At 58.6% G+C, this 57,671-nt stretch carries 33 protein-coding genes and 2 pseudogenes (1 of these 35 running past the window's edge); 18 read left to right on the top strand and 17 right to left on the bottom strand.

Going from position 1 to position 57,671, the window contains the following annotated elements; all coding sequences use genetic code 11:
• Positions 1-471: 471 nt before the first annotated feature.
• The 9 genes from HSW_RS01190 to HSW_RS01145 form a co-directional block, all read right to left on the bottom strand.
• On the bottom strand, positions 472-4,107 hold the full coding sequence (locus HSW_RS01190; protein ID WP_155832760.1) for a helicase C-terminal domain-containing protein: 3,636 nt from the start codon (positions 4,105-4,107) through the stop codon (positions 472-474).
• On the bottom strand, positions 4,091-5,389 hold the full coding sequence (locus HSW_RS01185) for a bifunctional DNA primase/polymerase (RefSeq protein WP_044000439.1): 1,299 nt from the start codon (positions 5,387-5,389) through the stop codon (positions 4,091-4,093). The genes HSW_RS01190 and HSW_RS01185 overlap by 17 nt, the downstream gene beginning before the upstream one ends.
• 29 nt (positions 5,390-5,418) lie before the next feature.
• Positions 5,419-10,440, bottom strand: a complete 5,022-nt coding sequence (locus tag HSW_RS01180) for a DEAD/DEAH box helicase (protein ID WP_044000438.1) — start codon at positions 10,438-10,440, stop codon at positions 5,419-5,421.
• Between the two features lie 145 nt (positions 10,441-10,585).
• Positions 10,586-13,900 carry a DEAD/DEAH box helicase family protein gene (locus HSW_RS01175; protein WP_044000437.1) on the bottom strand — a complete coding sequence of 1,105 codons (3,315 nt, stop codon included), beginning with the start codon at positions 13,898-13,900 and terminating at the stop codon, positions 10,586-10,588.
• Between the two features lie 268 nt (positions 13,901-14,168).
• On the bottom strand, positions 14,169-17,510 hold the full coding sequence (locus HSW_RS01165; protein WP_044000435.1) for a site-specific DNA-methyltransferase: 3,342 nt from the start codon (positions 17,508-17,510) through the stop codon (positions 14,169-14,171).
• Between the two features lie 216 nt (positions 17,511-17,726).
• Positions 17,727-19,028, bottom strand: coding sequence for a hypothetical protein (locus tag HSW_RS01160; protein ID WP_155832759.1), 1,302 nt, complete (start codon positions 19,026-19,028; stop codon positions 17,727-17,729).
• A gap of 14 nt (positions 19,029-19,042) precedes the next feature.
• Entirely contained in the window at positions 19,043-22,675 is a 3,633-nt protein-coding gene (locus HSW_RS01155) for an ATP-dependent DNA helicase (protein WP_044000433.1), read from the bottom strand.
• An 89-nt stretch (positions 22,676-22,764) separates the two neighbouring features.
• Positions 22,765-23,040 carry a hypothetical protein gene (locus HSW_RS01150; RefSeq protein WP_044000432.1) on the bottom strand — a complete coding sequence of 92 codons (276 nt, stop codon included), beginning with the start codon at positions 23,038-23,040 and terminating at the stop codon, positions 22,765-22,767.
• A gap of 49 nt (positions 23,041-23,089) precedes the next feature.
• On the bottom strand, positions 23,090-25,915 hold the full coding sequence (locus HSW_RS01145) for an SNF2-related protein (protein WP_316931345.1): 2,826 nt from the start codon (positions 25,913-25,915) through the stop codon (positions 23,090-23,092).
• 364 nt (positions 25,916-26,279) lie between these two features.
• On the opposite strand from HSW_RS01145, the gene HSW_RS01140 reads away from it, so the two are divergent.
• The 4 genes from HSW_RS01140 (at position 26,280) to HSW_RS23980 (ending at position 37,409) form a co-directional block, all read left to right on the top strand.
• Positions 26,280-30,545 carry a DEAD/DEAH box helicase gene (locus HSW_RS01140; protein WP_044000431.1) on the top strand — a complete coding sequence of 1,422 codons (4,266 nt, stop codon included), beginning with the start codon at positions 26,280-26,282 and terminating at the stop codon, positions 30,543-30,545.
• Positions 30,529-34,437, top strand: a complete 3,909-nt coding sequence (locus HSW_RS01135) for an ATP-dependent helicase (protein ID WP_044000430.1) — start codon at positions 30,529-30,531, stop codon at positions 34,435-34,437. The genes HSW_RS01140 and HSW_RS01135 overlap by 17 nt, the downstream gene beginning before the upstream one ends.
• A gap of 150 nt (positions 34,438-34,587) precedes the next feature.
• Positions 34,588-35,358 (top strand): hypothetical protein, encoded by a 771-nt coding sequence (locus HSW_RS23985; RefSeq protein ID WP_155832758.1) that lies wholly within the window; start codon positions 34,588-34,590, stop codon positions 35,356-35,358.
• Between the two features lie 359 nt (positions 35,359-35,717).
• Entirely contained in the window at positions 35,718-37,409 is a 1,692-nt protein-coding gene (locus HSW_RS23980; protein WP_155832757.1) for a hypothetical protein, read from the top strand.
• A gap of 169 nt (positions 37,410-37,578) precedes the next feature.
• On the opposite strand, the gene HSW_RS01125 is transcribed toward HSW_RS23980, so the two are convergent.
• Positions 37,579-38,394, bottom strand: coding sequence for a DnaB-like helicase C-terminal domain-containing protein (locus tag HSW_RS01125; RefSeq protein WP_081768205.1), 816 nt, complete (start codon positions 38,392-38,394; stop codon positions 37,579-37,581).
• Between the two features lie 273 nt (positions 38,395-38,667).
• Here HSW_RS01125 and HSW_RS01120 point away from each other — a divergent pair, with 273 nt between their 5' ends.
• Together HSW_RS01120 and HSW_RS01115 are read left to right on the top strand one after the other, a co-directional pair.
• Complete coding sequence (locus HSW_RS01120; protein ID WP_044000428.1) at positions 38,668-39,249, top strand: hypothetical protein; 582 nt, start codon at positions 38,668-38,670, stop codon at positions 39,247-39,249.
• Positions 39,250-39,314: 65 nt separating this feature from the next.
• Positions 39,315-40,283: an HNH endonuclease gene (locus HSW_RS01115; RefSeq protein WP_044000427.1), complete on the top strand. Its 969-nt coding sequence runs from the start codon at positions 39,315-39,317 to the stop codon at positions 40,281-40,283.
• 12 nt (positions 40,284-40,295) lie between these two features.
• Here HSW_RS01115 and HSW_RS01110 read toward each other — a convergent pair whose 3' ends face one another.
• Together HSW_RS01110 and HSW_RS24915 are read right to left on the bottom strand one after the other, a co-directional pair.
• Positions 40,296-41,021, bottom strand: a complete 726-nt coding sequence (locus tag HSW_RS01110) for a metallophosphoesterase (protein WP_052345971.1) — start codon at positions 41,019-41,021, stop codon at positions 40,296-40,298.
• Between the two features lie 112 nt (positions 41,022-41,133).
• Entirely contained in the window at positions 41,134-41,268 is a 135-nt protein-coding gene (locus HSW_RS24915; protein ID WP_262489375.1) for a hypothetical protein, read from the bottom strand.
• 414 nt (positions 41,269-41,682) lie between these two features.
• Between HSW_RS24915 and HSW_RS01100 the strand changes: the two genes are divergently transcribed.
• Genes HSW_RS01100 through HSW_RS01090 form a run of 3 tightly spaced genes read left to right on the top strand, consistent with a single transcriptional unit; the run spans position 41,683 to position 44,545 of the window.
• Positions 41,683-42,786 (top strand): DUF4932 domain-containing protein, encoded by a 1,104-nt coding sequence (locus HSW_RS01100; protein ID WP_044000425.1) that lies wholly within the window; start codon positions 41,683-41,685, stop codon positions 42,784-42,786.
• A complete protein-coding gene (locus HSW_RS22320; RefSeq protein ID WP_052345970.1) occupies positions 42,783-43,847 on the top strand; it encodes a sensor histidine kinase in 1,065 nt (354 codons plus the stop codon). The genes HSW_RS01100 and HSW_RS22320 overlap by 4 nt, the downstream gene beginning before the upstream one ends.
• Positions 43,844-44,545 (top strand): LytR/AlgR family response regulator transcription factor, encoded by a 702-nt coding sequence (locus HSW_RS01090; RefSeq protein WP_044000424.1) that lies wholly within the window; start codon positions 43,844-43,846, stop codon positions 44,543-44,545. Before HSW_RS22320 ends, HSW_RS01090 begins: the two co-directional genes overlap by 4 nt.
• Positions 44,546-44,784: 239 nt before the next feature.
• Here the strand turns inward: HSW_RS01090 and HSW_RS01085 are convergent, their stop codons facing one another.
• Entirely contained in the window at positions 44,785-45,456 is a 672-nt protein-coding gene (locus tag HSW_RS01085; RefSeq protein ID WP_044000423.1) for a nitroreductase family protein, read from the bottom strand.
• Between the two features lie 133 nt (positions 45,457-45,589).
• On the opposite strand from HSW_RS01085, the gene HSW_RS01080 reads away from it, so the two are divergent.
• On the top strand, positions 45,590-45,955 hold the full coding sequence (locus HSW_RS01080; protein WP_044000422.1) for a winged helix-turn-helix transcriptional regulator: 366 nt from the start codon (positions 45,590-45,592) through the stop codon (positions 45,953-45,955).
• 742 nt (positions 45,956-46,697) lie between these two features.
• Positions 46,698-47,372, top strand: a complete 675-nt coding sequence (locus HSW_RS01075) for an SOS response-associated peptidase (protein WP_044000421.1) — start codon at positions 46,698-46,700, stop codon at positions 47,370-47,372.
• Between the two features lie 231 nt (positions 47,373-47,603).
• On the opposite strand, the gene HSW_RS24685 is transcribed toward HSW_RS01075, so the two are convergent.
• Entirely contained in the window at positions 47,604-48,089 is a 486-nt protein-coding gene (locus tag HSW_RS24685) for a T9SS type B sorting domain-containing protein (protein WP_231501280.1), read from the bottom strand.
• Between the two features lie 158 nt (positions 48,090-48,247).
• A pseudogene (locus HSW_RS24680) lies at positions 48,248-48,325 on the bottom strand (DNA/RNA non-specific endonuclease); the annotation flags it as partial.
• Here HSW_RS24680 and HSW_RS24490 point away from each other — a divergent pair.
• Both HSW_RS24490 and HSW_RS01060 read left to right on the top strand, forming a co-directional pair.
• The gene (locus tag HSW_RS24490) at positions 48,324-48,464 is read left to right on the top strand and encodes a hypothetical protein (protein ID WP_197031865.1); all 141 of its coding nucleotides are present in this window, start codon (positions 48,324-48,326) and stop codon (positions 48,462-48,464) included. The pseudogene HSW_RS24680 and the gene HSW_RS24490 sit on opposite strands and share 2 nt — an antisense overlap.
• Before the next feature lie 336 nt (positions 48,465-48,800).
• Positions 48,801-51,086, top strand: coding sequence for a S41 family peptidase (locus HSW_RS01060; RefSeq protein WP_197031860.1), 2,286 nt, complete (start codon positions 48,801-48,803; stop codon positions 51,084-51,086).
• 349 nt (positions 51,087-51,435) lie between these two features.
• On the opposite strand, the gene HSW_RS24675 is transcribed toward HSW_RS01060, so the two are convergent.
• Positions 51,436-51,729 (bottom strand): recombinase family protein, encoded by a 294-nt coding sequence (locus HSW_RS24675; RefSeq protein ID WP_155832756.1) that lies wholly within the window; start codon positions 51,727-51,729, stop codon positions 51,436-51,438.
• A 10-nt stretch (positions 51,730-51,739) separates the two neighbouring features.
• On the opposite strand from HSW_RS24675, the gene HSW_RS22315 reads away from it, so the two are divergent.
• Genes HSW_RS22315 through HSW_RS01040 form a run of 4 tightly spaced genes read left to right on the top strand, consistent with a single transcriptional unit; the run spans position 51,740 to position 56,880 of the window.
• Positions 51,740-52,762, top strand: a complete 1,023-nt coding sequence (locus HSW_RS22315) for a Na+/H+ antiporter NhaA (protein ID WP_231501279.1) — start codon at positions 51,740-51,742, stop codon at positions 52,760-52,762.
• 49 nt (positions 52,763-52,811) lie between these two features.
• A complete protein-coding gene (locus HSW_RS01050) occupies positions 52,812-54,227 on the top strand; it encodes a DUF389 domain-containing protein (protein ID WP_052345968.1) in 1,416 nt (471 codons plus the stop codon).
• Positions 54,228-54,267: 40 nt separating this feature from the next.
• Positions 54,268-55,539: a cation:proton antiporter gene (locus tag HSW_RS01045; protein ID WP_044000417.1), complete on the top strand. Its 1,272-nt coding sequence runs from the start codon at positions 54,268-54,270 to the stop codon at positions 55,537-55,539.
• Between the two features lie 12 nt (positions 55,540-55,551).
• Positions 55,552-56,880: a DUF2254 domain-containing protein gene (locus HSW_RS01040; RefSeq protein WP_044000521.1), complete on the top strand. Its 1,329-nt coding sequence runs from the start codon at positions 55,552-55,554 to the stop codon at positions 56,878-56,880.
• Here HSW_RS01040 and HSW_RS23330 read toward each other — a convergent pair.
• Positions 56,872-57,334, bottom strand: a pseudogene (locus tag HSW_RS23330) (mechanosensitive ion channel domain-containing protein); the annotation flags it as partial. The gene HSW_RS01040 and the pseudogene HSW_RS23330 overlap by 9 nt on opposite strands.
• A gap of 283 nt (positions 57,335-57,617) precedes the next feature.
• Here HSW_RS23330 and HSW_RS01030 point away from each other — a divergent pair.
• A protein-coding gene (locus tag HSW_RS01030; RefSeq protein WP_155832755.1) for a hypothetical protein crosses the window boundary here: on the top strand, positions 57,618-57,671 show its 5' end (the start). Its footprint extends 1,050 nt past the window's final position; the window shows 54 of its 1,104 coding nt (coding positions 1-54); its start codon is at positions 57,618-57,620; the stop codon falls past the right edge of the window.

The raw sequence follows: 57,671 nt of genomic DNA, 5'->3' as shown, positions 1-57,671 counted from the left end.
AGGGCTGGCGGACCAGCTCGGGCTCGGTGAGCCGGTGAAGAGCATGTGCACTGCGTCCGTATACCGGGTTGGCATTAGGCTTCGGGCTTGGGCTTTTGGGGTTTGGGCTGACCTGGATCAGCCCAAACCACTCAGTGACGGGGTGGTGGAACTAGGCATTACCGGCGCGTAGAAGAGGCCCTGGCGGCGCAGCTCCTCCCCCATTTCCAGAGTAGTATAAGGGAGCAGCCCCCAAGATCGGCCGGGCGGGTGCTGCCTGTGAGCCAGTAGCGGAGTAGCCTTCCAGAGATAAATGTCCTTGGCTTCAACAGTGAAGGCAGCTTCTTGCCCAGCATACCTTCACGGCTCTTTGATCTGAGCCAATAAGGCCCGTTATTCTCTATTTTTTCCACTTGTCTATTTGGTATGGACAAGTGGAAAAAGTGGACAAACTATATTGATACAGGGAACTACTACCTTATCAAAAGGCTGCTATTGGCTCAGCTCTAGAAGCCGCGATACACTCAGTTCGCGGCGGTGGAAGTCGGCGCCGAGCTCCAGGAGCTTGAGCAACGGGCCGGCCGTTTGCTCAAATAGCGCTGTGGGAGTGCCAAACCGATGGAAGGCCTCTACTTCCAGCTCATCGAGGACGTTGGCGTAGAAGCCGGTGGCGGCGCGGGCGTCGAGCACGACGAAGGCGCCCCGGTCGCGCTGACGGCGCACGAGACGGCCAAAACCCTGTCGCAGCTTCAGACGGGCGGCGGGACGGTAGAACTGCCCCCAGAATACCTCATCGGGCTCATAGCGTTTCCGGTGGCTGATCAGTGGCTCGCCCAGGGAGGGAAACGGCAGTCGCCATACGATAACCTGGGAAAGGGTGGGTCCGGCGAAATCGACACCGGTCCACATGCGGTCGACGCCGAGCAGTACGCTTTGCTCAAGCTGGCGGAAGCGGCGGATTTCCCACTGGCTGGCCCCGTTCTGCACCAGCAGCTCAATATCGTGGGCGGCCAGCCGCTCACGAAGCCAGTCGGCGGCCAGGTGCATTTCCTCGTTGGAGGTGAACAGTACCAGGGTACGGCCTTCAAGGGCCACCAACAGCGGTAGCAAGGTTCGTAGCTGGATTTCGCACCAGGCGCGCTTCTCATCGGGGCGGGCACCGGCACGGAACTGCGGCAAGTACGTGGGAATCCCCGCTAACACCTGCTCGCCCCGCTCATTGTTGTAATCAAACAGCGGCCGGATGCGCTGCTCACCGGCGAAGGGCACGCGCAAATCCAGCTGCTGGCGGAAATACTGCAGCGTGCCCTGCACGTAGAGCGTGGCCGAGGTGAAGATGACGGACCGGAACTGCTCCAGCAAGGGTTTATCGGGCTCCCGGCTCAGGCGCTGCAGGGCGGCCCGCGCCGCCAGCCAGCGGGCCTGGAAGGCCTCGTCGGCTTCGTCCGGCTCGCGGACCAGGGGATGGCCGGTGGCCGGGTCGGGCGTGGCGCCCAGGTACGACCAGAGCTCGTAGGGCTGGCGGCCCAGCTGCCAGCTCAGCGGGCCGGCGACAGGGTCACGCTCGACAACGGGCACGTAGCCCCGGCAAGGAAACTCCGACAGGAGCCGTACCAGGATTTCAGCTTGGCTTTGGGCCAGCTCGGCGAAGCGCTCGGCACGGCGATACAGCCGCTCGTCGTAGCTACCGCTGCTTTCCACGTCGGGGGCATCTTCGTCCGCTGCCTCGCCGCTGGAGAGGCTGATATTGAGGGCCTGAACCAGGTGGCGCCGCAGGCATCCCAGCTGGTGGGAGGCGTCGGCAAGTGGGGGCTGCAATGGTTGCAGGGCGGCCACCAGCTCCTGATGGAAGGGGCGGAAGATGGGAGGCCGGCCATGTTCCGCCACGCGCAGATTGTCTTGCCAGTGCGTACCGCCGGCCGGGAAGGGCAACGGGGCCAGACGGCCGCCGCGGCTCTGGAACTGACTGCTCAGGTGGGTCAGCAGCAACTGGCTTTCGCGCAGCGGCTCGTAGGAGGCCGCGACGGCCCGGGCAGCGGTGCGGAGCGCCTGACGGCGCCGGAACGGGGCGCTTTCAATGGCTAACAGCTGCCAGGCAGCGTCGGCGCTTTGGCGGGTGTCGGCGGCGACAGGCGTTTCGAGCATCAGCAGGGCTACCTCCTCCAGCAGGGCGGCCTGACTACCCAGCTCGGCCAGGCGGGCCTCTTCCACCAGCTCGTAGGCGGCGCGGCTAGCCTCGTCGGGACCGGGCTGTTCGGCAGCGGGCACTTCGCGCCACAACTGCTCCTGCACTTCGTAGAGGCGCTCGTCCAGCTCGGGGAGGAAGGGCACCGCACGGCGCTCCGTCCTGGCCTCGTCCTGGGGCTTGCTGTTGGCGGTGGGGCGTCGACTAGGCAAGCGGCTACCGTCGAGCAACGGCTCGAACAGCTCTTCCTGTAGCTCGCGGGCGTCGAGGCTGCTGGCCAGGGCCGAGCGGAAGTTGTCAGGGAAGCGGTCGGCCTCATCGATGACGCACACGGTAGCGCGCTCTACCACCTTAAGGGGCAGCAGGGCCAGCTTATGGTGGTTGACGATGAGCAGGTGGGCCTGCTCAGCACGGGCGCGGTGAGCCGGATACACGCAGGGCTTGCGCCCCGGCAACGGGGCATGCCGGCAGGCCCGGTCGGCCGCAACACGGCGAACGAGGCCGCGCAGGAACGGCCCGAGCTGCGGGTGGGCGTTTAGGGGACGGGCCACCCCTTCTATCTCGCCTTCGGTGTCGCGCAGGCGCAGCAGCAGATACAGCCACGCTAGTCCCTCGGCCCAGTCGGCGCTGAGCTGAAAGCAGTCGTCGTAGGCCTGAGCCAGGGCCATGGCGCACAGGTAACAGTTTTTTCCCTTGAGCGTGGCCGTGCGGATGGCCTGGTAGCGCGGGTTGCGGCGGCCGTCGGGCTCGCGCAGCAGGCGGGGCAGCTCGCCACGGCGCATCTGCTCCTGCAGGTTTTTGGTGGAGGTGGCTACGACCACCAACGCTGATGGCGCGTGGCGCAGGTACTCCAGCGCCGGCACCAGGTAGCCGTAGGTTTTGCCGGTGCCGGTACCGGCCTCAATGGCATACGCGCCCCGGCCGCCGATGGACTGGGCCACGAACTGGGCGTACTCAACCTGTTGCGGGCGGGTTTGCAGCTTGTCTTTGCTGTCGCGGCCGGCACCGGCCAGGCGCTTGCCCAGCTCCTCAAAAGCATCGGCTACCTGCTTTTCCGATACATCGCCCAACCCCAGCTCAGGAGCGGTGGCATCGTCGGGCCGGTCGCGCCAACGGGCCAGATAGTTGAAGACCAGGGTTTCTACGTGCTCAGAGGAAGGCCAAGCGGGCAATGCCGGCGGGATGGACAGCGGCTGGTCGGTTGGCGCAGGGGTGGCCTCGTCGCAGCAACGAGGCTGGCGGGCTAGGGTATGCAGCAGGCGGTAGGCGCGGGAGGTACGCTGACGAGGCGCGCGACGCACGACGCTGTCGAGCAGGCTAAAAATGGGCAACCACTGCTGGGGGCCGGTACCCTCGGGGCGCAGCAGGCTGGCGAGGACGCGGCGCAGGGCCCGGCGCATGGCGTAGAGCACAAACGGCAACTGCGGCACCCGGCCATCGGCGTTGCGCTTGGCATAGCCTAGCTGCTCACTGGCAGCTTTGTCGCGCACGACGAAGGTGCGCAGCAGCTCGTCGGCGTCGTCCAGCTCCTCACCGGGCAGGAAAAAGGCCAGCAACTCATCGAGTCCGATGCATACGGGCGGGCGCTCCAGGCCAGCCAGCACGCACTGCTCCAGCCAGTGGCGCTCGGCGGATGGCTCACCGGCCCGGTCCATGATAAGCAGCACGTCGAACCCGGCCAGTACGGGCTGAATGGTGGCGGCCGCCTCGCCCCAAGTAGGATGCTGCCGGGACCGGTCGCGGCCGATACCGCTGGCTTCGGTCACGGCTTTGGGGTAGTCGCGCTCGGGGTTGAGCAGCCAGTGTTCTACCTCGGCGCCGGGCTGCAGGGGCAGCACGCCCAGGTGAAGCAGGCCGTGTTTGGTATCGGGGCGGTACGCACCGGTGGCGAACAAGTGCGCTACCGCGACACGCACAGCAGCTTTATTAGTACCAACCGCCATACCCTTCCCTGTCGAGGTAGATGGAATAATAGTCCTCCTTATTATCCTGACGTTTCCTCAAGATTGCGCGCAAGCATTTAGCCATTATGAGTGCATCTGACTCAGCATCAGGTATTTGATGCACATCGTAGCGAAACAAACTTAGGTAGAGGTCAGCTAACGTATTTGCTTTATTTCCGCCACGTGGTTTTTTAAGACAAACTAAATTCAGTTGTGTTAGCGTGTGATAAAGTGAATACTGAGTTGATTTTTCCTGCAGTAAGGCCAGCACAGGCTTCACATCGAAAGAAACCAAAGCAGTACATAACCGCAAGTCGCGGTTGAGTTCTTTGAAGACGGTGAGTGGATCTTGGCTCAGCAGAGTGTTTACTTCTGTGGAGTAGCTTGTGGCGCCAGAAGCTGAAACAGCTACTTGGGGTTTTAGCAAGTAGGATCGACGGTTATGCACCTTCCCTAATTTATCCATCACAACCCAAGCAATTTGCCGTAGGTCAGCAGTAGCGCTGAGTGGCATGTTTGCTTCTGGCCTGATACATACAACGCAAAAAATTTCTCCTCCCTCTACATCTGCAGCATTCCACTCTTCTAAATCGGTAGGAACATTGGGTTTAGCTACTTCAAAGTCATTCTCTTTGTACCCATCCCTGCCTTCAATGAATTGTGCGTCACAGTGCTTTCGCACAATATCGTACAAGCCTGACTGCTTTACTCGTTGCGGTAATGCGCGGGGCAGCCTGCAGTTCAAGAACTCATACCTGTTACCGGTGTGATGGAGAGAAGGAGGTAAGACTACATGCGTGCTCCACAAAAATTCAATCTTATCGAACCGTTGCAGGTATCCGTCACCGGGCATGAAGGTAGTTACCACATGATTACTTGCTGATGGAGCTAAGCTATTGGACTGAATGCGAAATTTATCGGCGTACACAAATATGTGGAAGCCGCTACCGCTGCCTGACGTTACCACCCATTCATAAGAAGGAGGCAACCCAAGCTCAGCTAATGTTTTCTCCACTAGCTTGTAATCGGTACAACCATCTATATCTATAACCAACAAAGATTTAGGACCCGAGACAGTACCTAGCCCAGTGGCGTTATTCCAAGTTAGTTGTTTAAACTCATCATCTGACTGCGGCTGGGTGAAAAGGTGCTGCCACTGATGGTCAGGCGTTTTAAATATGTTTTTATGAAAAAAATTATGCTCGTTAAGGATATTACTAATCCGCGTTACCGGCAGGCCTAGCTTGCGGTAATGACTGGCAAACAGCGAAAGGTTTGTCATGAGGGTGAAGCAGTATGGATTGCTGCGCGCTACGGTAATATGTCCGCTTCCGCTAGTTTGGCTTTCAGGTTTACTTGCACGTCCACTGCCGTAGGACCGAAGCGGAGCTCATAGCGCGCTACTCCTTGCCCATAAACATTTACCAGCTGGTGGCTGGTGGTAAAGCTATTGGAGAGGATGAACTCTTCGTGGTCGGGCCCAAACAACACCTGCTCTACCGCTTTGGCAGTCAAATGCGTGACCTGCCCCTCCTGCTCATGGTTAAGTAACCCGAGTAGCTGGCGCAAGCGTTGTAAACCTAGCCCGGAGGATCGGTCGTCTTCGTACTCGGGCACCAGGAGCACTAACCGGTCGCGGGCGCGGCTGATGGCAACATTCAAAATGTGTTGGTAACTAAGCAAAATCCGGTCGCCCGTGGTAGGTGGGGGAGCAAACAGGGCGATGACCAAATTGCATTCGTCGCCCTGGAAGCCGTGAATCGTGCCCACATCTTCATTCGGATTTAGGATGGCGTTCGACAGTGGTAATTGCTTGAGCAGCTCGCGCAGCAAGGCAGCCTGCGCGGTATAAGGCGTGATGATGCCCACCCGGTAGCGGTCGGCGGTGTCCGGGGCCGGCGCGGGCTGGATGTGTTGGGCCAGGTAGCGCGTGAGTTCGGCCGCCAGCAGAGCCGAGTAGGCCTGGTAGTTACTGCCTTGCTCCAGCTTGCGGGCTTCTAAAATGCCTTCGCCGCGGCGCACGGGAAAAGGAATCACCGTGATGTCGCTCAAGGGCAGTGCGCCGAATGTTTCGGGCCGCCGTCCCTGGTATGTGTGACCGTCCAGTACGGCCGTGCCCGTTAAGGGGCGGGCGTGCTGAAGCCGGCCGCCGTAGGCAAACTGGCTGAACAGACGCCCGAGCGGAGGGGTAGCCCGACGCTGCGTCAACAGCTTGTGGACGGGAAACTGATGCTGCGGGGTTACTTCCACGTCGAAATTATCGAGCCCGACCAGCGTGTAAATGTTTTCGCCAGCCCACGGCTCGGCGTGGACCACGGGTGGAATCTGCAATGGGTCGCCCCCGATGATAAACTCGCGACAGTGCGGCTGCTGGTAAATGACGTTAACCGCCTGGTATAAGGGTATCATAGAGGCTTCGTCCAGTATGATATAATCCCACGGGACAGCAGCCAGATAGTGGTACCCTCCATCACACAGCGCATAGGGAAAACGGGCGGCGGTAGTTAACACCGTGCACCGTTCAAGATCCGACACATTCAGCTTTTTATCCTGCACCAGCCCCGGCACCTGTTCCAGGTTCGTATCGGCGGGGACTCCGTAACGGAAAAGCCAATCGGGACGCTCGGGCGGCAGGCCAGCCTCGGCGGCAGGCAGCAGCCGGGCGGTAAGCACGTCGGCGGCCTTGTTGGTAGGCGTGAGCACCAAGATGCGCACTGGCTCCGCCTGCTGCATGAGCTGTTCAATCTCGCGATGGGCCAAGTGGTAGGTTTTGCCGGTGCCGGGCGGGCCGAAAACAAAGCGCAGCTTCGCCGGCAGATTGGCTTGCAGGTTGGTGTCGGCAGTGAAATTATGCGGAGAATGTGCTAATTGATTAAACTGCCGCACCAGCTCATCGAGCAGAAAGGCAGGGGACTGCACCTGGATGCTGGCGCGCTGGATGGAAGCGGGGTCGATGGCGGCCCAGTCCTCCTTGCGCAGCTTAGCCCGCAGCGTGAAGTCCTTGATGCTGACCACGTCAATCTGGATGGATTGGTCGGGCTGACCCCGGCGGTACAAGCGCAGCTTCAACTCCGGATGGTCTTCCACGGTGCGGGGGATGGGTCCGACCGGCTCGTGCAGGATCAGCAAGGGCGCATCGGGGTCTTTCTCGACCCGGCCGAAGGAAAGCGAGAACCCGCTGGCGCCTTCGTTGCGGCGGTTGCTGAGGCGGGTTTCCAGCGTCAGCAAGGCCTGGAACCAGCTATAGGTGTAGCGCTCGGTCTGCTCGACTTCACGAAATAGCTCATCCTGCTGGCGCAGCTCATCTTCGAGCTGCTGCACCTGCTGTTGAGCCCGCAACAACTTGCGGCGGGAGGCCTCGCTCAAGTAATCATCTTCCTCGCCTTCTGGAGCCTCGGCGGCTGACTCGGCGGAGCTGGTAGGCTCGGCAGCAGGTGGCGGGGAGGTGGCGGCCTCGCGCGTGGCTTGCCAGGTTTGCTTACGCTCCTGATCGGCCAGCGGCTCGGCTGCGGGCGTGGGCGGTACGACCGTGGGGGCCGGTCGGAGCTTGGCTATGGCTGCCCGAATTTCCTCAACAGTGAAGCCTTTCGACTTCATTTCGCGAAAGAATTCCACTAGCTCCCGCTCGGCGGCGGGCAGGCCATCGAGCACCTTTTGCCGGGGTGAGAGGATATCCAGCCGGCGCAGCAACTCCTGCGCGGCGGACGTATCGAGGATGTAGCCGTTGGCCAGCTGAATGTCGGCGGCAGCAAACTCGTGCGGATGGCGTGGCTGGCCGATCTGGTCGTAGAGCCAGGCCGTCTGTCGCAGCAGCAGCAGTGCCTGGGAAGCCGTTATAACGGGATTAGGACCGTAGTAGGAAAAGGTATATACCCGATTAAACAACCGTACATCAGCTTGCTCAATGCAAAGGCAGAGAAAGCCGAAGAGCGTTTGGGACAGTGCTTGCGGGATAATTCCAGGGGCCAGCAGTGCCGCTAAGCCGTCCAAATCGTGGTTTACCACCTTCTGATCCTCAGTCCAGGTGCTGCGCACCTTCCAGAGGGCCGCGCGGTCGTCAGCCGTGATGGGTTGATTGTCAAGCTGTATAACCCGAGGAACGGTGGCGACACTCAAGGCTTGCCATAGCGCTTTTACTCCGGTCATATCCGTTATGCCGGCGTACGTGTCCTCATCCACAAAAGTGGCTTCTGACGCCGTGAAGTACTGCCGCAGGTCCTCGTTATCCCGATATAGCTGGCCAGGTCGGTACCAACGGTATTCGGGGGTGGCGCTGGGGTATATATAGCCGCGCATAAACGGCGTTACCAGCAGCCGCTCGCGCAGTACGACTTGTTCCTGCTGGGAGCACGTCTGCCAGCAGTCGAGAATCTGCGCGATATGCTCCAGGTGCTCAGCAAGGGAAGGGCCTTCGGCACCGGTGTACTGGGGCAAGATGTACTCCAGCATTACCGTGAGCTGTTTGGGCGTGGTCAGACCTAAGCGCCGGCGGAAGCTGGCCAGCTGCTCGTCCTGCGCGAAGCAGGATTTCAGGGTACAATTGCTTTGAAAGCCGCCGCTGGTAGGGGGCAAAAACACCTGTGGCTCGGTATCCCGAACAGCCGCATAGGGCGCCAGGTGTTTGTCGTTGGCCAACCGCAACAGGGCACCCCGGTGGCGGAGAATAGCGTCGTTCTGGCCGTCGAGCAGGTATCCGGGGCCGGTGCTCAGGTATAGATAGAAGGCCGTGAGCCACTCATCTGTCTGCGCTTCCATAAAGGCAGCGGTAAGCCGACTGGCGGCTTCTTTGGGCTCCAGCAGGTGGGAGGCCGACAGCAGGCGCCTGAGGTAAGCGGTCTGGAATTTGTTTTCCTTACCGCCTACGCTATCAAACACCCACTCGGCCGCCGGGTCCTGCATAAGCTGGCGCAGCTGCTCCTGACCGAACGCCTGACTTAATTCGCGGCTTTCGGCATAGTAGGCATGGGTGGCCCCGATGTGCGTGCCGGTGGCTGTGGGCAGCAGCGGTAGGGTGCGTAGTGCTTCGAACACGGCCGCATGGAAAGGCCGGAACGACAGTTCCTGGCGCTGACGCAGCTCTTCGACCGTGCGCTGCTCGGCGTCGGGTGCGTCGCTCAGGGGCAGCAGTTGGAGCAGCTCATCGGTGAGCAGGGACAGATACGGGGCGGCCGGGGTGCCGGGGCGGGCCAAGTCGGCCGGGCGCAGGTCGCGGAGCAAGGGCAGACTGGCGGCCAGTAACTGGGCCAGCTGCTGTACCAGCTGCTGATTCCAGGGCTGATCGGCTTTGATGGCTTCCCGGTTGTTGGTCAGCAGCCAGGGAGCCTGAAGCAGAAAGCGCAGGCCGGTGCGGTGGCGGGTAGCAAAGAAACAGAAGGCCTCATGGCCGCGGTCGTCGGCGCTGGGGTCGAGGGTGCCGTTGTCGCGCAGGGCAAAGGCCAGGCATACCGGCAGGTTGAGGTGGTCGTGGCAGGGCTGTTTGACGACCACGAAGCGGTGCGCGGCTACCGTTACCTGGTCGCCGGTATCGGTGTTAGTGCAACGGTCTTCCTGAATGAGCTCCACGTACTCGACCCGAATAGCAGTGGTAGCCTGCTCGGACAGCAAGCGGGGTATCTCGCGGAGGTAGTAGCCGCTATCGGTGATGAGCTCCTGAAAAACAGGTCGTGCCTCCCAGGAAATCTCCGTCAGGTTGCGCAGAAACAATAAGGGTAAGCGCAAGGTGCGCAGGCGGCGCAGCACATGCTGGTAGGCCTCGGCAGCGGGGCGCTGCGCGTGGTTGAAGGGCAGCCATAGCTGCGTCCATTCAGCTCCTCCCCTCTCCAGACCGGGCGGCAGAGCATGGCGGTCGGTTAGGGGCACGGGTACCAGAATGCGCTCCAGGCGGAAGCTCAGCTCGTCTTCATAGACGTGGGGCGTGGCGGTATAATGGAACACCGACTTGAACCCAATGCCAAAACGGCCAATGGTATCAGAATCGACGGAGCTGGTGCCGCGGCGCTTGGTGGAGTTGCCAATGGAAGTCAGCGCGTTCAGGTGGCCCAACTGCGCGGTACCCGTATCTTCTTCCTCTGTGGCTACGTCGCTGATGGTGAATTTCTGGGGGGCATTGTGCCAAACCGACAAACCCTCGGGCAGCAAGCAGAAGCGAACCTGGGTGGCGCGGGCATCGTCGGCGTTTTGGAGTAGCTCGTAGATGAAATGTGCTTCTCCCTGCGTCAGGTCAGTTAGTACATTTTTGATGCCACGCAGGGCGGGGCGGTCGAGGGCATCGGCTAGGACAGTACGGTCAGCCTGGAGAGCAGTAAATAAGGCGGTTGTAGAGGTGTCAACCATAGAATAATTCGACTCAGAATATAGGTATCACCGGAACAGTATATCCAGCGTGGGCAGAGAAAAAATGACGTATGGGGTTGGTTTACGGATGCCTGCCGGGCCGCTGGCTACTCGGCTTGGCAGATGGTTCTTGTACTATGTAATGTCAGGTCAGCACTTGGTTCAACATAGTTTCGATGTAGGTATCCTTGCACTCCTCCTGCAGGAGAATGTGCCGCTCGGCCAGTTCTGTCGGGGTGGCGGTGCCGAGGTGTTCCAGCTCGGTGAGGCGGGTGGCAGTGACGAGGAAAGCGTGCAGGTGCAGGTTGGGGTTAGCGGTTTGCAGAGCCGGGCGGCTTTCGATTTCCTTGATGGTTTGGTAGAAGCTGAGCTTGGGGTCGTTTAGCTTCAGGTTGCGGAGGCCTTTGGGGTCGACGAATACCAGGTGCTGCACCGGGCCAATCTGGAGCCAGAGCAGGAAATCGGGGTAGAAGTTGCCAGCCTCAAAGAAGCCGATGCCGCGGCCGCGGCTGAGGTTGCGGAGTAGGTAGAGCTCCTTGTCGGCGAAGAACTCGGGGTGCTGCTGGTGATAGTGGCGCAAGTCTTCCACGAACTCCCGCTCGCCTTTGTTGAGGGCCACGGGCGTGACGTCGGCCAGCTTGGGGCGGCTGTCGAGGGCGAGCAAGGGCTGGTAGAGGTGCTGGATGAAGTGCAGCGCGTGCAGGGAGCGGTGCGGGTCCTTGTCTTTCTTAAAGACATCGGCCTTGACGGAGTCGCGCAGCTCGGTGAACCAGTCATTGGCCTCTTTTTCCTTTTCATCTACCTGCACGCGGTAGCCGTTGGTGGCGGCCTGGCCGGCGGTAGCAGCGGCGGCCAGCAGGTTGGGGTCGTCTTCTTTCAGGGGTTGGTACTCGAGGAAGGGCTCTTCCCAGGCGCGCTTGTGCAGCAGGTAGTAGCGCTCGGTGTAGGAGCGCAGCAGGGCACTGGCAATTTCCTGCCAGCGGCGCAGGCGGCGGCCAAAGTCGTCGCTGCGCTTGGCATCGAAGGCCAGCTCCTCCTTCGGAATTTTCAGCTCGTACCACGACGTATCGGCCAGCAGGGTACCAAGCTCGGCCGCGGCGGGCAGGTGCAAATTGGACCAGCCGCGCTCAGCTTTGTAGCGGGTGAGCTCGAAGAAGAGGCGGTCGAGGTCGAGGAAGGCGGTGTGGCGGGCGGTGAGGTGGCCGGTTTCGAGAATAGCCTCGGAGGCTTCGCCGAGGCCCTTGGAGCGCAGGCCCATCAGCTTGGGATACCAGTTGAGGATAATCCGGTTTTTGGTAAGCAGGCCGGGCACGGCGGTGGCAATGGCCGCGGCTGGCGGGCCGAGGCGGGGCACGGGGCCGAGGGCACGGAAGGCGACCCCGAAATCGGTGCGCTTGCCTTCAATCTCACGCTTGAGGCGCAGCGTGAACAAGGACCGGCCAGCCGGCAGGTTGGTGCGCACGGGCACTACCAGACTGATTTGGGTGCCGGGCTTGGGCATGCCTTCTTCTTCCAGGTACTCCTGAAACTTGGTCATGTAGGTGGCCCGCACGCCGAAGATGTTCAGGGTTTCGAGCAGCGGCAGGTGGGTGGGCGGGGTGAGGCCCTGCTCGTGCAGTACGGGCCGAATGGCGGCGCTGCGCTTGAGTCCCATTTTGTAGCCTTTAAGGCGGACGCCACGGCCGAAGAGCTGAATAATCTGGGCACCCTCGCCCTGGCCGATGTTGAGCAGGCCCATGGTGCTCACGCGCCAGGAGCTCCAGCCTTCGGTGAACTTGCGCGAGCCCATGAGCAGGTTGACATTGGACTCGGGTGCGTTCAGCTGCTGAAACAGCGAGTCGCTAAACTCCTGCTCACTTGTATCAAGACCGGCGATACTGCACAGGGCTACCAGGGCGGCATCGCTGCCTACGTTGATGACGCCGAAGGGCGGGTTGTCGCCGAGGCGCAGGGCAATTTCGCCGGTTATGCCCCGCAGATTTTCGACGGTGAGGCGACCAACGGAAGGGGCGTTGAAGATGCGCAGCAGGCTATCATCAAAGAGCTGCTCGGCGGTGAGCTTGCTGGCCAGCAGGGCCGGGAAGCGGTTGGATAGCAAGTCTTCGCCCTGGGAATTGAGCAGACCCTGGTGCAGTATCTGGTGGATGCGGCGGATGCTGTCTTCGCGGCGACTGACGTACTGGCTCAGGAACAGCAGGATGCGTACCATGTCGCTGGCCTCTTCTCTGTTCAGCGAGGCCGTGACGGAACCGCCCACGAAAATCCAGAGAGGCTTTTCGAGGTTGTAGGGCCGCAGGGCGGGGCCCTGCTCGGCCCACACGTACTGCTGCTGGTAGAAAGCCATGAGGCCGGCTACCAGGTAGGTGTGCAGCCACTCGGCGTCCTTATCGTTGGGCAGGTTCAGTATCTGGTAGTCTTTACCGAAGCCGTCGCCGTAGAAATACTTGTAGGAGTAGTCGAATAGAATGGCGCGGGCGTAGGTGCTAGTCAGCGTTACGTCGGCCTTCACGGCCTGTACGAAGGTGGCCGAATACTCGAAGGAGAAGCCTTCTTCGCTGAGCTGCCGGCGGTACTCGAGCCAGGTGCTGTCGGCGCCGCCGGACGCGCCGCGGTGGCCTTCATCTACCAGCACCAGGTTGTTGCCGAGGAAGGAGGCGACATCGACGGTTTTCTGGCCTTTGGAGTCGCGCAGCTTGTTGATATCGATGATTTCTACGGCTTTACCGGCGAACAGGCCCCGGGCCTGGCCGCTGAACAGCTCGGCCTCGATGCCGGCAGCCTGAAACTCGCGCAGGTGCTGCACCGAGAGGCCCTCGTTGGGCGTGAGCAGGATGATGCGGTTGAGGGTGCGCAGGCCCGCGCCGCGCTCGGTGAGGTACCAGCGGTACTGGGCAATGTGCACGTGCATGAGCAGCGTTTTGCCCGAGCCGGTGGCGTTGGAGAAGGCCAACTTGTTGAGCTGGCGGGCGGCGGCGTCGGTTTCCTCAAACAGGGGCAGTTTGTCGGCGGGGGCGGCGTCGCGGGGCAGGGCGGCGGCCCACTTCGTGAGCTCGGCGTTTAGGGCGGCGCGCAGGGCTTCGGGGTCGGCGAAGTAGCGGTCGAGGTAGATTTCGGTGAAGAGCAGGGTGAGGTACTGGAAGTACTTCCAGCGAATGGGCTCCTCGCCGCGGCGCAGGCGCTGTTCGTTGAGCTGGGCGGTGTGCGCTACAATGCGGCCATCGTACTCGAGCAGCAGGCTGGTGGGCAGCTGGGTGGTATTGAGCAAGCCGGCGGTGAGGGCCACGTGAAAGCGGCTGACGTTGTTTTCGTCAAGGCCTTCGGGAGTGTCTTTAAGCAAAGCGGCCAGTTCTTCAAACTTGCTGTAATTGAAGAGGCCGAGCATCCAGCGGTTTAGGATGAGCTTGCTGCGGAGCGGCTGGGGGGGCTGGGTGCGGGGGGTACGGGGTTGGCGTTGGGCCATTTCGGGTTCTTGTTGCTGGGTTCGTAGAACGTCATGCTGAGCGCCGTGAAGCATCTCTACCGCTTCGTTGCAACGGAGCGCCTCACCCCCCGGCCCCCTCTCCGAAAAGGAAAGGGGGAGCCTGGTGATGGGATTAGTTGCGCGGTAGAGATGCTTAGACTGCGCTGCGCTCAGCTCAGCATGACGTTCTTTTTTGCTCGGCGGCAAACGGTCTTTTTGCTCGTCTGATGACGTTCTTCTTGGTTGGTTTTCCGCTGCTGCTTCCCTCCTACTGGGCGAAGAGCAGGCGGTGGAAGGCTTCTTCGATAAGCTGCACTTTCCAGGTCTCGTCGGGCTGGCGCAGGTTTTCGAGGTTGTTGTCGCCGTTGACGTAGATGAAGTCGAACTCGGTATCGCGCACGGAGTAGTCGTGCTTCTCGAACCAGGCGTTGAGTACGAGGTTGTCCTGGGCGGCATCGGCGGTGAGCTTTCGCCAGATGATGAGCACGCGGCGGCCATTGGCGAGGGTGCCCGTGACGGGGCGCACCCACCAGGGGCCGGTGGCGGCTTTGCGCAGGGGGCCTTTGAGGCGCAGGCGGCCGGCCCGGTCGCCGGGCTCCACGTGGTCAGCGTGCTCGAACTCGGCCAACAGGGTTTGGGGGGCGCCCACCTGGTGCACGCGCAGGCCGAGCAGGTAGTTGAAGGTTTCGAGCAGGTCGACGGCCTGGGGCTCGGTCTGGTCGGAGCCGGGGGCTTTCACGTCGAGGGTGTAGGCCGTGGGATTCTGGAAGGCGGGCACGTCGAGCAGGCTGCGCGAGCCGCGGCTTTCCACGTCGAGCAGGTAGCGCAGCACATAGTCCTGGCGGGCGGCGGCAATGGCCGGGGTATCGGTGGCCGGGAACAGGGTGGTTTGCACCGGCTCGGCCCGTTGCAGCTTCAGGTTATTGAGCGTGTCTTCGTAGGATTCGAGCCGGATGACCTTGAGCAGTTTGGGCCCACGCACCTTTTCCTCGGCGGTGGGCTGACGCACGGGACTACCATCTCTCCACTCAGGGGTATAAGTTATTTTTTTAAGTCGGGGTAATATAACAGCGTCAAAATGCTCACCCATTTCTACTAAGATGAATTTGCGCTTACCCCCGCTTTCTCGATTCAAATTAACTACAGCGTGACCTGTTGTGCCTGAACCTGCAAAGTAGTCAATCACAGTGCCTTTTGGCTCTCGCATACCCATCAGACGCAAGCAGTCTTCTACAGCATAAATAGACTTTGGATAAGAGAACACATTTTCTCCAAAAAGCCCCTTAATTATACTTGTTCCGTGTTCAGCGGCAGAATATTTTGCTTCAATCCAAACCGTCGGCGGTATTACGCCTCCTTCGCTAGGGCGGTATTTATAATAGACGATAGGGTGTTGTTTAGTACCACCTACTTTGAATCGACTTGGCTCATCTTTTACTTGGTTGTATTTCATCCGCCACCGTCTTTCTACACCATTTTCGTCAATCGGATATAATACAGTTTCGTCACTGTTAGCAACCTCTTCTATTACCCATGATTTCCGTGTATCATCATAGCTCATTTCTGGGACACGCAATGAGTTTCCATTGTAAAACAACGGATAGTACATGGTAGGCCTATCTACTCTCTCTGATTCTGACCCCCTTTTCCTAAATAATTCCCACATATAAGCGCCCTGCTCGTCAGCTTCGCGGTAGCGCTGTAATTGCGCGTCAGTTCGTGGGAGTTTGCTTATAACAGCCTCGTTTCCTGCGCGTGCAAAAATAGCGTATTCATGTGCTTGTCCAAAACCACTTGGAATAGGTCGCCCAGAAGGATTAATACGAATTGCTACAGTACCGGCAATTCTGTTCTTTCCAAAATGCTCCTCTAATAGATAGTGTAGTTCTTTTTGTTGGTAATCATCAATTGTTGCACACAATAAACCGCCATTGTGTAATAATGGAGTTGTTAAGTTGAGGCGGCTATCAATTAGCGAAATCCAGCTAGAACTACGGTAGCCATTTTTATACATAATTGGCCCTCCATCGGTGTTGTAGGGCGGGTCGATATACACACAATCCACCTGCTCCTTATAGCGTTCTTGCAGCAGGTTCAGGGCCTGGAAATTTTCGCCGTGAATGAGCAGGCCGTCGGTTAGCTCGTCGAGGTCGCCCTCCAGCCCGGCCAGCAGGCGCTGGGTGAAGGCGGCGGGAAAGTGGCGGGTGTCGAGCATTAAGTTGGAGTAGGCTTGCAGGAAGCCCACCGTGAGGGGCTCCGAGTAGCCGGGCGTGGCGGCATCGGCGGCCAGGGCCTCAATGCCGAACAGCTCGACCCATTCCTGGCGCTGGTCCGCGTTGGCGGCCACTTCGGGCAGCAGGGCGGCGGGCACCTTGTCCAGCGTAACGCACCACTGGGTTTCGACCACGAACTTCTTCTTGAGCCAAAGCTTGCGCTGGAAGTCTTCGAGTTGGGCGAGGAAGTCGATGAGGTGGTGGGCCACCTTGCGCAGCACCCGCAGCTTGCTCAGGAACTGCTCGACGCGCGGGGCGGAGTCGGCCTCGATGTTATCGAGGTGCAGCACTTCGTTTTTGAGGTAGAAATCCAGCTCGCGCTGCAGGAAGCCTCCGAGGTCTTTGTGGATGAAGTAGTCGAAGGTGTTGCGGGCGGTGTAGCGCTCCAGGTTCACCTGCAGGCGGCTTTTGTCGGAGAGGGAGCCGTCGGCGCGGGTGTGGGGCTGGGTGAGCCCGGCCAGCCAGGGCACCAGGGCGGCATCGGCGGCGGCCAGGGCCTCAATGCGAGCCTGGGCGGCTTGCAGCAGCTCCTTTTGGGTGGGGGGCTTGGGCTTGGCGGCCTTGCCGTCGTCGGCTTTCTTCTTGGCGGGGGCAGCGTCGGCGGGGCGGTCGTCGGCGGTGGCGGGGCGGTACTCGAAGAAGAAGGTCAGCTCCTGGGCTTTGGCATCGAGGGCGTAGACAGCGGCCCCCTCGCGCAGGATAAACACCCGGTCTTTGCCTTCGGCGGCTTTCACGTTGCCGTGCTCGCCTTCGGCGGCATCGGCCAAGCGGAAGTGCACGCGCATAGGCTTGTCCTTGTCGGTGGGGCGCAGGCGGAAGGCGTAGTCACGCAGGTACTCGCTAGTTTTGATGTAGTACTGGTCGCGGTTGGCCCAATGCAGCTTCACTTCCTCACCCTCGTAGGGAATGGCGTAGGTGCCTTCCTTGTACACGCGGCGGGCCAGGAAGTCGCCCTCGGCGTAGTAGCGGCGGAAAAAGGCGTAGAGGTGGTCGAAGACTTCACGCTCGAGGCCGGCCAGGTCTACGGCTTCGGTGGCCAGGCGCTGGCGCAGGGCTTGCACCTTGGGCGAGGTTTCGGGGTCGATTTCGGCCTCGGTGAGCGAGGCAATGACTTTATCCAGCTCTTTCTGGATGGCGGCTTTGTCGGCGGGCTGGTAGTGGGCAAACTCCCGGCGCACCTGAGGCAGCAGGTCGTGGCTGAGGAACTTGTCGATTTCGGCGGCGCGGGCGTGCAGCACGCGGTAGAGGCCGAAGTCGAGGTCGGGCTGGTCGAGCTGGAACAGCTCGCGGAGCAGGGAAATGAGCTTATCGTAGGCGGGGGAAGCGGGAGCAGTCATGGAAGCGGCCAGGGGGCCGGAATAGCGAATGATAAAAGCTTGAAGGTAGGTCTTGACGCGGGGCGGCGCAAGGCCAGCGGCCGAGGTGGTTGGCTGCTAGGGGGTTGGTTTTGCGCCTCCCTCCCGGCCCGGGGGTGGTTACGCTCTGGGGTGGCGCCTCACTCCCCGGCCCCCTCTCCAGAGGGAGAGGGGGAGCCTTACGATTGGGGGAGGAGCCTACGTTGCCGCACTTGCAAAATGCGGCACGACATCGGTGAGGCCCCACATTCGCCAGATTGCCCCGAAGGCGCACAGGTTTTGGTCTTTGCAACGCTGCCAGGGCGCATTGGTACAGCGACTGTCGACAAAATCTGGCTGGTCTTGTTCTTCCTGGCTTCTTTGACAGTAAGACTTCATTTCGCACGCCACCTTTCCTTCCATGAACAACGCCGTTACTTGACGCATCGCCCGAAAGAGGTCCAGGTGCATGTCGGCTATGTCGCTGAAGTCAGCCATGGGAGCCAGCGACCCTTCATCGTCATTGTTAGTAGTCAGTGGGGAGCCAAGCCAGTTCAGTAACCACGCAAAAAAGCGGTTGGTTTTCAGAGGCCCACCCCGCACCAACTGCAGAATAAAGGCGGGTTGTTTGTTGCGCAGTAGCTCAGCTCGCAGGATGATTTCGCGAATCCATCGAGCGTTTGGCAGAAATTTATCAGCCGTAAATACGCTCGTGGTGAACTCAATAGCCTGGGCAGCCGAGTAAGCCAGCAGCCCTTCTACTGTACTGATTTCCTCATAGTCAAACTGAATGTTCTTTCGCGAAAAATCATAAATATCCTCCGGCACCGTCGGCAACCATTGCTCCTCCCGCATCTTTTTCAGCACCATGACGAACGATTGGCCTGGATGCCAAAAAAGCAGGCTAGCATCGCAGAGGGCAAGCACGTTTTCCCGGCTTTGGTTAGCTAACACGGGGTATATGTGCTGCACGACTAATTCGGCGGCATGATAGGCGACTCGAACGGGTATTTTTTCTTGGGGGTAGATGAGGCCTTCAACAATATTGGCCATGCTTTCGCCAATCCAGAAGGACCCAAACAGAAACTGCTCGCCAGAAGCAAATTCAACGACTACCTGCTTGGGAATGCGCTCATCCGGTAGAACTATCCCTGAGTCCTCTAATCGTACATCAATAACGCTTTTGTCTTTAGGATTCTGTTTCAAACCAGCACCCAGGTAGATTGCACGTAGTTGTTGCTGGGGTGCTATAATTGCATCAGGAGGAACTTCGAGAGGCAGCGGTTTACCTTCCTTTACCTGGCTTACTCCATATCGAATGTAATTAATAACTGTAGCAGCGTTGGACAACCCATCACTGGTTGAAATATCCTGCAGAAAGTGTACGTACTCGTGTAAGTAAGCCGGCCAAACTTCTTCCGGGAAATTGTTCAGGTCGCTGACTGATTTTGGCGTAGCCAAATTCATCCGAAAAAAAGACGGTTGATAGAAGCTACTGAAGGATTGACGCGTATCGTCCATTGCCTGAAAACAGTTTAACTAAACCACTTTTCCACCACACGCTGGGCATCGGGCGAGAGGTTGCCGGATTCTTCGGTGGTGATGAGCTGGCCGGGGAAATGGCGCTCGTACCACGCCTTTTTGGTTTCCCAACGGCGGCGGTAGTCGTCGTGGTCGAGCATGCCGAGGTGCTCCCAGAAGTAGGTTTCGCCGCGCCACTTGATGGTGAAGTCGGGCAGGTAGAAGGAGCCGTCGGGCGCGTAGAGGGGCAGCTCGTAGAAGAAGGGGATTTCACGCTCGAAGAGCAGGTTGGAGATGATGACTTCGGACTTGGAGCGCACCATGGCCGGGGCCAGTGTCTGGTGCAGACGGCCCTCTTCGAGGTAGGCGGCTTCGCGGAGCTGGGCCGCGCCGTCGGGCGCGGGCGTGAAGTCGAACAAGGAGGAATTGATGCCGACCAGGTGCGAGGCCCCGGGGCGGTAGATGCGCAGTAGCGGGGCAATGTCTTCCTGAACCAGAATGGTGCAGTGGCGGCTGGCGCGGGTGATGCCGGTATAAAACAGCTCGGGTGAGAGCAGGGTGGTTTTTTGCTTGGGCAGAATGAAGTACACCCGCTCGAACTCACTGCCCTGGGACTTGTGCACGGATATGGCGTAGGCCAGCTCCAGGTTATCCTCGGGCTTTTCCTCGTTAGCCCACTGGGTTCGGCCTTTGTATTGGTAAGACCCCAGCTTTTTGCCGTAGCCGAAAGCCAGGTGCTGCTTGCGGTCAAACTTCACGCTAAAGCGGCTGAGGCGAAAGCGCGGGCTCTTCCAGGTACCGCTATCAAAGCCGTGGGGCACCACGTAGCCCAGTTCGCCGTTGAATACCTCACCGCCGATGCTTTCGCGGGCCTGGAAATCGTAGGCAATGAGCCGGTTGGACGCGCCCCGATTGCGAATCTGCATCACTTTATCGTAGAGCGTGATGCCGGCCAGGCCCCCTACCCTTTCCAGGGATTTTTCGCGGGCTTCGTGCTGGAGACGTAGATTGATGGCGGCGGTGCCAAACTCTTCGTTGCGGTAGGGACTGATGACCTGCTGGTAGTCGGGACGGAAGGAGCCATCGGCGGCTTTGGCCGCCTGCAGCCAAAGCTGGTGGCGGGCGTCAGGTTCGAGCTGCTGTCCGGTATCGGCTTCCATATCGGCCACCATCTGGCCGACCAGGATTTCCTGCAAATGCTCGGCATCCTCCCAATACAGGACGCGCAGGTCTTGGTCAACCATCCCGTCCTCGGGCAGGTCCTGCAGTTTCTGGAACAACTCTTCGGCGCGCAGGCCGGTTTCTTCGTTTTTTGGTGCTCCCTTGGCGGGGCGCACGTAGAGCGAGGCCAGATCTAGGATGCCGGTGCCGGCCCCTTCGAGGCGGTTGCCCATCTGGCGCAGGTTCACGGTAAGCTCACCCACGTTGTCGGAGTGGTGCTCGCGCAGCCAGTCGATGAGGTCGGCAAAGACCTTACCACGGCCGATAGGAGGCAGCTGGTTGGGGTCGCCGACGATGATGAGGCGCTGCACGGTGTTCCAGTTGATGGCCCGGAACAAAGCGGCCAGCAGGCCAAGGTCGAGCATAGAGGCCTCGTCGATGACGTAGGTGGTCACGCCAGCCTCCCGCTCGCCGCCCGTCTGCTTCAGGGTCATGTTCTCGTTCAGCCAGCCGTGGCGGGCCAGGAACTTGTGGATAGTTTCGGCCGACTTGCCGGTTTTCTCCCGGATGCGGTCGGCCGCCTTGCCGGTGGGGGCCAGCAGCAGGAAGGAACTGGCCGAGCCGTGGGCCTTTTCCACCCCTTGCAGCAGGGCTTTGATGATGGTGGTTTTGCCGGTGCCGGCGGCCCCGCACACCACCGACACGGGCCGGGTGAAGACGCGGGCGCACACCTGGGCCTGCTGCTGGATGGCGGCGGTGTAGGCCTCGCGGTCCTGCTGCATAAGGGGGCTTTGCGGGTCGGCGAGCAGGCCCTCCCAAAACGCCGCCGTGACGGGGCGCTTGAAGGAAATATCGGGGCGGGTGACGAGCTTACGGAGCTGGCTCTCAATCTCACGCTCGTCGTCGTATACCCTACGGAGGTACACGTACTGGCGGGTGCCTTCGGGACGCAGGACCAGCATTTCCTCCAGCACCTTGCGGTCGATGGTGAGGTAGCGCTCGGTGAACTCCGTGCGTTTCCACTCGGGCAGAAAGGAGAGCTTGTGGTTGATTTCCTGCAGCAGCTGGCCGCCGCTGACGAAGGTATGCTTGGACTCAGCCCGCAACCGGTCGACACACAGGGCGCGCAGGCGGCGCCAGTCGTTGGGCTGGTGCAGAAAAGCGCCACCCAACTCCGGGGAGGGCAGTACGCCGTGGTCGATGCGGCTGAAGGAGATGTACTCGCCCGCGTAGTCACCCCCGAACTGCTCGGCCAGCAGGTAGGAGTTGCTGATGAGGTCGGCCGGATTGGCGGTTATGCCGTGCTCGGCGCGGCTGTCGCTCAGGATGATTTCGAAGTATTCGGCCGGCAGATCGAACCGAGGCAGGATATCCCGCAGGAGCTGCTGCTCGGGCTCGGTGCGCAACTGCCAGTCGCGGCGGATTTTAGCAGCATCGGCGGCCAATATGCTTTTGCCAGGCAGAGGTGCTCCGGGGTTGTCGAGCCAGTCGAACACAGCCCGGTGGAACTCCTGCTCCTGGTGGCTGGCCACGGCTTTTTGGCAGGCGGGAATGGTTTCTTCCAGCCCGACAACTTTCAGGATGCGCGCTAGGCCGGGGTACAGGCCCCGGCTGCGCCAGAGTTCGGCCAGCAGGCCGTTTAGCCAGCTTAGGCGCACGGACCAGTTCTCGCTGTCGTCGCCGATTTCGCGCAGGTAACTGGCAATTTCTACGAAGCGCTCGATGAGCACCAGGGCGTCGTCGTCGGTGATGTGGCGGGAGCCGTACTTGAAATTTTCCGAGTTGTCGGGAATGAGCGTGATGCGCTCCAGAATTTCGGGCTGGTCGAGGTAGCGGTGGTACGGGATGCGCATGCCCTGGTCGGGGTAGAGCGTTTCCACGTTTATCTGCCAGGCATAGGCACCGCCGTACTGCTTACGGGTGGCCTCGTCGGTGTTGTCGTAGTAGTTGATGTCGCCGATGCGCTTGATGCGAGCCAAGCCCACTACGGCGTAACGCTTCTCGTCGTCGGTGCTAAGGGGGTTGCTGTAGTTGGCGTAGTGGAACACCAGGCTTTTGGCCGGCTCGATTTCATCCAGATATTCCTTCACCATCTCCAGCCGACGAGTGTTATCGACGCGGCCATTGGCGCCGTAGGCCTCGTCGTTGTACATGGCATCGTAGGGCCAGATGCAGACGGTGGCGGGCGGCAGGGCCCACTGGGTGCGGGTGCCGGAATTAAAAAAGCTGGGCGGGGTATCGGCAGCGGTCAGGGTTTCGGCCCCAAAGGCATTGATGCTAAAGATGCAGGGCGGCACATCAGATAGCTGCGCGCAGCTTTGGCCGGCGACTTCCAACTCCCATTCGAGCTGGCGGCTTTCCTGAATTTTGGTGCCGGGGTAGGAATGCGGACCAACGCAGTGCCGGTTGGCGGCGGGGTTGCGGCATACGTGGCCATTCCAGCCGTCCTGGTGCCAGGCGACGCGGGCAGTGATATGAGTAGGCATAAGCCGAGAGAAATAGGGCTACCAGTATAGGCTGCAGGTAACAGGCAGCAGCAGCAGATTGCGATACGCGAGGGAGATAGGGCGGCGGCTTACGGGAGCACCTCGGCGTGCAGGCGCACGATGGAGGACGCATCGGGAGCGTACCGGATGTCGGCGCGGGTCATGATGTTGCCGATGAGCCTGGACTTGGCCGTAAGCTTGGTGGCGTTCCAGGGCTTGCTCCAGACAACGCCGCCACTGGCGTTGTAGGCGGTTACCTGCGCCCGGCGGGTTTGGAGCAAGGCGCGCTGGAAATTTTCGGCTCCGGCGGGGGTGAAGGTAATGTTGTCGGGTTCGAGCACGGAAAGGTTGATTTTAGGAGGCATGAAACTGCAGGGGGGGCTGCGGGAAGAAAACAAGAGTAGGTCGTAGCGGTCAGACCACTGCCCACCGGATAGTGAACAGGTGCTCGGTAGTGGTGCGGTGGGTGAGACGCTTTTCAAGCGCTTCAATCAAGTCGTTGCGTTTCTGTAAGATTTCATCCTCAGCCTCGAAAACTCCCTGCCGCTGCCGACGTTGTTGCTGCTCAAGCTGGCTAATTTTCTGCTGAATGGCCTTCTGTTCATCGAGCGTGGGTACCAAACGCGCTTGGCGCTGCTGCTGTTTTATCTGCTCCTTGGTATCGCGCAGGGCCTTTTCGGCCGCCAGAATCAGGTCTTCGGCCCAACGCTCCAGCTTTTCGCGGGCTTCGTGGAAATAGCGGCTGTTGCGCTCCAGCGAATGGCTGATAGTAGCCTGCACATGGCGCTCGGCCTCAGCCCGGAGGCGGTTGGCGGCACTGGCCGGCACTTCGGGCAGGCCATCGGCTATATGCGCCGCGCAGACCAGCATTTTCTCGCAGGTTTCCTGGTCGAGAGACTGGCCCGTTTCGTCGAAGGCCGAGAAGAGCAGATATTCTTCGTGCTCGTAGCTTTCGAGGCACAGGCGAGTGAGCGTCAGGTAACCGCTCATGCCGCGTAGCGCTTCGACCAACACTAGTCGGGTGGGATGATGACGAACATCGAACACTACCTGGGCAAAGGGCGTGACCAGGGATTTGGCCGTATCGAGCACGTACTCGCCTAACGGGTGGGAAAGGCGGTAGCGGAAAATTTCGCCCTCCTCGAGGATATCGGCGGGACCCTCATCGGTGGGACGTGATTTAGAGAGCAGGAAGTAGCGCCCCGCCAAGACCTCGGGCAGAGGTGGCCGGAATAAGTCGAAGTACAGGAAAGCCTCTTCGAATCGGGCACGGTCTGCCAGCAGCGTGCGGGTTAAGGCCCAAAACCTGGCGCTGAACTTGTCGAGTTGATGGCGGGTATCTTCCAGGCGGAGCTTCAGGCGCTGGTGCACGTCGTCGTCGAAGTGCTCGAGCAGCAACTGCCGGGTGTCATCCATCCGGGTTTTGATTTGCTCGTCGAGCTCGGCCCGGAGCTTTTGAAAAGCGGCCTCAATCTCCGCCGGCGTACGGCACTGCTGGTAGATGGCCAGAATGCGCCGCTCAAAATCAACTCCCGACTCGATGGTGCCAAGGATATCATCGGAAGCGCCGAAAATGCCATTGAACAAGCTGAATTTTTCGGTCAGCAACTCCAGTACCCGGCGGTCGGCTTGGTTGCGCTCGTTCAGAAAATTAATGACGACAACTTCGTGCCGCTGGCCGTAGCGGTGGCAGCGACCGATGCGCTGCTCGACACGCTGCGGGTTCCAGGGCAAGTCGTAATTGATGACCAGGGAGCAGAACTGTAGGTTGACACCCTCGGAAGCGGCTTCCGTGGCAATCATGATGGCGGCCTCGTCGCGGAAATACTCCACCAGTGCCGTGCGCATGTCAATCGACCGGGAGCCGCTGACGCGGCTGGACCCACTGTGCCGGGCAAGCCAATCCTGATAGATGCAAACGGCTTCGCTGTCGCCGTTGGTGCCATTGAAAAGAACGATACGGCCACGATACCCTTCGGCCTCCAAGTGAGTACGGAGGTATTCCTGGGTGCGGCGCGACTCCGTAAAAATCAGCGCTTTTTGGTTGGCTCCGGTGGTAGCCATCTGCTCGAAGCCAATGTGCAGGGCCATGGCGAGGGCCCGTGCTTTGGTGTCGGTCCCGATAGAGCGAGCCCAGGTGCCCAGGTAGTCCAGCAGCTGGATTTCCTCCTGAATAATTTGCTGGTCGAGCTCTAGTTCCGCGGGGCCAACAGGGTCGGATTCGTCCTCGTCCAGAATGTCATCGAGCAGTTCCTCATCGAGGTCGTCTTCCATCACAATCTGCATGACAAACTCGGCATCGGATGCAGAGGCTGCCCCGGCCGGCGTATCACGCAGTGCGATTAGCCTGGCTTTCATGGTGAAGAGCGTGTCGGCAATGGCCAGGGGTGAAGAGGCCAGCAGCTTGCGCAGAATCAGCTCCGTAAGGTGACGCTGACGTTGCGGAATGGCAAACGAAACAGGGCGCTGCAGAAAGCTGGTAATGGCTTCGTATAACGCATGTTCGTCGTCGGTGGGCTGGAAGGGGCGCGTAATGGTGCGGCGCTCCGTGTAGCGCACGTACTCAGTGACCTGGTTGCGCAGCGTACGCTTGCAAAAGCTTGTTAAGCGTTGGCGGAGAGCTTCCAGGTTGGCGTTGGCGCCCGTGAACTGCTCGCGAAAAGAGGGCAGGTCGCCGAATAGCTGCTCGTCAATAAGGGTGGAGAGTCCATAGAGTTCCAGCAGGGAATTCTGCAGCGGAGTAGCTGTGAGCAGGAGCTTGCGGCAGTGGCCAGTAGCCCAGCTAATCCCCTGCCCTACCTTATTGCTGGGCCGATAGGCATTGCGCAAGCGGTGGGCTTCGTCGATAACTACCAAGTCCCACTCTACCCCACGGATGGCCTCGCGAACCGTATTAGCATACTGGTAGGACATGATGGTCACGGCGCCCTGGTGTAACGGGTCGAGGTCGGCCTTGCGGGCCATCTGGGCCGTTTTAGCATCGACTACCACCGCCGGCAGGTTGAATTTTTCGCGCAACTCCAATGCCCACTGCTGCCGCAGGGAGGCCGGACACAGAATCAGTAAACGGCGCCTACGCTCGGCCCACATTTGACAAAGGACAATGCCCGCCTCAATCGTTTTGCCTAAACCAACTTCATCAGCGAGCAATACTCCTTTTGAGAGCGGTGACTGAATGGCAAAAAGCGCGGCCTCAATCTGGTGAGGGTTAAGGTCTACAGCAGCATCGAACAGTGCCATAGAAAGGCGCTCAGATTCTTCTGGGCTACGACGAGTTAGGTCGTAAGCGAAGTATTTGGCCTGATAAGAAGTAAGACAAGCTATGGTAGACGTCTCTTGAATAGGCACAGGTAACATAAGTGAACTTGTCTAGCAAATTAAAAGCAGGCTAAGGTAGACTGATTTTCATTTCTGCATATAAAATATTTGTGAGAACTTACATCCTATTTGCTGGCTGGATCAGCAGCTATATCCTCCAGCAGACGGGCAGCAAATTACCTAATCACCATTATACCTGATCGAGTGAAGACCTGATACTTTTCGCTATTGCATTAGCCTATAACCCTTACCAAAACACCTTGTGGCGAATCCCATCCTATCCTGAATGCAACTACCCCAACTTTTACAGCAATTTGGAATTACAGCTAAGCAACTGGAAACACTGTTGCTGGAGCATGGCATTGAGCCGAAACTGAGATACCGAAAGTTGGTCCCCGATGAATGGTGGGCATTGTTAGTAACTGAATTTGGCGAGCCCCAAAACCCCTTGGAATTTGTACTAAACGGGGATGAACTGAAGGCGGAACAGCAAGACGCATGCGTTTCATTAAGCTCTGTATTTCAACAGCATGCCCTTTTTGAACAGCCAGTAATCAAGGCAGAAGTCATGCTGCCCGGATTAAAGGTGGTGGGCCATGTTGAAATGGTAGAACTTGCCAAACAGCAAGCTCAGAATGAGCGGTTGGCTACAAAGAATCACCATGGAGCCGGGCGTTCGGGGGGCACGGGTGGAAAGAAAGAAAAACCACGGCCTGAGGACCTAGAGCTAAAGCTAGGGCAGGTTATGAGGGTTGTTGAAGACCGTGGTTTCGGTTTTTTACAACCTATAGGCACCCGTAATGAGCTTTTCTGGCATGTTTCCGGATTGGAGAAAATGCCTGCAATCGGTGACTGGTTACTCTACGCGGAAAGGCCTAATCCCAAAAAAGCAGGCAAAGAAGAAGTTTGGTGGGCACGACCAGTAGCGCAAGATGAATCCTTACTGCTTCGAATAGCCGGCCTACTAAACGAGTCGGCCTTAATGAAACTTCTGGAGGTGGCCCCAGAAGCTGCGCGTGGCCAAATACTACAAGACAAGCTGAGGCAACTACCTCCCCTTACTGGACCAGAGGCATTTGATGCGGCCGTTGCAGCATTAAACTTAGTAAGGCAGAAATTACCTTCGCAACTAGAGCCCGAAACCTGGGCATTAATAGCGCAGGCTGAACCAGCCTATGCTGGGCAGCTTTGGTTGCGCTACTGTTCACCACTAGCCGCTTCTGGCATTATTGCAGGCCGGCTGGCCAAACTGTTGGAAACAACGCCGGAAGGTGTTGCGAGTTGGTGGCCTGACGTAGAGACTTCAGGACTGATGGGTTTGTGTTTGGCTTACGTACAGCATGGGGGTCCTGAAGTTGCAACTGAAGCGCTAACCCGTTTGCGACTTGCGCTAGGCTCGGAACAGGCTCTATTGTATGATGCTACGTTGGTGCAATGGCTCAAGGAAGAATCCGCGAGGACCGCGGATGAGTACCGACGCAACCGAGCGGCTACACGAACTGCTTATTCACAGGAAACAGCCGAAACACTAGCTCAGATGCTGGCGGATGAAATTCCTGCAGCTATTGCCTTTGAACTATGGTCGACGGGCGAGGACCTACCCTTCCCGCAGGATGAGGCGTTGGCCCAATTTGCCAATCTGCCAACTGCTGTTCAAGACCGGGTGGCAGAGGCACTAACAGAACCCGCGTTTTACAGCATTCTTCCTCACCTTGGGGAGCACCATGAGCCCCGTACCCTGAGCCGGGCAAGGAAAACTATAGAAGACTACCTAATCAAACAGCTGGCGGTCATCAGTCTTGACCTGGAAAGTGACCGAGAGCATATTCACGAACTCGCTTGGGGGAAGTCCGGCGACTGGCATAGTGGTAACGGCGCCGATGAAGTGAAGTTAGTCTTTGGTGAGCTAACTAATTATTTGACGGGTGGCGAACCAGCTCTAGTAGTGGGGCATAACATCATTGCATTTGACGCACCGTTGCTAGCCGAGCGTGGCCTAACAATAGCGGAGAATCAGCTGTGGGATACGTTACTGGTGGAAATGGCGCTAAGCCCGCACTTCCACACTTTTGCTTTGCAAACTGCCCATGAAGCGCAAGGAGATGCTGAGCTGGCGCTACGTCTGTTTTTAACCCAACTCCTGCGGTTGATGCAATTAGACGAAAGTGCGTGGCTGGCAGTAGCTACGCTGTTTTCTTCCCCTTTGCAAGCCCACTTGAGAGAGTTTCGCGCCCTTAATTGGGTACTATGGCTGCAGACTCAGGACCTGGAGCAGGAAATGCGAGCCTGCTTTAGGCCGCAGCCCCAAGCCTCGACGTTAAGGCAGGAAGTACATGCATGGCTAGAAAGCGAAAAGTCTGCAGGAGTCGTGCTTGCACCGCGCGAAGTATGGGCTGAAGTACTGGTCCGAAGCTCGGTAAGGTTTTGGGCCGATGAGGAAACAGCACTCGACTACCGCGAGCTTGATGAAGAGGCCCTGTTGCAATTACTTGTTGTGCTCCCAACCGAACTACTGTTGGTGCAGCAGTTCTTTACTTACTGTCGCCAACAAGGCTGGCCTCCTTTGGCAGCCAACATGGCTCCGGCAGTGCGGGCTCGACTTCGACAGCACGAAATTGACCTTGGAAGCTGCCTAATTTCTTTACCTGCTGATTCCACCAAGCGGCACTTTCCCTTGTGTCTGACGGTGGAGCAACTGCGAGACGCGCGAACGTGGCTTCACCAGGTACCAGCCCTGTCAGTGCTGGTAGTAGAACCTGACTTGATTACGCTGGGCCACAAATACGAGGTGGCACAGTTGACGGCGGATGAGCTTCGCAATAGCCCCGCGACTGATACCGAATGGATAAAGTTCTCGGGTGGTCAAAGCTTCATGGGGCTAACGCTAAAACAGGCAAATCTGCTCGTCGGTAAGCTTCCTGGCGGCTATGACACGTTTTGGCTGGAAAAGCACCAATACGGGCAGTACCGGGTTTGGGCGAGCTTTGGCTGGGAGAAGCTCCTGAAAGAACTCACAAAGCAGGGCACGTCACTCGAGTACCGCCGTGGCACTCAACGGGCATATCCGGCGGGCCAATTGCGCAGTGCTGTCGCCAACCAACAGCGGTTGCAACAGCGCTTAGGCGTGGTAGCTCTCAATCCAGAAACCATCTATCGTTCGCGGTACTGGCTGTTGCAAGCGGAATTGGTAAGGCGCATTGGCAGTCAAACTTCGGCGCCAGTAGTATTGCTGGTGCAGCGCCCGGAGGAAGTAGAGCGACTGGAGTCATACTTCAGGCTAAATTTAAAGTGCTACATCCCGAAACGGGAAGCGCAACTAGGGCGGCGTCTCGAATTGCTGCACCGGCCCGGTACTTCACAACGCCTACTCATTGCACCGGTAGGACAGGCAGCAGCCATCTTTGAGGCTAACTATTTAGGGCCTCTCCAGGTGGTATTGGAGAGCTTTAATCTGATGGAGAACTTCTACCTGGCCCAAAACACGACGCTATTTGAAGCGGCGCGTTTGGCAGCCGGTGAGTTGGCCCGCCCATCGGATAATGAAGAATCTGGCGGGACAGCGGAAGCAATGGGCGGTGTCGAATCTGAGGAAGATGCTCAGATGGGCATATTAGAGCGTAACCTGCTGTTTTTACTCGAGTTGCAACGGCCTGTTGTGTACCGCATGAGGGCCCTCATAGCTGACAACCACGAAGCAAGCCGTTTGTGGCTACTGGACCCAAGACTAGCCGACTTTGCGGGTTTAGAAAGAAGCTGGCAGTTGAGCCGGGAAACAGTAGATGTGGCGTGGGAGACCAAGGAAGCTTACGAAGCAGCCGCTAAGCCAGCTGACGCCGCCCTGGGCGGTGTACGCCCGGAAGCCGACTTCGGCTTAAACCTGGATGAGGCTCGTGAGCTCCTTCGGCAGGTGTTCCTGCGCAGCGTGGATACCGACGGGCACGAAATGGTACACCAATGGCGCGAAAACCAAATCCCTTATCTGAATGAAATCCTGCAGGCCCAAACTGACCTGCTAGTTACCCTGGCAACGGGTGGTGGCAAGTCGGTGTTGTTTCAGGCACCGGCACTCTATCGAAGCGCTTATACCAACCGGCTGTCGATAGTGGTGACGCCGCTGAAGGCATTGATGGAAGATCAGGTCGCCAAGCTGTGGGAGCTTGGATTCTATAGCAGTGTTGAATACATCAACTCCGACAAGCAGGATGAAGTGCAGCAGATTTACCGACGGATTGCGGGCGGCGAAATAGCACTTCTATTCATTACTCCAGAGCGGTTTAGAAGCGGAGGATTCAGCCGTGCCTTTTGGCAGCGGTTCACGAACGACCACGGGCTGGAGTACGCCGTGTTTGACGAGGCACATTGCATTTCACAGTGGGGCCACGAGTTTCGGCCCGATTATTTGCACTCAGCCAAAGTTGTGCAGGGCTTCCGACAGGAAGGCGTACGAGACTTTGGGCGCCAGTTTCCAGTGCTGCTGTTTTCGGCCACGGTAACACAGAAAATCTTCGATAATTTCAAGCAGTTATTCCCTGAACATGAAGCTACTAGGTGACTTAGGCACTAACCCCGTGCAAGCGCACATTACCTTGCGCTTTAAGCCGGTAGCTAGTAAAGAGCAGCAGTTAATAGCGTTGCTTGATGACTTGCGGGAGCAAAAATTTGATCACAAGCTGAGCCGGGTGCTGGTATTTGTACGGACCCGCAGGCAAGCCGAAGAAGTGACAGAGCAGCTTAAAACCCAAGCAGAGGAGCTGGGGTTGGAGTGGGCGCAGCAGGTAGATTTTTTTCATGCCGGACTTGATGGAACTGACCGAGCTGAAAAATATGAAGCCTACAAGCCAGTCAGGAAGGCAGCATCCGTTGCTGAAGGTGCTGAAGATGCTAAGACGGCGGTACTGGTCGCGACCAAAGCCTTCGGCATGGGCATGGATATTGGCAACATCCATTACCTGTATCATTTGGGCCCATCTTCAACCTTCGAGGACTTTTTGCAAGAAGTAGGACGAGCAGGGCGCGACGCGGGGATGCGCCAACAAGCAAATTTTGGGGAAGGACGCCCCATTAGGGCAATGTGCGTGGCTACGCGCGAAGACTTCGGCAAGCTGCGCGACTTGCAGCACCGCTCGGATTTGACCTGGGATTATTTAGGACAGGTACAGCAATTAGTGCACAGGTACATCGAGAGGTTTCGGCCGCTGGAACCGCGTCCCAATGAAGCCTTTCCACTCCCTTTGGATTTGGCTGAAGAGATGAGCGATGACGACGCTGGGGGTGGGGAAGCCACTAAGTTCCGGCTGGGGTTGCACTGGCTCGAACAACTGGGGCGCATCCGCTTGGGGCTCTATACCCCCGCCCACTTACCAATATTGCTCTGCGACAAGCCCAACTATGGAAAAATCAAGGACCAAACTGAACGGCAGGAGGTAGAACAGTTTGTGACACGGCTACGTGCCTCACCCTACTGTGAGGGAGCGTCGCTATTGCTGCCAATGGCTGAGCTCATGACGCTCTCCGGTAAACGGCGATGGACAGAGCTTTACCGGCTACTTTTTCAAGCACAAAAAGCCGGCGCAATTTGTATAGAGCGATACCTGACACTTGAGCTAACTGACTTACGCCGCGCAGAACTTACTGCGTGGCGAGAAGAGCATAGGTGTGCAGCAGGCAAGTTGCCCTTGGTGGAAGCAGTGTTTGGATTGGCCCGGCACCTAATGGAAAGAGTACGTCCGGGCGAGCAGCTAACCATAGATGGAGACGAGCTTGACCGAATGGTAGCTTCTGAGGCAGCTGAGCATTTCCAGTCACGGCAAATCTACTGGGAAGATGCTGACCGAAACAAGCGGAAGTTGACCCCAACGGCGACGCAACAGAAGTTAATAAAGGACTGGCATAAAAAGCGGGCGAAGTTTGGGCTCAAGCTTATTCGACTTTTACCCCGCACCCGGGTGGAATCTGTGTTGAACCGCCATGACCGTAGCCAGGCACGAGTGGTGCAACTTATTTACAATGGGAATCAGGATGCTAAGCAGTGGCAGCAGCCGCTGGCGGAATTAAAACGGCAGCTTACTAAGCTGATAGCCCATGTAGTAGAAACCGGGCATACCCGGTTTAATTATGCCGACCTGGTGGTGGAGCTTGGTCTGGAAAACGCCGCGCATGACTACCTTGACAATCTTTTGTTTCTAGCACGCGCACTTGGCTACCTTAAAGGAAGTGGCTCGTTGGTGCCGATGGGCATTGAGCTATTTTTGGATGATTTATCGGTGCCGAATAAGGATGACCGAGCATCAGCAGATTATCAAAGATACCTTGATTTTGAGGAGGGCATTCGGCTAAAAGAACTGCGTTTAATGGCCTTGCAATGCTTGGCTAACTTGAAAAGTACCGAACGTCAGGACACCTTTATCAAGCGTTATTTTCAGTGTGAGAGCGGCGAGCTCCTACTAAAACTACTCGAAGAATATCTGCCCGAAAACCACCCTAGCCTTGCTGCATTTCAGAAGGAAGCATTAGTGAAAGCGGAAAAAGGCTTGAGCGAGGAACAGCGGATTGTATACGATGCACCGCTTACTGATAACCTGCAGGTAATAGCCGGGCCAGGAAGCGGTAAAACCCATACGCTGACCCTGCGAGTGGCACGCCTAGTGCAGAAAGCGAAAGTGCCGCCAGAACAAATTCTGGTGCTCGCCTACAATCGGGCGGTAGTGGTTGAATTGAAGGACAGGCTAAGCAAACTGTTTCGGGCACTTGGCTATGGGCGGCTAATACAACGGCTGCATATTCACACGTTCCATAGTCTCTGCCGACGTTGCATGGGGGCAGCCCTCGATGACAAGGAATTCGATGAGTGGGTACCAGCCTTCGTGCAAGCTCTGGAAAGAGACCCTGGCTTGCTGTCGCGGGAACTGGGCCGAATTCGGTACGTTTTCGTGGATGAGTTTCAGGATATTACTGAGCTCCGACTACAGCTGCTAAAACTGCTGGCCCCTAATACAGGACCAGACGGTGTGCGACTTTGCGTGATTGGGGACCCCAATCAGAGCATTTATGGCTACGAACGTATAAAAGAAGGTGGGGCTATCGACCCTCACCCCTACTACGTGCAGTTTCATCGCCAATATGAGCCGCAGACTCTGTTTCTGAGCAATAATTACCGCTCATACCCAGGCATACTACAAGCCGCGGCCCGCGTATTGGCGACTAATGAGGTTCGGTTTAAACGTATGCCTGAGCTGCAGGCTGTACGAACACCGAGCCATGAACGACCATATTGCCAGGTGTTGCGGTACCGTGACAGCAAGACCGATTGGCGGGCCAAGCTCAATGAATTATTGGGCGAGGTATACGAACCCGGAAAGCCTTACCAGCAGGTGGCAGTAATGCTGCGCTCCAATGACGAAGTATTTCGGGTTTTCAATGAACTGCGCTCCTCGACACTTCCGTCAGACGTGTCATTGCGCATTCAAGGGGCATCAATGGCGCCCGTCGCGACAAGAGAATTTTACCACTTGCTACATACGTTTCGGGCAGAGCCAGCAGCTCCGCTTAGTGCCACTTACCTCGACGATTTTAATACCCGTAAGCAAGCAGCGTTGCGCAAGTTCGAGCACGTATGGGACCCGTATTTAATGCATCTATTGCATTGCCTACTTTACGAGTTCAATAAGGAGCGCCCCGAAGAAGGCACAAACCAGGATGTTCTAGACTTTGTGGAAGAAATGGCTAGGCGGGACGATGGCCATTTTGCCAAGCTCTATGATAGCCACATTGAAACTGTAGCACCAGGGCAGAGGCGGCGTGAGGTGGTCTTGACCACTATGCACAAGGTTAAGGGCCTAGAGTTCGATGCTGTGCTGCTACCACCTGGCTTCACTGATTTTGGCCTAGATAAGCGTACTGGTAAAGCTGCCGCTAACCTAGTAGAGCTGGTGGAAGAAGAACGACGCCTTCTATATGTGGCTTACACACGGGCTCGCTACCGACTTGTTGTTATCAATTATGACCGCGAAGAGGCGGTGGCCACCGGCAAGCCATATGCCTTGGAGGGCGCTGAGCAGAAGCTGGGACGCATCCTTAAACCGGGGCTCGATAAGCTATTTATCTCCTGGGGTGGCAGTAACCCCAATGCCTATGAGTTTATTCAAGGCAGGGTTAAAATAGGTGACCCAATAACCTTAACTCGGGATGCTTATGGGCGGTGGCTAATATACTGCCATGGTACGCTGGTAGGCCGTTTGCGCGGAGGACAATTCAAGCCAGAGCCTCAAGCTGCGCGGCTTGAGGGGCTAGCTGTGGCCGGAGTGGTGTGCTACACGCATGAAGAGTCTCTGCGCTACGATACGGCGCACAATTCAACGTTTACAACCGACAACTGGCATCCACCTGCGGTGAAACGCGGTCATATTTACCTTGTAGATTTTGCGGGCTATTACAAAGCGGATTAAGGCTTGATTGCTTTATTCAACAAGATGTTATTTAACATAGTCAAATCCTACAGCCACAATATTTTCATTCAGGTTCCAATTGGTAAAAATTGCCAATAAAGAACCTTGGACTTTTTCACAGACTTCTCACCACCATCTTTAACCTTTCACATGAAATACGATAATTTCCCACCTTTCCAAGCATTGCAAAGCAGTCATACAGAATTTAGTGCTAGTCGCTATGAGACGTGGATGGGAGGCGCAATGGTTGACGGCGGTGAATGCAAGACAGTCATTAATATTTCACCCTCACGCAAATCCAATAATCAAGAAATAAATTCCGTAAGCTTAAACTGGACTAAGGGGAAAGCAGCTATAACTCAAAAATTTATTTTTGATGTTGGCTTTAGTCAGAATGACCGGCTCACCTACGCAACTATTCCAAAGGAGTCATCAACTGACTGTATTGGTATCATTACTATACGCAATGTCACAGGGGTTACTAACAACGCTGCATCAAGCGAGAAGAATGTTCCATACTGTGGAAACATGTACTTAAAGTACGGTGTACTTGTAAAGCTAACATTTGCTTTTTCTAATCCAGAAAAGCTTATTGAATTCTATTCAAGCGAGGCTGAAGACCAAATATTTTCAGTATTGACAGCAAAATGCACACTTGAGTTATTGATAGAGGATTTTGATAGCGATGGAGCATATGTTGGGTTTGAAGCGATACAAAGTCTTGTAAAAGAAACTTATGGGATAGACATAGCTACCAACCATTTTAAACAAGCCGAAATGATGTTAAATTCTGGGGTAGGAGGCTATACTAACATGGTTTCTACCGGTTACACAAGGATGTACACTAGCTATTTTAAAAGTAATTATGGCAGGGGGCCTATGCGAGCAGTATTAGCTATAATTAACAATGATTTAAACTAGCCAGGTTATCAAGCAGGAGCTTATTATTGAAGTTCCACCAGGAAGCCATTGCTGCTGGGTGCTCGCTTTTTAATAGGTCAACCTGGAGGAGCTGAGGATGGGGCAGATGCTTAGGCATCTGCCACGCACGCACCAGGGCCTAAATTATGAATATTACCACGGTGGAGGTTGCAAAGGGCTATTGCTTCATCCGCTGCCTATGTTGTGGTTTCTAGCGATGTCGAAAAATGCCGTTTTAGCGGTGGTGGTGCCGTCCTCGGACCTTGCGATGCTGTAGTGCTCGCCTGACCGAGGGAGACCATACAGTTAGCGTCCTGCTCTACGCTGCTAGACTATTATTGATTCCTCAAAAAAAAGAGATGAAAAAGAATACCAAGTCATTTGAGTGGAAACCATCGGAACATGAGCTAAAGATATTAAGCAACGCAAAGAAAAAGTATTTTTTAGCAAGTATAAATCTTATCAAAAAGTATTCGACAGAGCAAAAGTTTTTCATATCCCTACGTTACACAGACCTAAACACAAGTCTGGAAGTAACTGGCTCTTTTGTGCTAACGATTTTTCCTGATGTAGAGGCAGGTATTCCATTCAAAATTATTATTCCAGAGACACTACCTATTGGAAGCGTGAAATACAAGGAAAGCTATGGGTTATCCAATGAGCTACATTTAAAACAGGGCAATAATAAATTTTTAATAAATAGACATTCAGTCACATATTTCAATGCTAATTTCCCTAGTAAACCACAAATACTTGAGGGAATATTTTCAAATTTTAAATCAGCAAAAAAAGAAAGCAACAAGTTATATAGAAGGGTGATAATACCGGTAAAAGACACAGACATGATTTATCCTACTTCCATATTAGCGTATGATAAAAACCATATAAAATTCGATATTGAAAACTGGGATAGACAAAGCTCATTAATGGGCCTTTCATTCACGTCCACAAAAGGAATGTTTTCCTTATTAAAAATACATGGATTTAATTTTCATTTTTATGCACTTGAGCCCGTTAGATCTTACATAATAGACTGTAATGAAAAAATAACAAACAAGGAATTTAAACGCATTACTTCTATCATTAGGATTTGTATGGCATTTTTATGCGGCAAATACTATAGAGGCGAGACCATTTACTTGTCAGCAAAAGACACTGATTTCACAAAACTTGTAAATTTTGAGAGGCTATTCGAGGCTCCTTCTACTTTATCAGAAAATCAAATAATAAACCCCCATTTTTTCTTCGACCATTATAGAAAGCAGGATACTGATACACAAGCAAGTTTGAAAGAGTATCATAAGATGTTTCCAACTGAGGTATATGAGTCTTTATGTGAAAAGTGCATCAAATCGCCTGAAATTCTCAGAACCATAGAATTGATTGTAAGAGCCAGCTCAATAGATGACCCTGTGCAAAAAGGAGCACTATATTCTGTCGCCATTGAGGCGTTAACAGAATACCTTGTCTCTGAGACACCTGAACCTTTTAAACCGATTACTAATAAATCAGAAGCCAAGAAGTTAATAAGTTCTTTAATGGCGGTACTTGATGCAAGTAAATCTGCAATCGATTTCAATGGCTATACTATCCTTTCCAAAAAAATTGCAAATATAAATTCCCCCACAAACAGAGACAAATTAGAAAAACCCTTTGAATTAGCCAAAATAGAATTATTACCTGATGACCTCGAAGCACTCGATAAACGCAACGATTACTTACATGGGCGAGAACCCCTTGAGGGTGGAAGCAGATATGATTTAGAACAAATTGCACTTCACCTTCACACTCTAATTTCCCACCTAATTCTTAAACATATAGGATATTCGGGACACCTAATAAATCTCCCTTCATGGAATTTACTACACAATAAAGACGTCGCAGACTACGCTAATATAGACCCTGCAGAAATAGTAAAAGTATTGAAGCAAATCGATGAGGAATCCTTTAACTCTATCGAAGAGATAACCTATGCTAAAGAGGTCCTACTTAAATATCGTGAAATATTAAAAATAGAGAAACTAATTAAAGGTATTATAAGAATAGTGTAAATAATGCTAACTGCTAAGGCGCGCTGACTCCTTATACTCACACCCCATACCCACGAGGCGCATCTAATACCCACGTTAATAGGTCACGGCGTTAAACCAGGCGGCAAACTCGGCGCGGGACCAAGAGAAGTGGTGGTCGCCGTAGCAGCATTCACTGGCCTTTAGCATTTTAAATAATTTCTTTCTGGTGTACGAATAGGTTAGTGAATATACCGCGGCGCATCGAACAGGCCGCAATTACTTCATCGATAGCGCCGTTGCGGTGCTTCGCCACGTCGAACAGCACCGTATCAGCAGTTGCAGCCCCGTCTTCGTACTCGGCGATGTTGTAGTATTCGCCGCGCCACAAAAACACAATACAGTCGGCATCCTGCTCCAGGCTGCCGGACTCACGCAGGTCGGAGAGCATAGGGCGCTTATCCCCTCCCCTTTTCTCCACGTCGCGGCTGAGCTGGGAGAGAGCAATAACAGGAGCGTTGAGCTCCTTGGCCAGCTCTTTGAGACCCCGGCTGATGCTGCCTACCTCCTGCTCTCGGTTGCCTTTCTGGTCGCCGCGCATGAGCTGGATATAGTCAACCAATACCAGACTGAGCGGGTGCTGACTATGTAAGCGGGCGCACTTTGCTCGCAGCTGCTGGATGCTTAGCCCGGCTGTGTCGTCGATATGGAGTAGGTGGGTGTGCAAGCGTTGGGCTTGCAGGCGGATGTGGTCTACCTGGGGAAGGCCGCCGGGCAAGTTACCGCGGCGTAGGTCGGAGTTGCTGTAGCCGGGCACTTCGCTGGCCACCAGGCGTTGCATAAGCTGCAGGGTGGGCATTTCGAGGCTAAAAATGGCGGTGTGTTGACCATAATCGAGGGCGGCGGTGCGGGCGAAATGCAGCAGGGCGGCGGTTTTGCCCATGGCTGGCCGGGCGGCCAGGATGATTAAGTCGCCGGGTTGCCAGCCACCGGTGGGGCCGTCGAGCTGAGTAAGACCGGTGGGGATTGTAGCTTAGTACCGATAATTGAGTGTTATCGGTACTAGGTAAATTGCTAAAGTGCAGTTTTTGGAGGGCAGCAATGCCTCGCCGATGTTTCCGCTGCCCCCGACAGAAACACAGCTCCCCATCGCAGCGGTGAATGGAGCAGTTGCGGAATACTAAGATGACCATGCTTACGCGTAGGAGTTGGGAGCAGCAGTAATCATAATCCGCTGCTTTTGGTACCGGCGGTGGTGGCACCGCGCTCACCTAACAAGCGAAATTTATAGCTTGACATCATGATTTCGCAATTCGTGGAGCATTATCCAATCGGCCGCATCCGCTATACCCAGACCTCTTTTCTGGAGCTGGAAACGGCGACGGAGGTGCACCGCATCAACCTGGTGGGCAAGTTCAGTTGGAGCCTGAAGCGCGGAACGGGCGGGCCACTGGCCTACCATACCGAGCACCCGTTGCTGTGGGGGTTCAATGCCCCCCATACCTGCCTCTACATGAACGCCCGACCGATGCAGGCGGTAGATGCAACGGAGTTGTTGCTTGAATTGGAGCAGGAACTGAACGGCTTAGCTGGGGAGTGGTGCGACCGGGTGCGGGGCTCCTGGCATCCGTGGTGGCGGCGCATTGCGGCCTATAACCTGATGGGCGGACAGGGGCTGTTGTTAGATACGGTGCCCATATTTGCGGCCGAAGCGGCGTCCCGGGTGTGCGCGCGGCACGGCGTTGCCACCTACCTGTACCCGCACATCAGTCAGCGCCTGGCCCCCCGGCCCGAACCGTACGTCCTGCTGCTGTTAGGCCCGAGCTATGTAGTGGCTCAGGATTTCGTGGTTAGTACGCTGTGTGGCGCTTGGGCAAAATAACGGAGCGACAATGCGGGTACGGCATTGCGGCGGCCTTATTTTTAAGGCAATCAAACTATCTGCCCGTGACCGATCTGAAGCGCTACATTGATAAACTGACCCGGCTGAATGTGGCTTCCTCGACTGTTGGAGGTGTGAAGCGGGAGGCACCGTACAAGCCGGCGCTGCTGCTGGCCGTGTTAGATGGCGTGGAAGACGGCAGCATCTACGATAACCAGATCCTGATTACGCCCGAGCTGATTGCGGCCTTCAAGGCGTACTGCCGGCTGCTGAGCCCGGGGCCGGAATACGCGGCCTGTCCGTTTCACATGCCCTTCTTCCACTTGCAAAGCAGCGGTTTTTGGCACCTGCAGAGCCGGGCGGGGCGGGAGCTGGTGCTGACCTCGGCGCGGTCGGTGCGCAGCTTCGGGCACCTGCGGGAGGTGACGGCCTATGCTTACCTGGACGCAGCGCTGTGGAAGTTAATACTCCAGCCGGCAGCTCGCGAGGAAATCCGGCAGGCGCTGCTGGCACGCTATTTCCCCCTGACGCGGCAGTTTTTCCGGCCGCGGGCCGGGCAGGAAACGCTGGACGAGCTGGGCCGGCAACTGCTGGAGGAGCCGGCGGCCGGCTACCGGCGGGAGGTGGACGTGACTGACGAAACGGAGGTGCTGGTGCGCAGCGCCGTGTTTGGCCGGGCGGTGCTGCGGGCCTACGAGTCGACCTGCGCCGTGTCGGGGCTGCAGCTGCTGAGCACGACCGGGGCGGCGCCCCTGCTCGATGCCTGCCACATCGTGCCCTGGTCGGTGAGCCACGACGATGCCATCGGCAACGGGCTGGCGCTGTGCCCGAACCTGCACCGCGCGTTTGACCGGCACCTGTTCTGGGTTGACCCCGACTACCGGGTGCGCATCACGGAAGGTTTTGGGGAGCTGAGCGGGCGTGCGTACGGGGTGCAGCAATTTGACGGCCGGCAGCTGCAGCTGCCGAAGGAGCGGAAGTGGTGGCCGAAGCCGGAGAACCTGGCCGCCCAGCGGGAGGCCGGTCCCTGGTAGGCCGGCGGCTTACTACGGAAACTGCAGGGTCAGGAACTCGTTGGGGCTATGGTCGTGGCAGTCGGCAATGATGAAGCCGGTCTGGGTGGCTTCGTTAATGTCGGAGTAAACGTGCGGCTGGGGCGTGTGGCCCACCACCTGAATAAGGCCGGGCAGCAGGCCCCGGCTCAGGTGCACCGGGCGCACCCACAGGGGGCCGTCGACCCGGTCGCGTCCGCCGTTGTAGCCGGACACCTGCCAGAGTAGTTGTCGGCCCTGCTCTGACGCTAGCAGCTGGTTGAGCGTGTTGGCCAGGTTATCGTGACAAACATGGTGGCCCAGCAACAGACGAATGGCCAGTCGGTTGACTTCCAGCCACATGTCGGAGACGCCGGCGTGGGTGAACAGGTAAGGCCCCACCTGCCAGGCCACCCGGAACAGGGACTGGTGCGTTTTGAACAGGATGTGCAGGGCCGGGGCCAGTTGGGGGCGGAAGCCCGAGCAGCGGAACGTGGGAAGGAACAGGTAGGGAAAGCAGTGGTTGCCCAGCAGCAGAATTACCCGCCCGGGCTCCCGCTCGCGCAGTAGCAGCACGTCGATGAAGTTGTCGAGCATGAGCTGGTCGGCGACGGTGAAGCTGTCGAGGTAGTCGCCGAGGAAGACCACCCGGTCAGCTGAGGTGGCGGCCGTCAGAAAGTCCTTCACCGGCTGGTGCCAGTTGGCGCGGCCGTGCAGGTCGGGAACGACGAGGATGCGCATGGTGCAAATTAGTCGGCAACGCAGAAAAGGAGTCCAGCAACAGGTTACTTACCAAAAAGCCCTTGCTACATGTAAGTAGCAAGGGCTTTTTCAACATACGCTTGACCCGAAACTAGGGGTTCACGTGCTTAAGCTTGAGGCGACGACGCTCCTGAGCCTGCTTAACGCGGCGGTGGATGGTCTCACGGGTGATTTGAGGCTGCTCAGCAACTGGCGTGTTTTCGGTTTTGGCAGGTTTGTTCGACATACAAGAGAAAGTTATGATCTGCCCAAATATACCTTTCTCCGGCATATTGGGTTTTACACAATGCCCATAAAACGGACTGAATTTGAAAACTAGCGCTGCGAAATGCGCCGAATGCAGGCTAACTGGCCGAGGCCACCAGTCACGTTCCTAGGCCCAGCATCTCGTCGTGGCCCAGACGCAAAGCGGCTAACACCCACTCAAATATACCATCAGCCGGCCAGCGCCGATACCCACTGATTGAAAGGAACCCCGAGTAATACAGGCCTACGGCCGCAGCCATCATTGCCCACTACTCAGTCGGCTGATTGGGCGTTAATCAACGAAAAAGGGCAGTTCGTCACTCGGAGTTCGTCCGATGAAGTAGCGCGACTTGATTTGGGCTTTCCAACAGGCATCTGCTACTACTTCTTATCCATGAAACCGCTCCTGACTTTCCTGCTGGTCCTGCTCAGCGCCCACGTCCTGCCGGCCCAATCCCGTATCACGCCGGCACCAATGCCAGCGGACCGCGTTACCGTGACCGTGCATCCCGGCATTGAGCTGTTTACCGTGGTGCAGCTGCTGGCCGGCAAGTATCCGATGCCCAACAAATCGCCTTACGCCAAGGAAACCGAGGCCTATTTTGTCCCGTTCGCAAACCACCCGGCGGTGCAATATGCCCGCCGGCTGAAAAAGGTATACCCAGACATGGCGGAGCTGGGCTACTGCCTCGACAACTTCCCACAGGTGCGCGTGCACTATCCGGAGCATTCAGTCTGGTACTCCCTCAACGGCAAGGATTCGGTGCAGACCTACATGCGCCTCTGCCAGCAGTTTTTTGAGGACAGTCATTTCTGGGCTTTTTACCAGAAGCATCAAGCCGACTACGCCGCCTGGGCCAAGCCCGTGCAGGCCCGCCTGGCACAGGAAGGGCTGGTCAACAAGCTCGATTCGCTTTACCGCTTTCCCACCAAAGCGGCCCGCTGGGCCGTTTACCTCGACCCACTTAACGGCTGGGGTGCCCACGCCATTTCGGCCCAGGAGCTGAACCCGCGCTACGCCGATCAGGTGGCCTACACCGTCGGTTTCCTCAACCGTGAATCGACCGAGACGACCAGCCCGAGCTTTAGCCTGGGTACCGAAGCGGTGGTCCTGGTCTGGCACGAGGGGAGCCATAACTACACCAGGGCCCTGCAACGCCGCTATAAGGACGATATCAGCAAGCTGGCTTACCTGTTCAACCCGACCGACGCGGGCATGCAGCGCAACAACATCCACAGCTGGGCCCACTGCTTCGATGAGAACCTGGTGCGCGGCGTGGTCATCGCCCTGTTCCGGCAGTATCACTCCCCGAAGGAAGCCCGCAAACAGGCCGCCCAGGAGGTCGTCGGGGACTTTCAGTACGCCGGCGACATTGCCGACGTGATTACCGCCGAATACAGCCGCCGGCCGACCGGGCCGGATTTCGCGCAGTTCTTCCCGCGAATTCTGACGTACTTGGCGCAGAAATACCCCACCGCCGAATCGACTACCCGATGACCGTTGCCCGGCCGCGCGCCTTCCCCGAGTGGCCCATCCACCTGCTAATCTGGGCCCTGCTGCTGACCAAGGACCTGGTGGTGCTCTACACCACGCCCGCCAACCGCCCCCCCACCCTGACGGACACCACGGCCGGGCTGGTGACGCTGGGCTACCTGCTCATCAACGCCCTGGCCTTTTACCTGCCCGTGGAGTTGGTGGCCCGGCCGCTGCTGGCGGGCGCGCTGAACTGGCCGCGTTTTGGCCGGGCCGCCGGGGGCCTGCTGCTGACGTTGCTGCTCATTACGGGGGTGCGCTACGGGGTGGAGTTTCTAGTGTTCAAGCCGCTGCTCGGCTTCGATAACTACGAGCACAACCCCACGTTTACCGCGCGGTGGTTTGTGGAGAACAGTGTCCGGTTTTATTTCGATTACGTGCTCTACGGGCTGCTTTATGCGTTTATCCGGCACCAGCTGCTGACCGAGCGGCGGCGGCGCGAAGCCCAGCAGGCCCACACCGCCGCCGAGTTGACTTTTCTCCGTTCGCAGCTGAATCCGCATTTTCTCTTCAACACCATCAACGACATCTACGCCCTGGTGTATCAGCAGTCGGAGGCGGCGCCGCGGGCTTTGCTCAAGCTGGCCGAGCTGCTGCGCTACATGCTGCACGATGCCCACCACGACCGGGTGCTGCTGTCCCGCGAGCTGGACTACCTGAACGGCCTGATTGAGCTCCAGCGGATCGGCTCGAAGGACAACCTGCACCTCGACTACCAGCTCCGGGGCCCACTCAACGGGCAGCTGATTGCGCCCATGCTGCTGGTTTCCTTCGTGGAAAACGCCTTCAAGCACGGTCTGCTGACTGACGCGGCCCGGCCGGTTACGCTCCATCTGGACCTGACGGCCACCACCCTGGATTTGCGCCTGCACAACACCCGCAATGAGCAGCAGAAAGACCAGGTCGGCGGTATCGGGCTGGCCAACGTGCGGCGGCGGCTAGCGCTGCTCTACCCGGACCGCCACACGCTGACCATTGCCGATTCGCCCACCGATTTCCAGGTAACGCTCCGCCTTGCCCTATGACTGACCCGATGCATTGCCTGGTGATTGACGATAAGCCCCTGGCCATCGACATCCTGACCGATTACGTGGCGAAAGTGCCGTTTCTGCACTTGGCCGGCAGCAGCCAGAACCCGCTGGAGGCCCTGCAGTGGGTGGGCGAGCGGCGCGTCGATTTGATCTTCCTCGACATTCAGATGCCCCAACTCACGGGGCTGCAATTCCTGCAGGCCTTGGACCGGCGCGCCCCGGTGGTGCTGACCACCGCCTACCCCGATTACGCGCTGGCGGGCTTCGAGCACGATGTCATTGATTACCTGCTCAAACCCATTCCGTTCGAGCGCTTCTACCAGGCCGTGCAGAAAGCCCAGCGGCGCCTGCGCCCGGCAGTGGAGGAAACGCCCCGCCCGTACGTGTTTGTCAAAACCGAACATCGGCTGCAGCGGATTGATCTGGATGAGGTGCTCTACGCGGAGGGCTTGCAGAATTACGTCGTTGTGCACACGCTAACCGGGAAAGTTATTGCCCGGCAGACCCTCAACAGCCTGGAAACGAGCCTGCCCGCTTCGGCCTTTGTGCGCGTCCACAAGTCGTTTATTGTGGCGCTGGCGCACGTACACAGTGTAGAGCGTAGCCGGATTTTCATCCAGGCCACCGCGGATGAGCCCCGGTGCATTCCAGTTGGCGATGCCTATCGCCGTACTTTCTATGACCGGCTGTAGCCTGTATGGCCCAACCCATAGGGTCGCTGGTAACGTGCTACCTTAGACCAGCATTCATTGGGAAACGTCGTTCAACGAATTAGTTCGCCCGCAATTTCGCTGGACTGCAGCAAGTCCAGCATCAGGGTGCGCATGATTACCTCGCTGCGCTGGAACGCAAAAGCGCCCCGTAGTCGGCCGCAGCCCGCTGGATAAGCCAGGCAACAGACGATTACGGGGCACTTTCATCAAGGGCAGGTCTATTGGGCGGCCTGCTCCTCGGCGTTCGTCAGATCGGCCAGCGTCAGCTCTTGGGCAAATTCCTCCATCGGCGTGCGCACTTTTTTCATGTTCACCAGCCAGTCTTCCGACTCCTGCCGGTAGCCGAGCGGCAACAGCACCGCGCTGTGGTAGCCACTGCCTTTCAGCTGCAGCAGGGTATCGAGTTGGTCGGCGTTGAAGCCTTCAATGGGCGTAGCGTCCACGCGCTGTTCCGCCGCCGCCGCAATGGCCATAGCAAAGGCAATGTAGCTCTGCTTGGCCGCGTGTTGGGCGTGCCACTCCTGGCCCAGGGGCTCGTACATGGACCACAGATTCTGTTTGTAGTCGGCCATGGTCTGGTGCGGCAGGCCGCGCTGGTCCATGGTGTAGTTGAACACGCGCGTGATGCGCTCCTCGCTGTAGCCGTCCCAGGCCACAAACACCAGCAGGTGCGAGCAGTCCGTCACCTGGCTCTGGTTGAAGGATACCTCCCGGATCTTGGCCAGCAGCGCCGGGTCCGAGATAACCAGGATTTTGTAAGGCTGCAGTCCCGACGAGGACGGGGCCAGGCGCGCCGCTTCCAGAATGTAATTCAGCTTATCGGCGGGGATACGCTCCCCATTCATCTTCTTGGTGGCGTAGCGCCACGTCAGGTCTTCGAGTAATGCCATGTTGAAAGGTGTTTTTCCTGGAATAGATCCGGGGCAAAGGTAAAACCCCTAGCTGACAAGCCGTACCTTTGGGACAAAAGGTAACCGGGACATTCACGGCCCTCTGGTGACAAACAGGTAACCACTTCTTCCCATGCAGCAAGACTCGGCCGATCATTCCTTCACGGGCGCCTGTGCCCATCGCATGCGCGCCATCGACGATACGCTCGATATCCTGAGCGGCAAGTGGAAGCTCGCCATCATTGCCCGCCTCTGCCACCAGCCGATGCGCTACTCGGCCCTGCTGCGCGAGGTAACGGGCATCTCCGGCAAAGTGCTGAGCCGGGAGCTACAGGACCTGGAAACCAACGGGCTCATTGTGCGGCACGTGGCCACGAGCAAACCCCTGACGGTCACCTACAGCCTTTCCGAAACCGGCCGCTCGCTAACCGCCCTGACCGACAGCCTGGCGGAATGGGGCCTAGCCCACCGCGCCCGCATGATGCAGGAGGGCAAGTAAGCCTCGCGCGCTTTTTATCGAAACCGCCGCCGGATTCGCCCACGCACACTCAGTTGATACAGAGGTGGCTGCTACGGTATCAAAGCACATACATACTCATTGCGCCCAGCTAACCAGACCACTACAATTGGATATTTATGGCTTATCGTTAGCGCAGTTCTTTGGTGATCTGTAGGTTGACCGAGTTCTATGCGAATTCTCTTTATTGGATAATAAGATTACGTGGTCGGCCTGTTCATCACTTTATCACAGGAAAAGTTTTGTGCTGCAAAGGCTGGGGCTTGCTGCAGACGGTACGCACTCAAAAATTACTGGATACCCCTGTTCGGACAAGTGGATGAACCACATTCCCAGGTTGGTAGTGGCCTCGTCGTCTGAGGCCGGCCGGTAGGTGCGCGCGGGTTAGCTGCGCTGCTTCTCCCGGCCCGCACCGATAGGCTATCAGGCCCAGGGCTATGTTTCGGCCGCCAATCAGTCAGCAGGAATACAGCACTGTACCTGATGGTTACACCTCACGTTGCTTATCGGTACTTTTCGACTGCTGAGTCTCCCGGGCCACAAGCGGCTTCTGGGGGCCAAAGAGCTGGTCTACCTCTTGTTTGTGATCCTCGCTCATAAAGAGGAAGCGTACATTTTTTCGTTTTGAAGTTTGCGTAAGATACCGGCTGTAGCGGAACGGGCCAGGCCGGTCGGCCGTTACAGCCGGGTACCCCGGCCGGAACCGGCCCTTTTGCTTTTCCCCATGTGCGGACGTTACACCCAGACCCAACCGGGTCCGACCCTGGCCCGCCGCTTCGACGCGGCGGCTCCGGTCGAGTTGCCCCCCACCTATAACGCGGCTCCCTCCCAACGGCTGCCGGTCATCACCAATACCCACCCGGAGCAGATTCAGCTGCTGCAGTGGGGGCTGCTGCCAGCCTGGGTGAAGAACCGCACTGCCGGCCCCCGGCCCATCAATGCCCGGGCCGAAACCCTGGCCGAGAAACCTTCCTTCCGCACCCTGCTGCGGCAGCGGCGCTGCCTGGTGCTGGCCGATTCCTTTTATGAGTGGCAGCAACAGCCCCTGCCGGGGCTGCCGGTAAAAACCCCGCACCGCATTCTGCTGCCCCAGGCCGAGCCGTTTGCTTTCGCCGGGCTCTGGGATGAATGGGTGGACCGCGCCACCGGAGAGGTGCTGCCCACGTTTACCATCGTGACGACGGAACCCAACGAACTGATGGCCCGCCTGCACCACCGCATGCCGGTGATTCTGCCAGACCGGGCCGCCGAACTGGCCTGGCTGGCGGAGGGCGACGTAGCGGCTCATCAGGGCTTGCTGCGTCCCCTATCGGACGGACGGCTGCAAGAATACGTGGTGAGTACGGCTGTCAACTCCCCAGCCCACAACACGCCGGCTCTGCTGGAGCCGGCCCGGTAGCACTGCCCGACACGGCACGTCACGACACGGCACGTAGAAAACGAACAACGGCCACCCGAATCGGGTGGCCGTTGTGGTAAAGGCCCGGGGAAAAGAGGGGAATTGCCTACCGCACCAGCACCAAGCGGGTATGCAGCGGCGTCTGGCCGGGGGCCGTGGCGCGCAGCAGGCAGGTCCGGCGGGCAGTGTGGCCGGCAGCTATAGGACAGTACTTCGCCATCAGGGCTGGACCTAACGAATAACCGTGAGCCATCCCCGATAGACGGCACCGGCGGCTGGTTGAGAAAGTTGATAGTAATATACCCCTGGCGCAGCCTCCCGCCCCCAATCGTTGCGATATGTGGCCGTCTCGTACACCTTCCGGCCCCAACGGTTGAACAGGCAAAGCGTCCAGGCCCCCTGTAGTCCGTCAACTTTAAACTCGTCATTGTAGCCATCGGCGTTAGGCGTGATGATGTTTGGGACGGTTAGGCAGGGAGTAAAAGTCACCTGTCGGCTGGCGGTCTGCACCCCGCAACGGGTAATCACCTGCAGGGAGTACGTACCGGCCTGCTGCACGCGTAGCGTTGGGGTGGTAGCACCCGTTGACCAGTGGTACGTAACGGGAGCAGCCAGCAACCGGGCTGGGAATGAGGGCCGAAGCAGCACATCGGCGCCGGCACACGCAGTAGTATCGGCGCCCAACGACAGGGTCGGAAGAGTGGGCAGAAGACGCACAAGGTGGCGGGCAGACTGCTGACAGCCTCCGCCATACGTAACCAGCACGGAGTAAGTACCTGACTGGCTGACGGTGAGAACGGAATCAGCACATTGGAGCCGGTACCGCCGCGGCCGTAGGAGCCGCAGATAATGTAGACTTCGTTGCCGATGGCTAGGAACGAGCGGGAATAGTCTTCCCGGTTGGCCCAGGTCTGCTGGTTGTTGCGGGGAGCCTGGGGCACCAGGTTGGTCATGAAGAACGTGGCCGAGTTGTCGGGCACGGTGTTGGTGCTGGTCAAGCACCAAGGCAAGTGGCTGCTTACGGCGGGCCAGAACACCGAGGCAAATGTCGCCGCCACGGCAGATGACCCCGCCAGAAGATCCGCCAAATAGCAGCGTAGCAGGCACTTTGGCCCCTGCGTGCGGTGCAGCAGCGCCAGTGCCCCCGTCCCACAGGAGACGTGAGGAGACGTGAGCACTGGCGCTGCCGTTGTTTTCCTTACCGCCGGAGCAGTATTGCCAGGCCACCGTCTGCTCCCGCAGCATGCCGCCGGGGTGGCCCCGCTGCTTTGGCGCGCTTGTGGTAGTGCTGCTGGCTGAAATTAGCTCCTGCCTGGCTGTCAAGCCCAGGCGCCCGGGTAAGTACGGTGCGTATCTTCGGCCCCAGTACCTCACTTTATGCGCGCGGCACTGAGGCTTAGCGTGATCCATCTGACTAGTGCAAAACATATGCGAACCTTACAGTATACCTGGTACCTGTTACTTCTCTTGTGCTGCTGGCCTTGGGCGACTGCGTGCGCCCAGTCCCCAACTTATTCACCCGCCCAGCTCGAGCGGGTAGCTAAGCTCTCGGAGCTGTACGGCCATATCAAGTTTTTCCATCCGTACCTGGGATACAAGCGCATCAACTGGGACTCGGCCTTTGCGCAGGCAGCCCCTTTGGTGGCCCAGGCTCAGACCGACCCCGAAACGGTAGCCGCCATCGGCCAGCTGCTGGCCGTGCTGCGCGACGATGCTACTACCGCGCGCCTGGTTGCGCCGCGGTCAAAGGCAGCGCCGGCCGCCGCCGCCGATTCGGTGCGCGTGTACTTTGCCCCGGACAGCGTACTCGTGCTGCAGACCAACGGGTACACCGGCGCGGAGGATTATGAAGGCATGATTGAGAAGGTAGGGGCCTTTACCCAGCGGCTGCCCCGGGCCCGCGCCGTGCTGCTTGACCTGCGCGGCAGTCGTCCCCTCACGGACGAACAAGTCGGCGGCTTCTCCTACGGTATGAATTACGTGGGCCTGTTGCGGCTGCTTTCCACCCAGCCGCTCATCACGGCCGCCACCCGCCTGCGCAACCACAGTGGCTTCGCGCCCGAAGAAGGCAGCACCAGCGGCGGCTACTGGTCGGGCTTTTACATCCGGGCCGGCGAAACCACCGCGCCGCGCCAAGCTGCCCGCAACCGCCCGTTAGCTATCCTGGTCAACAAAAATGCGGTGCTTACCGCCGGCCTGCTGGCCCTGGGCAATCACCCGCACGTGCGCCTGTATAGCAGCGAACCGCTCTCCGACGCCCAGGTAGTGCGCCCGGTTGCCTTCTCCTTCAGCCCGACCATTGTCGTTGATTTCCGCACGGCGGAACTACTGGGCGCTGACGGCAGCCTCGGTCTGAGCGGCGTTTCGCTGCTGCCGGCCGGCACCCGGCGCGAAGCTGCCGCTGCCTACGTGCTGGCTCAGCTGCGCGTCCCGGCAGCAGCGCGCCCGGTGACGAGCCGATCGGCGGCGCTGCCGCCCCCGCCCCCACCCGCTACCTACCCCACGGCTACCTACCCGGCGCTGGGCTACCGTCTGCTGGCCGGCGCTAAAATATGGTCCGTGATTCATTATTTCCACGCCTACAAGGACCTCATGCCCACTAGCTGGGATACTGCTTTACGCACTTCCTTGGGAGAGCTGGCATCCGCATCCGACTCAGCTGGGTACGCCTTGGCGGTGGCACGTTTTTACCGCCACCTCCAGGACGGACACGGGGCCATTGCGGCACCTGCCGTAGTCCGCTACGTGGGCCAGGGCAGCGTACCGGTCGATGTTCGTTTTATTGAAAACAAGCCGGTCATTACCCGGATTTTTGGGGCCGCCCAGCAGGTGAAGGACCTGCAGGTGGGCGATATTATTACCGAAATAAACGGCGAGCAGGTGGCGGCGCGAATTGCCCGTCTGGCGGCCATTCAGCCCGCCTCAAACGAATGGACACGGCTTAACTACCTGCGCTGGCGGCTACTGCGCGCACCGGTTGGCACACCGATCCGCATCGGATTACGCGGGGCCGATAACCGCGAGCGGACCGTAACGCTCACCGCCCTGCCCGGCAGCCAGCTTACTCCCCCACCCGATACCACTGCCGTATTCCGGCTCCTGCCCGGCAACATCGGCTACGCCGACATGGGCCGGCTCCAGACCAAGGATGTAGCGGCCATGTTCGCCGCTTTCAACGCCACCAAGGCGATAATTTTCGATATGCGCAGCTACCCCAATGGTACCGCCTGGGCCATTGCGCCGTACCTGACCGACCGGAAGAACGTGGTCGGGGCAAAGTTTTTCCGCTACGCGCCCAACGAGCCCGACATGGCTACCGGCGACAGCGACCATGCCACGCAGAAATACTTTTTTGAGCAACTGCTGCCCCCTAACACCGGCCAGCCGGTGTATCGGGGTAAAACGCTCATGCTGATTGACGAACGCACCCAAAGCCAAGCCGAGCACTCCGGCCTGTTCTTCGAAGCGGCTAACGGCACTACCTTCATCGGCAGTCCTACGGCCGGGGCGAACGGGGACGTAACCAATTTTTTCATTCCTGGGGGTATTCGCCTGTCTTTCAGTGGCCACGACGTGCGCCACGCCGATGGCCGTCAACTGCAGCAGACGGGACTTCAGCCGACAGTCCTTGTTCGGCCCACTATCCGGGGAATTCGCCGCGGCCAAGACGAAGTCCTGGCCCGCGCCTTACGCTACGCAAGCACACGTAAGTAGCACAAGGGCAGCCGCAGCCACGGGAAGAACGCAATGAATGCCAGGCTAACTTCTTTCGGCCAGAAACGCCAGCATAGTAGCATGACGAGAGGCATTGTCGCCAGCTGGAATGCCAGTAGTGTTGCGCCCTTCCGGGCAGCCGCCTGCGCTTGAACTTTCCCTCCAATAAAGTGGCTACGGCAAGGACCACAAGGCAGGCTTGAAAAGCGACTCCGCCCGAGCAGTTCGATACTCCCGGCTGGTGGACACCAGGCCGGCAGCGGTTCTAAAAAGCTGTTGCTAGGGGTCTTCTCAGAAAACGGAATACATAGCTCGTTACGGCACTTGACCAACGAGTAGGGTACAAGACTCAAGTAGTCGACTTCACTACGGTGGTTTTTCGATGACTGTGGATGACGACGCCTCGGTGGCGCAGGTATGGATACAGGGTAACTTTGCAGATGCGCAGGCCCTGGGCAATTTCGTTAACCCCAGTTGCTGCTCCTTGGCAGAAGGTTTCGGCCACGGTGGCCGTGCGCTCGGCTTCTTCGGATAGTCCTTCCCCAACGCGGCTTAACACCCGCGTGGCCGCTAAGCCGGCGTGGGTCCGTTCCCGGATGAGCTTCCGCTCGAATTCGGCCAACGAGGCAACCGCACGCCTCATCAGCGAGGAATTGGAGTTCCTCTACCTGCGCAGCAGTTCGCCCGCGCAGGGGCTGGAGCAGCAGTTGCACTCGGTGGTGAGCTTCGGCATCATGCCTTTGTTTGCTTTCGCCAACACTAGCCTAGTGATTAAGCCGGCGGCCGTACGTAGGCTGCTTTCGCCGCTGGGGTCGGGCATTCTGGCGGGGTTGGTCCTCGGCAAGCCTGTGGGCATTGGGGCGCTCAGCTGGCTCACGGTGCGCTTGGGCGAGGCCACGCTGCCGCCTGGCATCTCGTGGCGGCAGCTGTGGGGGGCCGGTATGCTGGGCGGCATCGGCTTTACCATGTCCATCTTCGTGACGCTGCTGGCGGTGGGCGAGCATTCGGTGAGCACCGATGTGGCCAAGCTGGCTATTTTGCTGGCTTCGCTCACGGCGGGCGCGCGGGGGGGTATGGGCTGCTGCGCACCGCACCCGCCCCGCCGCTGGCCTAGCGCCGGCCGGGGTGCGCGGCCGTGGGCGGCAAATCCCGTCCTTTGTGCGCCCGCATCCGTTAGCGCCTGGTTAGGTTTCCTCCCGGGCTTTTGCCTGTTGCCACGCATCTTATTGCATCCAGTAAGAGTTGTCCCGGGCCTATTCACATTCATGCTAGAAGACACGAAACACTACTTTTCTAACGCCGTCGGCTCCGTTCTGTACGTACCCGGCTCCTTCGTATACCTGCACTGGACCGGTGAGCCGGTAAGCAGCACGGAACTACGCGCCCTATACGTGCACGCCCGCAACCTGCTGCTGCGCTACAACTTGCGCCGCATTCTGGCCGACCACCGGGCCATGCCGGCCGCTTTTGAGGCCGCCGACCGCACCTGGCTGCTCACCGACTGGTTTCCGCACACCACCGAGGAGGTGCCGCGCGTGCGCTACGCCGCCCTGCCCAGCTCCGACCCGCAGCGCCGCCTGCACACCGATGACGTGGTGCAGGCCCTGCGCCGCTACGCCCAGGTGGCCCTCTTCGACGATATTGCCGCTGCCACTGCGTGGCTGGAAGCCGGCTAGGTAGTCGTGGCCGGTTTCCCCACACATTGCCCACCTCTAACCTGTTTGTATGAATGTCCCTTTTCTGCGCTGGCTGCGGGCCCGCTTCGACCTGGCCCACGACATGGCCGACCCGGCCGAAATTGTGGCCGACGTAGAAGCGGGCATTGCCTTCAAGGGCACCAACCTGTGGGTGCTGTTCTTTGCCATTCTGGTAGCATCGGTGGGGCTGAACGTCAATTCCACGGCCGTCATTATCGGGGCCATGCTCATCTCGCCACTCATGGGACCCATTGTGGGCGTGGGCTTCGGGGCGGCTACTTCGGACGTGGACATGGTGCGGCGGGGACTAAAAAATCTGAGCATCGCGGCGGGCCTGAGCGTGCTGGTGTCGGCCCTGTATTTCAGCTTCACGCCCCTCACCGACGCCGGCTCCGAACTGCTGGCCCGCACCCAGCCCACCACCTGGGACGTGGCCATTGCCCTGTTTGGCGGAGCGGCCGGGGCCATCGGCTTTACCCGGCGTGAGGTGAGCAACGTAGTGCCGGGCGTATCCATAGCCACGGCCCTGATGCCGCCGCTGTGCACGGCGGGCTACGGACTGGCCACGGCGCATTGGGCGTTCATGGCCGGGGCGTTGTACCTGTTCTGCCTCAATGCGGCCTTCATCAGCCTGGCCATGTTTTTGGTGGCCCGTATCCTGCCGCTGCCGCAGCACGCATTCGAGAACCGGCGGCAGGCCCGGCGGGCCAAGCTCCTGTTCTGGGCGGTGGCCGTGCTCACGGCGGTGCCCAGCGTGTATTTGGCCGCCCGCATCGTGCAGCGCACCACCTTCGAGCACAATGCCCAGCGCTTCGTAGACGAGGAGCTGAACTTACCGGGGGCCTACGTGGTGACGCGCCGTATCGAGGCCGACAAGCGTACTATCAACGTGCTGCTGACGGGCCGGCTGCTTACGCCCGCGCAGCTGCGCGGCATCCGGGCCCGGCTGGCGGCGTACCGCCTGCCGCGCGCCCAGCTCACCGTGCGCCAGGGCCTGGCCCAGCTCGATTCGGCCGATGCCCGCGCCCTGCGCACCAGCCTGCTGGAGGACCTGCGCAGCCGTAACGAGCAAACAATGGCCGGCTATGACACCCGCCTGGCCCAGCTGCAGCAGCTGCTGGCGCAGCAAGCCGCCGACCACACCGGCCTGCCCGCTCCCGAAACCCTGCTGCGCGAGGTGCAGGCCGAGCACCCCACCGTGCGCCAGCTCGGCCTGAGCCGCCTCGTGCAACCCGCCGCCGACTCGCTTAGGGCCGACACGACCGTGGTGGTGGCAGTGCGCACCGCCCGCCCGCTGCCCGCCACCGAAGCGCAGCGCCTCACGCAGTGGCTCGCCGCCCGCGCCGGCCGCCAGCCCGTGCGCCTGCTGCTGGAGCCGGCCGCGCAGGACGCGCCGCCGGCCCGGCCCGTGCCCCCGCGTCAGCAGCGGGCAGGCCGCCGCTAATGCGGGTTAAATCTCTGATTCACCTTCCGTTACCTGACCCATGCAATTATATAATACCCTGGCCCTGCTTCTCGTGGTAGCCGCCGTGTTTGGCTACCTTAACCACCGCTTCCTGAAGTTGCCGGGCGTCATCGGGCTGATGATTTTGGCGCTGGTTTCCTCGCTGGGGGCCATTGGGCTGGGCAAGCTGGGCGTGGACTGGGTGGTGCAGGCCGGCCACTTGGTGCGCAGCATCGACTTTCACGCCGTGCTCATGGACATTATGCTGAGCTTCCTGCTCTTTGCCGGGGCGCTGCACGTGGACGTGGGGGCGCTGGGCCGGCAGGGCCTGGCCATCGGGGTCATGGCCACGTTGGGCATTCTGCTCTCCACCTTTCTGATTGGCACGGCCTTTTACTACCTGCTGCCGCTGTTCGGGCAGCAAATCGACTACATCTACTGTCTGCTGTTCGGGGTGCTCATCTCGCCCACCGACCCCATTGCCGTGCTGGGCATTCTCAAGGAGGCGCGCATCGACAAGAGCCTGGAAATCCGCATCGTGGGCGAGTCGCTCTTCAACGACGGCATTGCCGTGGTGGTGTTCATCAGCCTGTTCCAGATTGCGCAGTTCGGGGCCGAAAAGGCCACGCCGGGCGTGATTGGGCACCTGTTTCTGGTGGAGGCGGTGGGCGGCATCATACTGGGCGCGGTGCTGGGCTACGCGGCCTACTGGGCCCTGCGCACCATCGACAACTACCAGGTGGAAGTGATGATTACGCTGGCCCTGGTGATGGGCGGCACGGCCCTGGCCACCCGCCTGCACACCTCGGGGCCGCTGGCTATTGTAGTGGCGGGCCTGATTGTGGGCAGCAAGGGCCGGAGCCTGGGCATGTCGGACATCACGCGCGAGTACCTCGACAAGTTCTGGGAGATTCTGGACGAGATTCTCAACGCCGTGCTGTTCGTGCTCATCGGGTTGGAAATGCTCATTCTCGACATCAGCCGCACCACGCTGCTGGTGGGAGTGGTGACCATCGGGCTGGTGCTGGTAGCCCGTTGGGTGTCGGTGGGCGTGCCGCTGGTGCTGCTCCAGCGCTTCTACCCCTTCGACCGCCAGACGCTGCGGGTGCTGACCTGGGGCGGGCTGCGGGGCGGCATCTCGGTGGCCCTGGCGTTGTCGCTGCCCCAGTCCATGCCCCGCGACCTGCTGGTGGGCGTGACCTACGTGGTGGTGATTTTCAGCATCATCGTGCAGGGCCTGAGCATCGGGCCGCTGGTGAAAAAGCTGGGCCTGAGCACGGGGCCGGCCGAAGACAGTAATACCGCCCATTAGCCCTTTATGCTCATGAACCGACTTCGCGCCCTGTGGCAAAACCTGAACGCGAGCCTCTGGTTCGTGCCCACGCTGATGGTGGCCGGCGCGCTGCTGCTGGCCTTCGGGCTGGTAATTATCGAGCCCCGTCTGAACCTGGACGGCCTGCGCAACTACCTTTTGCTGTTCGGGGCCGGGGCCGATGGCGCGCGCGGGATGCTCACGGCCATTGCGGGGTCGATGATAACGGTGGCGGGCCTGATTTTCTCGCTGACGTTGAGCACCCTGGCCCAGGTATCGAGCCAGTACACTTCGCGGGTACTGCGCAACTTCATGCGCGACCGGACCAACCAAGTGGTGCTGGGCTTTTTCGTGAGCATTTTCGCCTATTGCCTCATTGTGCTGCGCACTATCCGGGGCGGCGACGAGGGCCGGTTTATTCCCTCCCTGGCCGTGGGCATGGGGCTGATGCTGGCCCTGCTGAGCATCGGGGTGCTGATTTTCTTTATTCACCACATGGCCTCCTCCCTGCAGGCGGCCACCATCGTGGGCAATGCGGCCACCGAAACGGAAGCCGCCATTGCGCGCCTCTTTCCCGACGAGCTGGGCGAGCAGGCCAGTGCGGCCGAAACGCAACACCTGCTCCGGCAGGCCGACCAGCTAACCTGGCACCCGGTGCGCGCCACCGCCACCGGCTACGTGCAAAGCATTGACGAGGACGGCGTGCTTGCCCTGGCCTGCACGCTGCGGGGCGTGGTGCGCCTGGAGCACGGCATCGGCGGGTTTGTGGCGCGGGGCGAGGTGCTGGCGGCGGTGGCCAGCTACGAAGGCCGGCCGGTAGCCCAGCCGGCGGACCTGACGATTCAGGTGAATGACCTGTTTGGCTGCGGCGGCCAGCGCACCATCGAGCAGGACGCGGGCTTTGGCCTGCGCCAGATAGTAGACATTGCCCTCAAGGCCCTCTCGCCCGGCATCAACGACACCACCACGGCCATTATCTGCATCGACCACCTGGGGGCGCTGCTGGCCCTGTTGGCCAGCCGTCGTCTGCCCGGCCCCTTGCGCGCCGCCGACGACGAGGACCAAGTGCGGGTGGTGGCCGTGCGCCCCACGTTCGGGCAGTTTGCTGCCAGCGCCTTCGACCAGATTCGCAGCAGCGCCGACGGCAACGTGGGTGTGTACCTGCGCCTGCTCAAGTCGCTGGCCACCGTGGGGCAGCGCACCCAGCTGCCGGAGCGCCGGCTGGCCCTGCGTCAGCAAGCCGAGCTGGTGGGCGAAGCCGCCCAGCGTACCCTGGCCACCGCCTACGAAAAAGACCAGGTGCGCGAGCGGCTGGCGCAGCTGCTTCCGCAGCTAGCTTAGCGAAGCACCAGGAGCGGCGGGCGGCCTAGTGAGGGCAGCGGTGCGGGCCAGGGGCACGTCGTCCGGGCCGGCGGGCCAGCCTTCGCGCTGCTGGCGGCGGTGGCCGTCGGTGGCTTCGGTCTGGTCGTGAAACAGGATTTGCCGGGTCGGAAAAGGCAGGTCGATGCCGTTTTCGGAAAGCTTGTCGGTCCTGGGCATCGAGCACGTCGGCCTGGCGCGGCGGGTTCACCCACCAGCGGGCCCGGGAAATGTCGTCGCCGTAGCCGATTCCCACGTCGTACTGCAGACGGCGCTTGTCGTAGGCCGTATTTACGGTCACGACGTTGGTGAACAGCTCCGCGTTGGGAATGATGACGCGGCGGCCATCGTAGGTTTTAATGGCCGTGGCCCGGGTTTGAATGTCCTCTACCGTGCCCTCAAAGTCCTTAATACTTAATCTGGTCCCCAATCTGAAACGTAGTATAGGCGAAACGAAGTACTCGGCAATAGTGGGGGCGACCAGCGACGGCTAGCCGCCCGCCTGACCGCGTCGTTTATTAAGCTTTGTAGCAGATCGGTCAGACTCCTTAACGTGCTATATATTCCGTTTTCTGAGAGGTCCCCTTGCTATCACGCTAACGCGTTCCAGCACAAACAGGAAGAAAGCACAGGCTGGCCAGCAGCTGTAGCGACGGCCGGCAATTGGGCAAACCACGTACCTTGGCCTGTTTTCAGGCCCGGCTTAACCACGATTGTGCATGGCTTTATCTCAACGAAACCAGTTTCGGGTAGCGGCTTCGTCGGCCGAGCTA

It is taken from the genome of Hymenobacter swuensis DY53 (genome assembly GCF_000576555.1).
GTDB classification, from domain to species: Bacteria; Bacteroidota; Bacteroidia; order Cytophagales; family Hymenobacteraceae; genus Hymenobacter; species Hymenobacter swuensis.
This window is presented reverse-complemented; position numbering and strand designations above follow the sequence as displayed.

What these genes read in the sequence shown, in the direction of transcription:
- HSW_RS01190 (WP_155832760.1), bottom strand. Translation starts at nt 4,107, where the DNA reads ATGGCGGTTGGTACTAATAAAGCTGCTGTGCGTGTCGCGGTAGCGCAC.
- HSW_RS01185 (WP_044000439.1), bottom strand. Translation starts at nt 5,389, where the DNA reads ATGACAAACCTTTCGCTGTTTGCCAGTCATTACCGCAAGCTAGGCCTG.
- HSW_RS01180 (WP_044000438.1), bottom strand. Translation starts at nt 10,440, where the DNA reads ATGGTTGACACCTCTACAACCGCCTTATTTACTGCTCTCCAGGCTGAC.
- HSW_RS01175 (WP_044000437.1), bottom strand. Translation starts at nt 13,900, where the DNA reads ATGGCCCAACGCCAACCCCGTACCCCCCGCACCCAGCCCCCCCAGCCG.
- HSW_RS01165 (WP_044000435.1), bottom strand. Translation starts at nt 17,510, where the DNA reads ATGACTGCTCCCGCTTCCCCCGCCTACGATAAGCTCATTTCCCTGCTC.
- HSW_RS01160 (WP_155832759.1), bottom strand. Translation starts at nt 19,028, where the DNA reads ATGGACGATACGCGTCAATCCTTCAGTAGCTTCTATCAACCGTCTTTT.
- HSW_RS01155 (WP_044000433.1), bottom strand. Translation starts at nt 22,675, where the DNA reads ATGCCTACTCATATCACTGCCCGCGTCGCCTGGCACCAGGACGGCTGG.
- HSW_RS01150 (WP_044000432.1), bottom strand. Translation starts at nt 23,040, where the DNA reads ATGCCTCCTAAAATCAACCTTTCCGTGCTCGAACCCGACAACATTACC.
- HSW_RS01145 (WP_316931345.1), bottom strand. Translation starts at nt 25,915, where the DNA reads ATGGCACTGTTCGATGCTGCTGTAGACCTTAACCCTCACCAGATTGAG.
- HSW_RS01140 (WP_044000431.1), top strand. Translation starts at nt 26,280, where the DNA reads ATGCAACTACCCCAACTTTTACAGCAATTTGGAATTACAGCTAAGCAA.
- HSW_RS01135 (WP_044000430.1), top strand. Translation starts at nt 30,529, where the DNA reads ATGAAGCTACTAGGTGACTTAGGCACTAACCCCGTGCAAGCGCACATT.
- HSW_RS23985 (WP_155832758.1), top strand. Translation starts at nt 34,588, where the DNA reads ATGAAATACGATAATTTCCCACCTTTCCAAGCATTGCAAAGCAGTCAT.
- HSW_RS23980 (WP_155832757.1), top strand. Translation starts at nt 35,718, where the DNA reads ATGAAAAAGAATACCAAGTCATTTGAGTGGAAACCATCGGAACATGAG.
- HSW_RS01120 (WP_044000428.1), top strand. Translation starts at nt 38,668, where the DNA reads ATGATTTCGCAATTCGTGGAGCATTATCCAATCGGCCGCATCCGCTAT.
- HSW_RS01110 (WP_052345971.1), bottom strand. Translation starts at nt 41,021, where the DNA reads ATGCGCATCCTCGTCGTTCCCGACCTGCACGGCCGCGCCAACTGGCAC.
- HSW_RS24915 (WP_262489375.1), bottom strand. Translation starts at nt 41,268, where the DNA reads ATGTCGAACAAACCTGCCAAAACCGAAAACACGCCAGTTGCTGAGCAG.
- HSW_RS01100 (WP_044000425.1), top strand. Translation starts at nt 41,683, where the DNA reads ATGAAACCGCTCCTGACTTTCCTGCTGGTCCTGCTCAGCGCCCACGTC.
- HSW_RS22320 (WP_052345970.1), top strand. Translation starts at nt 42,783, where the DNA reads ATGACCGTTGCCCGGCCGCGCGCCTTCCCCGAGTGGCCCATCCACCTG.
- HSW_RS01090 (WP_044000424.1), top strand. Translation starts at nt 43,844, where the DNA reads ATGACTGACCCGATGCATTGCCTGGTGATTGACGATAAGCCCCTGGCC.
- HSW_RS01085 (WP_044000423.1), bottom strand. Translation starts at nt 45,456, where the DNA reads ATGGCATTACTCGAAGACCTGACGTGGCGCTACGCCACCAAGAAGATG.
- HSW_RS01080 (WP_044000422.1), top strand. Translation starts at nt 45,590, where the DNA reads ATGCAGCAAGACTCGGCCGATCATTCCTTCACGGGCGCCTGTGCCCAT.
- HSW_RS01075 (WP_044000421.1), top strand. Translation starts at nt 46,698, where the DNA reads ATGTGCGGACGTTACACCCAGACCCAACCGGGTCCGACCCTGGCCCGC.
- HSW_RS24490 (WP_197031865.1), top strand. Translation starts at nt 48,324, where the DNA reads ATGAAGAACGTGGCCGAGTTGTCGGGCACGGTGTTGGTGCTGGTCAAG.
- HSW_RS01060 (WP_197031860.1), top strand. Translation starts at nt 48,801, where the DNA reads ATGCGAACCTTACAGTATACCTGGTACCTGTTACTTCTCTTGTGCTGC.
- HSW_RS24675 (WP_155832756.1), bottom strand. Translation starts at nt 51,729, where the DNA reads ATGAGGCGTGCGGTTGCCTCGTTGGCCGAATTCGAGCGGAAGCTCATC.
- HSW_RS01050 (WP_052345968.1), top strand. Translation starts at nt 52,812, where the DNA reads ATGAATGTCCCTTTTCTGCGCTGGCTGCGGGCCCGCTTCGACCTGGCC.
- HSW_RS01045 (WP_044000417.1), top strand. Translation starts at nt 54,268, where the DNA reads ATGCAATTATATAATACCCTGGCCCTGCTTCTCGTGGTAGCCGCCGTG.
- HSW_RS01040 (WP_044000521.1), top strand. Translation starts at nt 55,552, where the DNA reads ATGAACCGACTTCGCGCCCTGTGGCAAAACCTGAACGCGAGCCTCTGG.